This is a genomic window from Rhizobium sp. 01L419, assembly GCF_056400025.1.
This window is the reverse complement of the sequence record NZ_JBFTSM010000021.1, coordinates 1-54,441: the sequence shown is the minus strand read 5'-3', so window position 1 is coordinate 54,441 and position 54,441 is coordinate 1. Positions and strand designations below refer to the sequence as shown.

Below are 54,441 nucleotides of genomic sequence, written 5' to 3'. Positions count from 1 at the left end.
GCGCCGCAACGAATGACAACAAATCCAACGGTGTTGCATTCTCGCCATTGCCCTCAACCATAGGTCATCTAATGTGGGGCTGCACGAGGGAGCAAGGCGATGACGCGAACGGTTTGGCCGAAGGAAGTGCTGACGTCGGAAGTGATGAACTTTCTCGACGGCATTCATCAGGAATGGTGCTCAGCCGCTCGTTGCCGGCGTGACAGCGACTTGGGAATGACAAGGGCGAAAGCGCTTGTCGACTGGTTCGAATTCGGCGTAAGGGATCGCGACGAATTGCTGGGCCTGCTGTCGGAAGATTTTTCTGGCGCCGCCTGAGGTGCCCCACTTGTTTTTGCCGTATTGGCTCTACCTCATTCTGAACGAGATCAGAAGGAGACGCCCTTGCGTAAACGTCTAGTATTATTCGGCATTATCCTGTTTCCGGCAGCAGCTTTCGCGCAATCCCCCGATCTCGAGGCGACCTGCCAGGCAGTCGCCAAAGGTTTCTTCATGACGGAACAGCTTTCGATCGGCTCCGTACAGTCCTTTCCGGAACTCAAGCCACCGGGGGTGCGGATGACCTACTCCACCCGGACAGGAACCGCTCCGGGCGACATGACGGATACGTTTGAATGCGAATTCGACAAGGCCGACAGGCCGCATCATTTGGCACGGTTCTGCGTGTCGAATACCTGTTATTCGTCGAATGAAGACGATGGCGACCGCAAGCGCCGTTTCGAGGAGGCGCGAATTCTTCTCGAACGAACGGAGAAATAATCTACCTATACGCGACTAGCGACGAGAGTGAATATCGCCGCTCTCACCTGCACCTTGCAGCAGAGCGGCATCGTCGCGATCATCCTCGTCGATCAACTCCTGCAATGTCTCATGTTCGTCATCTTCGCTGAACTCATCTGATGCCTGCAGCCAATGGCGAAATGCATTGCCTTCCGGGCGGCCTTCCTGCTCCCAGATCTCGTAAGCGCGTTGACGAATTGCTTCTTCCCTGTCCCTGGCCATCGCCTTGCCTCCAATCGCCGTACTGTCGCCGGCATGCCTTCTCAGAGAGCGACCCCGGTTACCGGATCTACGATCGGTCGCTCACGTTCATCCTTTGCGCCCGCCGGTTGGACCGTCGGCGGGGCGATCGATCCCCTGTCCGCTCGATTCGGCGCTTCTGCAATCGGTCCGACGTCCTTCGGACGGCGCTGTTCTGCTTTGGCGTTGGTGTCGTTTGTGCCCATGGCCTATCTCCTTTGCTCAGAAAACACGGCCATCCGCCCGATGTTCCGCCGCACAGGCAAAAACGCGTGTGAGTTGCGACTTGCCGGACGGCTTCGCCGCCTACAGGCGGCGATGGGAACACGGTGGGGACGAAGCTGGGCGGCCCTTCCTCAGCGGAGCCACTCCAGGAGCTATAAGCAGAAGCTCTTGAACACCATAACCTCTCTGCTATCCGAACTTCTCGGCCGTATCGGCCTTGCCCTTGACCCAGTAGCCCGACGCCTTGATCCAGCTTAGCGGATATCCGCGATCATCGGTGAGATAGGCGCGGATTGCCCGCACCACCGACGCCTCAGCCGCAATCCAGACGAATGTCTGGGCAACGATGTCGATCCCTGCCAAAGCAGCGATCAGCGGTTCGGCATTCGTCGCATCGGAGAGAGGACGGTAAACCCAGCGCGTCGTTAGAGCCGCGGATGTCTCGAAGGATTGCTCTTCTTCGGGAGCGGCGACTGCAGCGATTGTCGTAATGGTCGTGCCGGCCCCGCTCTCCTCAATTCGCCGGCCGATGGCGGGTAGCGCCGTCTCATCACCGATCAGAAGCCATCTCTTCACCGTGCCGGCGACAACGGCCGAACCACGCGGGCCGCCGATTTCGAGTGGGGTACCGGGCCTGGCGTCGATCGCCCATTGCGTAACGGGACCGGCCTCATGCAAGGCGAAGTCGATACTCAGGCTGCGGGCAGCGTTGTCATAGCGACGTGGCGTGTAGTCCCGACGTTCCTCGACGCCATCGGCACCGGGCACGATGATCTTGATATGGTCGTCGGGTGCCAGGCTTGCGAAATCGGCGAGATCTTCACCCTTCAGCACGACACGCCGCATGCCGGGCGTGATATCGGTGACGCTCTCTACCGTCAGCAGACGACGTCGCAATTCATGGCGTACCCGCTCGATCACGGGCGCGGCGTACTGGTGATTGGTGGATTGCTTGTTATCCATCATGTCCTTCCGGGGCTTCGGGAAACGATCCGCAGGACAAAGTCGCGCAGATCGAAGCCGCAAAGCCGTTCGATCATACGCGTTGAGTGACGTTAACGCTTACGTGGCCGGAGCGTATCGGGCCAATGACGATACTTCCTTAACGAAGGCTGGAACAAGACGCAATCAAAACTTGAGTTTTTATCTCCATTTTGTGAAGTTGCCCAAACACCGAATTCGACCCGCAACCTTGAAGTTGTCGATGCATGGTTTTCACACCCGATCGGTATGGTTCTTGCAACGTTGCCAATATCGTTACGTTGGGGAGACCAAGTGTAATGGAATGGAACACATACGAGCGCTTTCCCCCTCTTGTGCTGATGCTGGGTGGCCGGGAAAAATACAGAGTCCTTAGGACGTTGAGAGACGCAGCCGAGGTTTTGATAACGGACTGGCCGTCCGAGGACGGCGAGGAATATGTCGTGGCCGTCAAGGCTTGCGCCGATGCGATCACCGGGCAGATCGATGTCGGCGAACTGCAGGACGCCATTCGCCGTGCGGCAGCCGAAGCCGGCATAGCGATCTTGACGGTTGTGCACTGAAGCGCGTCGCCCGTGGCCAAGCCGCGGGACTGACGAAGAAAGCTTGCCGTCTTGCCTGAAAACCGCGACGATATCGTCAGGCAAGGTTTGGTGATGATGAGATGTCACGTAGGCTCGACGGCTACCGCGCTAATTTCAGCCGCATGGGCTATCATGTCGCCCGGGGCCAGCGTTGCCGAGCCGGCCGCTCCGGAAGCCGCTTGCCTATACCAGGGTGACGCTGGTGACGGACAAACACTCTGCATTCGAAAAGATCATTTCAATACCGATCTATGCGCGATCATGGACCGTTTCGCAGCAATCCGTAACATTCCGCCTGCCTTCTTTGCCCGCCTGATCTGGCGTGAAAGCCTGTTCCGCCCGGAAGCGGTCAGCCCGAAGGGCGCGGAGGGTATTGCGCAATTCATGCCCGGCACCGCCCGGCTGCGAGCGCTGGAAAACAGCTTCGATGTCGTCCAGGCGCTCAAAGCCTCTTCCAGCTATCTCGACGAACTCAGGCTTCGTTTCGGCAATCTCGGACTTGCTGCGGCTGCCTACAATGCCGGTGAATCCGGTCTCAGCCGGTTTCTCTCCTCCGGCCGCCTGCCGATCGAGACCCGCGACTATGTGTTCGCGATCACCGGCCAGTCCGTCGAGACCTGGCGGGACAAGCCTCCGGAAACCGCCGCTCCGGACCTGCGGGATGGCATGCCGTTCCGAGAGGCATGCGTGGCACTCGCGGAGACGCGGCAGATGAACGAGCCCGTCCTGACCGGATCGGCCGACTGGGCACCATGGGGTGTACAGCTAGCCGCTCATTACAATCCGTCCGTCGCGGACCGGCTCTTCACGGTATCGGTGGCGAAGCTTCCCGAACCGCTGAATGCGGAACGCGCGGTGATCGTGCGCCAGAGAGGCGGGAACTTCGGCTATCGCCCGCGCTATGCTGCCCGAATTGGGCGCGAGACCCGCGCCGAAGCGACCAAGCTTTGCAGTACGATCCGCGGTGCCGGCGTTGCCTGTACGGTCTTCCGGAATCGCTGATCCCAAGCCATTGCGCCTCGACCTATCCCACAGTTTAGTGACGGAGCACCATCAGGGCTGCTAGGTTCGGGAGGCATGACATCAAGAGGATTGAGATGATCAAAACTGCTGAACCCACCAGCAAGCCTGCAGACACCGAAAACGCCGGGCAGGAACAGGACGACTTTCTTGAGGAGTCGCTCGAAGAGACATTTCCGGCAAGCGATCCGATAGCGCCCGGCCGTCCCTCGCGGCAGTCGTCAAAGGATGCATTCCCAACCTAGTCGGCTTCCCGTTCCCAGTACCACGCGACGTACATGCTCTTCCTGTCATGCCGACGCGCCTTCAGGAAAGTCCGCATCGCGCGCACATCCTCCTTCTCGCAGGCAAACCACACGAAGCTTTCACCTTCCGTGGCGGCAACCGCCTGTTTGGCTTCTTCCAGCAGAACGCTCCTGGCGCCATCGGCATAGTGCCTTCGGTGCAGCCAGCGCACATTGAGTGAACCGGCAGATGACAGGGTCTGCTCCTCCGTCTCGTCGGCAACCTCGATGATTGCCTGCAGCCGTGTACTGGCAGGTACCTCCTCCGCGATGCGTGCAATGGCGGGGAGCGCGCTTTCGTCGCCGGCAAGGAGGATGAACTGTGCCACCGGAAGATTGCCGCCGCCGGGACCGAGCAGAGCTACCTGCTGGCCGGGCGCGGCATCGCGGGCGAAATCGGCGCCGGGCGTTTTGATGCCTGATGCGGGATGCTGCAGGAAGTCGATCCAGAGTTCACGCATTTCGATATCGACGGTGCGGATCGTATAAACGCGCACCAAGAGTTCGTCCTCGCCTTCGGGCCAGGCAACGCGGCCGTCGGCGCGCAGGCCCGGCCAGACCGGGGTTCTGCCCTTCGGCGGCACGAGCAGGCGCACATGCATGTCACCGCCGATAAACGGCGTGACGTCGTCACAGGCAAATTTCACCCGGCGCATATGCGGAGTGACATCCTCGGCCGAAACGACGGTCACCTCATGGATATTCGGCAACACGGCAAGCGCTGCGGGATCAGACCAGGTGAGTTCAAACGGATCTTCGCCGGCGAAGTAGAAGAGATGCTCGGCAAGCATCGTGCGGCTCATCTGCAACGCCTGTTCCGAGGGGCAGGAAAGTTCGATCAGCAGCTTGCGGTCCTGAATGCGGATTTCGGCAGTGCCCGCTTTGCTCTTCAGAAGCGCGAGGTCGTCCCTGCGCTGTACCTCGGCGTGTTCGACGAAGTGCTCGCAGATTTCGCCGAGCATGGCCGCGGCATCCCTTGGAAGCGCGACGCCCGAGAGCTTGAATTCATGAGCTGTGGTCATCTGTCCTCCCTATCGAATGCCTGTTGCAGTTCACTCTCGCCTGCTGCCATCCGGTGACGACCGATCGGCAGCATAATGGGTCGGCCAGATGTTGGATCGGTGATGATGCGGCTTTCGAGGCCGAAGACCTGCCGCACATTGTCTTCCGTCAGCACCTCCTGCGGCGGGCCGCAAACATGGACGCAACCATCCGTCATAGCGACGAGATGGTCGGCATAACGTGCCGCGAGATTGAGGTCGTGCAGCACCATGACGACGGTGGTGCCGCGCGCATGGTTGAGATCAGTCAACAGGTCCAGCACTTCGACCTGATGGCTGATGTCGAGAAAGGTGGTCGGCTCGTCGAGCAGCAGGATTTCCGTCTGCTGCGCCAACGCCATGGCGATCCACACGCGCTGGCGCTGCCCGCCCGAGAGTTCGTCCACCGGCCGCTCCGCAAGATCCGAGGTCTTGGTGGCGTTAAGCGCACCATCGACGGCCTCGTCATCGGCGCGGGTCCAGCGGGAAAACAGGCTCTGGTGCGGATGGCGCCCGCGGCTGACGAGATCGGCGACCGTGATGCCCTCGGGTGCGATGGGCGATTGCGGCAGCAGGCCCAGCGTACGCGCAAGTTCGCGCGGCGGCGTGCGGTGGATCGACTTGCCATCGAGCAACACCTGTCCCTGGCGCGGAAAAAGCAGCCGCGACATGACGCGCAGCAGCGTGGACTTGCCACAGGCATTCGCCCCGACGATGACGGAAATCTTGCCGGGCGGCACGGCGAGATCGAGCCCGTGCAGGATCTCGTCTTCGCCATAGCCTGCGGAAAGCCCGGTGGCAGTAAGCGTATGGATGGTCATAGCGAGCCTCCGATCCGGTTGACGCGCACGATCAGGAAAATCAGGTAGGGGGCGCCGAGGGCACCGGTGACGACACCGACCGGATACCGGCTCGGCAGCAGGAACTGCCCGGCATAGTCGCCAGCCAGCACCAGCACGGCACCGACAAGTGCTGCTGGAATGAGGATGGAACCATTGTTTCCGACGATGCGGGCGGCGATCGGTCCAGACAGGAAGGCGACGAAAGCGATCGGGCCTGTCACCGCCGTTGCCGAGGCGATCATGCCGACGGCAGCAACGATGATCATGATGCGGGTGCGCGACACGCCGACGCCGAGGGCGGCCGCGGTCTCATCTCCGAGCCGCAAGGCCTCCAGGTCGCGTGCGCGGCTGAGAAGCAGCCCGCCGAAGATGCCAAGCGCCAGAAGCAGTGGGGTCGCCTGGCCAAGCTGGGCTCCGTTGACACTGCCCGTCAGCCAGCGGATCGCCTCCTGCAGGCTCCAGGCCGGCGCTTGCGACAGGATATAGGCTATGACACTTTCCAGCATGGCGGATACGCCGATGCCGACAAGGATGAGCCGTGTGCCCGCCACGCCGTTGCGAGATGACAGTCCGTAGACCATCAGCGCCACTCCGAGACCGGCGACGACGGCCAGGACGGAAACCACTGGCCCCTTCAGCGACAGCACGACGATGGCGAAGACGGCAGCCGCGCTCGCACCCGAGCTGATGCCGATAATATCGGGGCTCGCAAGCGGATTGCGCAGCATGATCTGGAAGGCAACGCCGCCGAGCCCGAAGCTCAGGCCCGCAAGCGCCGAAAGCGCTGCTCGCGGCAGCCTGAGCTGACCAACAGTGAAGGCTGTGCCCGGCACGTTTTCGCCCAGCAGCACGCGGATCACGTCTACGGGGGGCGTGAAGGATTGCCCAAGCGACAGAGTGAGCGCAAAGATCGCCACAACAAGGCAGAGCAGTAAGGCGACCACGAGCAAATGCCGGCGCGCCCTGCGGCGACGGTTGTTAACGATGCGATCGAGGGAGGAGACAAGCACGGTCATAGCTCTCGCACTCGCTGGCGTCGGACGATGGCGATGAAGAAGGGCGCGCCGATGAGTGCCGTCACGATGCCGACATCGAGCTCTGCGGGTCTTGCAACAATGCGCCCGACGACATCGGCTGCTACAAGCAGGCAAGCACCGCCGATTGCGGAAAAAGGCAGGAGCCAGCGGTGATCTACGCCAACCAGCAGACGGCAGAGATGCGGCACGACGAGGCCGAGAAAGCCGATCGGCCCGCAGACCGCGGTCGTCGCCCCGCAAAGCAGGATGGCACCGAGCGCTGCAATGCCGCGCGATAGCGCCACGCGCTCGCCGAGGCCGGCTGCCAGCTCATCGCCGAGCGCCAGAGAATTCAGCTTGCGCGCCGACAGGAGGCTGATGAGGAAGCCGGCCGCGATAAACGGCAGAACGGGCAGGATGCGTTCGAAGGTCGCCCCACCGACGCCGCCGATCTGCCAGGATCGGATGCCGCCGGCGATATCGTTGCGAGGCAGCACGACGGCAATGACCATGGAGGCGAAGGCAACTGACGTTGCCGCACCGGCCAGCGCCAGCTTCAGAGGCGTTGCACCGCCGCGTCCGAGCGAACCGATCGTATAGACGAAGACCGCCGAACATCCGGCCCCGAGGATCGCCGTCCAGATATAGGCTTCGTTCGAGGAGATATCGAACCAGGCGACAGCAACGACGACTGCGAGCGATGCGCCCATATTGACGCCGAGAATGCCGGGATCGGCGAGCCCGAGAAGCCAAAGGCTGCGGATCCGGTTCGACCGGGCGGATATGGGCGACCGGGACGATGATTTTGGACTGCGTACGATCATTGGGGCTTGCTGAGAGACTTTCTGGCGGCGTCTGCGAGCAGTGCCACGTAATCCTTGAGGACCCAGGAGATCGACAGCGGCGTCGGGTTGGCGGCGGTGCCGACCGGGTTGCGGCCGAGCGTCACCAGCGCGCCCTTTGAAACAGCCGGCATTCTGGCCATAAGCGGATTTTCCTCCAGCGCTTCGAGCAGTTGCTGGTTTCCGTAGGTGACGACGATATCGACATCATCGAAGGAATCGATGCGTTCGGCGCTGATCGAGCCTGCGAATTTCCCCGGAACCGAGGCTTCGACGACGCTCTTTGGAGACTTCAGCCCGAGATCGGCGAAGAATTTCACGCGCGTATCGTTGGTCGTGTAGAAATTGACGGTGCTGAGATCGGTCGCGTTGAGATGGGTGATGAACATCGCCGATTTACCCTCCAGTTCGGGATGGCCGGCGACGGTCTCTGATATTTCGCCCTCGATCTTCTTGATCAATGCTTCGCCTTCTGCGGCCATGCCGAGCCCGGCACTGTCGAGGCGAATCATCTCGCGCCAGTCGGTCGACCAGGGCGCCTCCGGATAGGCAACGACCGGCGCAATCTGGCTCAGCGTATCGTAGTCCGACTGGCTGAGACCGGAATAGGCGGCCAGAATCACATCCGGCCGGGTGGCGGCGACCGCTTCGAAATCGATACCATCGCCTTCGTCGAAAAAGACAGGCTTTTCGGCATGCAACTCCTTGAGCTTGTCGGCCACCCAGGGCAGCAGTCCGTCACCGTTGTCATCGCCGAAATTGGCAGCCGCAAAACCGACAGGCACGATGCCGAGCGCCAGCGGCACTTCATGATTGGCCCAGGCGACCGTCGCCACCCGCTCCGGCGTCTTGTTAATGACCGTCGTGCCAAAGGCATGCTTGATGGTAACGGGATAGACCGTGCTCGCGTCAGCCCAAACGCTGCCGGACGTAGCGGCAATCAGCCAGACACAGGTTACCGCCAGTTTTGCGGCCAGAAGCAAAAAGCGCAGCATTGTGCAAACTCCGCCAGTTTTAAGTTGACCTCCACTTTCAGGTTAATCTAGCTGCGTCAACGGTCGTGGCGGCGCTTCGGGGCTACAGCGCTGAGATTTCCGTAGGATCCTACAAAACCCGGGAAATTTACAATACTGGACAATCGCGCTCAAGTTAGTAGCAGTCGCAGGGGACATCGAACCAACCATTCCGACTGCCGGTCCGTGGGTAAATCTCTCGTTCGCACCGACCGCCGACATGCCGTTCAGACCGCCCCCAAACCGGCATTCCATTCGGCACCCCTGTCGAAGGGCCGCAACGGCGACACCAACTTCTGGAACGTGAACATGGACATCGAAAGAACAGGCGCTCACTCGCGACAGACCCTCCTCCGCTACCGGAATGCGGTCCTTCTCGGTTGCACCGCGCTTGTCGCCCTTGCACCTGGCGCGGTGCTCGGTCAGGACAGCGGGAATTCCAATACGGTCACCACTCTCGCGCCGATCGTCATTCAGGGCAGCGGCCTTGATACCGACAATGACTCGAAATCGATCGTCGCGACCAAGACCATCAGCGCCAATGGCATGGCGACCGATCTTCTCGATACGCCGGCCTCCGTCTCCGTCATTACGTCAAAGGAAATCCAGGAGCGCGGCGCCCAGGATACCGAACAGGTTCTGCAATATACATCCGGCGTCACGACCGACTTCTATGGCTCGGACGACCGCTTCGACTATTTCAAGATCCGTGGCTTCGATGCCTATACCTATCGCGACGGCCTGACGCTCGGTGACCCCTTCGGCGGTATCCGTGAAGAGCCCTTCGCCTTCGAGCGTGTCGAAGTGCTGAAGGGCGCCAATTCCACCACCTTCGGTGTTTCCGATCCCGGCGGCGCGGTCAACTTCGTGACCAAGCGGCCGAAGAGCGACGGCTTCGGCGAGGCCTATGTGACAGGCGGCTCGTTCGATCATCGTGAAACCGGCGTCGATTTCGGCGACAACATCACCGAGGACGATACCTTTTCCTATCGCATCACCGGCAAAGTGAAGCGCGCCGACGAGGAATATGACTACTCGCAGGACGACGAGAACTTCTTCATGGGCGGCCTGACCTGGCGCCCGAGCGCCGACACCAACCTGACTGTGGTCTATGACCATCTGGACAAGAACGGCGTTCCCGGCAGCGGCGGCCATCCGGTCGGCTCGGATTTTGCCAGAAGCCGTTTCTTCGGCGAGCCTGACTTTAATTACCGCGACGTCAACAGAAACACGCTCAGCGTCATGTTCGATCATGACTTCGGCTCGGGCCTGACCTTCAGCTCGAATGCGCGCTACAGCAATACCAAGAGCAACTTCGGCTATGCCTATATCTCGGCAACGCCGACGAACGGTTCGACCATCGCCGACCGCGCCTTCTTCGCCAATGACCAGGCGGCAGAGAACTTCATCATCGATACCCGCCTGCAATATGAGACGAGTTTCGAGGACATCGACAGCCGCAGCCTCGTCGGCCTGCAGTACAACAATCTGCGATCCGACAATGACGGCTATTTCGGCGGCGCGCCCGGCATCGACTGGACAAACCCCGTCTATACCGGCGCACCGGCTTCGGTTCCGCTTTACCAGAGCCTGACAAATGACCAGAAGACCATGGGCCTCTACTTGCAGCAGGACCTGACCTTCTTCGACAAGCTGACCGCCTCAGTCGGCCTGCGCAACGACTGGCTCGACCTTCAGCAGCAGAACAACATGGCGGGCTCGACGACTGACGCCGATCTCAGCGAGTTCACCAAGCGCGCCGCGTTGAGCTACAAGATCACGGATCAGGTGGCGACCTATGTCAGCTACGCGGAATCGGTCCTGCCAGCCTCGCTGACGCTTGATCCCGAGCGCGGCGAACAATGGGAAGTCGGCGTCAAATACAGGCCCGACGAATTCCCTGCCCTCTTCAGTCTGGCAGTCTATGACCTGACCAAGAACAACATCACTCGCACAAATCCGGCGACCGGCTTCCAGGAGACGATTGGCGAGGTTCGCGTGCGCGGTATCGATCTCGAGGCCAAGGCTGAAGTCACCGACAATATCAGCCTGACAGCCGCCTATTCCTACATGGTCTCGGATATCGTCGAGAATGGCACGCTGGGCAACGAGGGCAACGAAATGTCCTTCGTGCCCAATCAAACCGCCTCGCTCTGGGTCAATTACGGCATCCCCGGCAACGGCTTCCGCGGCGACATGAACTTCGGCCTCGGCGCGCGTTATACCGGCTCCTACTACTTCAACGACGCAAACACCCAGTCGACGGGCAGCAACATCGCCTTCGATGCCGCCTTCAGCTACAAGATCCAGGAACACACATCCTTCGATGTGAATGTCAGCAACCTCTTTGATGAGAAGCATGTCGCCTATGGCGGCTTTGGCGCGGATTTCTACAATCCGGGCCGCGCGATCTATGCGACGTTGCGCCAGACCTGGTAATCGGCCGATCCCGTCCGCATCCTTGCGGGCGGGATTGTTTTTTGAGTTTTAGCGGAGCTGCTGCATCCGCCGCCAGGCAGCGGGTGTGTCGCCGGCGATCTGGCGGAAGACCTTGGTCAGATGCGCCTGATCGGAAAAACCGAGCTGGGCGGCGATATCGGCAACGGCAAGCTCGCTTTCGGTGAGCAGCCGTTTGGCATGGTCGATACGTTTGCCGAGCTGCCATTGCAGCGGCGTCTTGCCGGTCGTGTGCTTAAAGACATTGGAAAACCAGCTTTCCGACAGGCCGACCGTCTCTGCCATTTCGGCTACGGTCAGACGGCAGTCGCTCGGCCCGTCGACGCGGGCGATCAGCCTGTTCATCTGCGCCTGTGTCAGCCGCCCGTTCGGCTGTTCGGCTGCCTGCAGAGGAATATCCAGCAGACCGCTGACGATACTGCCGACGAGGCTTTCACCATAGATCTCGTGTTTCGACGGGCTGGCGACCTCGTCGACGACAAGCCGGCCAAGCGTTTCGATGGCTCCGGTATCCTGCACTTCGACCGGGTTGCGCAATGCCGTCATCGCCGCGGAATTACCGACCGAAGGCGCGAGGTATCGCAGTAGCCGGTCTTTGTGCATATGCAGATTGAGGTGCGAGAAGCGATGCGTGCTGCCGCTCGTCGTCCACATCGGCATGCCAGGCGGAACATAGACCGCTCGCGTCATAGGCCTGTAATGCTGCGGAAAATCGCCATCCCGGTTCGACATGCGGATCTGCGACGAGACATCGCTGAAGAAAATCATGATGCGCGGATCGTCTGAGAGATAATAGCCCCTCGCCCCGGATTGACTTTCGGCTTCCCAGAAGACGCTGACGAGCCCGTCGAACTGACGCCATTTGGCCGGCGCCGTGACCCGAATGCCTTCAGTGTGCCAAACCATGGAATGCCAGAAACTCAACGTAGGGATCCATCCTTGCTCGACACGAATGACGTCGTGCCTGTCAGAAGTACGGGAAACACCCCGCTGCAGCCATTGCCCTGATGGCCATCTGTGGGCGATCGCGAGCTTTCATACCTGCTTCTAAGCCAAAAATAACATGAGTTCAATTATCATGTTTATACAATGCAGACACAGCGTGCCCATCAATCCTTGGTGGTGATCGCGGAACCTTGAAAATCAGCTTGTCGGGACGACTGGTGCCTGAGGCTATTGCCTAAAAAACAAGGCGCCTGCCGGGGGAGGAGAGATCCAGCAGACGCCTTTTATGACGCGTGGCGGCCGAAGGAGGAGCCACCACGTAGACGCTGGCTTGGGAGGAGGTAAGCCACGTCTCGGACAAAGCGACGAGGGAGGAGTTTCATCACTTTGTTGAACTGGCATGTAGGTCGATCGCTGCCGGTCTTCCAGGCATAGTTTTGCAAACCTGCCATGCGCTATGCGTTAAACGAAAGGCTTAAGCGAAACGAAAAACGCGCTCCCCTTCGTCAGGCGAGCGCGTTAGGCATTCATTAAGAACTGGAATTAGCGACCGATAGCTGCACGTGCAACGTCACGGATGTCGCCACGTGCAATACCGAGGTCGTTGAGCTCACGGCTCGACATACGGCCAAGCTCAGTAACGGTTTGACGATACTTGCGCCAGTTATTGAAAGTGCGTGCGATGCTCATTTTAATCCCCTTTCCGTGGGTCCAGCGACAGCTGCCAGGTAGCGGCGCTTCGTTCGCTTTGATGAGAAATATATAATATGGGGCTGCGAGAATGAGTAGCGTTCAGACTACAGTTCACCCATGCATAAATCGCATGACTAGGCAGGCTGTTGGCTTCTTCTGAGGCAGCTTCCTATCCGAGAGTATAGTTGCAGGAGGCCTGGCGAAGCCCCACGTGACCCCTTAAATCCTCCGAAGCCGATCAGGGGCACATTCGATGTCTAGTTCAGTCTGCGAAACCTATCCTGGAATATGCAGTAAATTCCGTCTCGCTCACCCTCGTCCTGTCCGTCTGTTCCACCCCGCAAACGACAACAGACAGAATGCGATCCGGCCACCCATCGTCGCTCTACCCACGAGCCTTCCAATGGACGCGGCCAAACCAATCTCTGCGCTGGAAGTCGGATCGGTGATTTCGCTGCTGGGGCTGCTCGTCTTCGCCGCACATGAGGAGATGGTGGCCTTCGCCCCCGCGGTCGCTTCCGCCCTCGAACAGTTTCTCGCGAGGGCACCGGTCGCCCTCTGGTAGCAGCAGTGTCTCATCCTATTGTAAAGCCTGCCCGGATGACCCAAGTGCAGGCGGGCAGCGCTGGAAATGACTGATGCTCTTTAAAAATTCATGGCTGACGATCGGTGTCGTTCTCCCCATGCAGGAGCGAGAGCGGCACGACATCGACTTCGGCCTTCAGCTGGAGCTTGCGCGCCGCGCCGATGAGCTCGGCTTCTCGGCAATCTGGGTTCGAGACGTCCCCTTGAACAGTCCGACCTATCCGGATCCCGTCGGGCATTCCGATCCATGGGTGCTCCTTGGTGCGCTCGCCGCATCCACCCAGTCGATCGCATTGGCGACCGGCGCAATCGTTCTACCCTTGCGCCATCCGCTTCATGTTGCCAAAGCGGCCCTGTCGATGGACATCCTATCATCGGGCAGGTTCGTTCTCGGCCTTGGTTCCGGCGACCGTCCGTCGGAGTTCGCGGCCTTCGACCGCAATGTCGACGACCGGCGCGAATTGTTTCGGTCCCACTGGGCTGCACTCGCCAATGCGCTTGACGGCCATGTCGGCTCGCAGACAGGTGAGGACCAGTTCGAGATCCGTCCGCGCAGCGGGCGTCGCATTCCACTGGTCGCCGTGGGTTCGTCCTCGCAATCACTCGAATGGATCGCCAGGAACGCCGGCGCCTGGATGACCTATCATCGGCCCCTTGGCGTCCAGAAGGACCGGATAGCCCTCTGGCATGGGGCGGCACAGCGCACGAACACCGAATTCCGGGGCCTGGGTCAGGCCATGGCCCTCGATCTCCTGGATACACCATCAGACCATATCGACGAGATCAATCTCGGATATCGAACCGGACCAGAGGGATTGCTCCAAGCTCTCGCCGCCCTCCGCAATCTCGGCGTTCACCACGTTGCTTTCAACCTGCTCGTCAATGGGCGCAAGGCTCTCAGCGATCTTGAGATCATCGCACGGGAAGTTTTGCCACGGTTGCATCAGACTGCAGACCTGCAGGCGTCTCGATAGTCTCTGGGGTGGGAGGCTAGCGGTCGAAGAAATTCTGCCAAAGCTTCTCGCCAACAAGGCAGTCCGTTGTCGGCTGGTTCATCGCAATTTTGCGGATCTGTGCCGGCGGTTCGAGGCCACTGATTTCCCAGACCAGCTTCCGGCGAACAGCAACGGCAAAATCCTCGATCTTATGGACAGGTAAAACGAAGGAGCCGGGGCCGCCGATCACGCAGTCACCGTAATATTTGTCGAGCCCCTCGGGCACATCGGATGGTCGCAGCATGATGGCAAGGCCATTGATGACGATGCCTGCCCCCAAAGCCACATCGCGGGCGGGCGTGACGGGATCCCCGGAATTGTTGGGACCATCTCCGGAAATATCGATCACTTCCCGATTGCTTTTATAGGGGCTGGCGGCAAGCATCGCGACGCCCTGAACGATCGCTGCAGATATGGATGTGCGGCGCTGGGTGGCGATCGGCCTCGCGTCCAGCTTGTCGGCGAAATCCAGCGCATCCTTTTCCGTTTCGATCACCTGCCAGTCGAGGACGGAGCCTGGTACGACATAGCCGGCCCATTCGAAATAGCTGATGGCGATCCGCCCGGTCAGCCCTCCTTTCACGGCGTCGAGGAACTCCTTGTGCCGCAGCGCCTCGACATAACCCTCGCGCTGAATGCGGACTTCTTCGTAATCCATGGAGCGGGACGTATCGACGGCCAGCACCAATTCGGCGTCGACTTCATTTTGGCTCGATTGCGCGATCGTGGCGGCGCCGCCGGACAGGCTCGCGAGTATCGCAAGTGTTGTCAGCATCATCACTTCCCATCACTGCGTTATCCTGAGAACTCTAACATAGCTTGGCGTGGCGGCGACCGCTGCCAGAGAGCATCCTGTCAATTTTCGGTGATGTCGGCTGCCCTTGAGCGAAAGGCCACATATGAGGAGCCATATCTCTACGACCAGCTTCACCACTTGTGAAGAACTCCTAGCCATTCTGCGGGACACTTGGCGATTCGCCCAGCAATGACGGAGATAGCATGCCGCTTCTGCAGTTTCCCGCCGACCGCCGCACAGCTGAGATAAGGCGCTGCGCCGAGGCCCTCCAGAACCTTCACGGCGAGGCGGCCAACCGCTTCTGGCGGTCGGAGATGGCCGGGTTGGCGGCCAATTTGAGAGAACAGGGCTGCAGCGATACTGAACTGTCGCGACAGGCCTCTCTCTTCATGGATGCAGTGCAGAGGGAGCTTCAGGTCGTCTATGCCGCCGCGGCGGAGCGATAAGAAGCATTATTTAGGAAAACGGTTGTAGAAGGATTGCGGGTCGTAAACGCACTCGTAGTCGAGCACGCACATCTCCCCGTTGGCGGCCCGCAATCTGGCCACACTATATTTGTCGCCTAACCGGCACTGCACAGGCGGGTATCGGAAGCTTCTGCCACCTATGCCCATGCGAATAAAGACTGCCTTTTTCTGCTGGATAATCTGCGCAAGCTCGCGGCAGGAATGGTCGCGGGCATTGACCTCCACAGCCTCGACGGCAAAGGCTGCCGTGGGGAGCAAAACAGCGGCTGCTACAATCAAACTTCTCATAGGACCTCCTGATGCGGGCGGGTTAACAGCAGCGCCTGCGACCTTCAATCGCAACATCAGCGCTGATGGCGCGCGATAAAGGTAGGATTTGGGCGGACGGCAAACCAGATCGATCCATCCACATTGAAGACGCGCTGGGCTCAGATCTTGCCGCGAGTGGCAAAGACCAGAGTCTTCAATTGCTCTTCGTCATGCACGCCCTGACGGTAGAGTTCGATGATGATCGCCGCCGAACGGCTCACCTCCTCATCGTCATCGGCAAGCCCGAACTCGGCCTTCAACACATCCAGCACATTCTGGCATTTGGCGAGGTCAACCGACGTCAGTGCTTCGTCGCGAGGCTTGATGTGACGGCTGATCATGATGTGTTCCCACGTTGGAGCGGACAGGTTTTTGGCACAGATATTTCTACCGCGCTTCAATCGACAGCGACAGATACCCAGCGTCGAAGCCGGCAATCTTCTGCAGCTTGTCCCAATCGAGAATGTTGACCACCCTCCCCTCCCAGGTAAAGGCCTTTTCTTTCCTGAGCGACTGCAGCGTCTTGTTCAAGTGAACCAGAGAAACGCCGAGAACGTCTGCCATGGCGTTCTGCGTCAGCGGCAGCTGGAAGCTCGGCCCGTTCGTCCGGCGCACGGTGCGAAGCCGCATGTAAAGCTCACAGATGAGATGGGCAATATGCGCCTTCTTCGAGCGGCGCCCCATGGCAACGATCCATTCGCGGTGCACCGCCCCGTCCACCAGCGTATCAAGCCACAACAGGCGCGTCAGATGCGGATTGGTTTCCGTGATCGCCTTCAGTTCCTGATGATCGACCGAGGCGATGCGACAGTTGGAGATCGCCAGAATACCGTGGTCCACCACCTTCAACGGGAAGGCATGCAGATCGGCGAAATCGCCGGCAACCTGCAAGGCGGTGATTTGCCGGGTTCCATCCTCCAGAAGCTTGTAGCGGGCAGCAAATCCATCCAGCAGCAGTGTCGAATGATTGGGCCTGCTTCCCTCGGATACGAGATCTTCACCAGCGGCCACAGATCTTTCCCGGCCGACAATCGAGCGTAGCAGCTCGATCTCGGCTGTGGAAAGCACATCATGACTCTCCAGATTGAGAAGAAGCGGCTCGATCACGAGAAGCTTTCCCAGTTCGAGGGGATGGTTGAAGACAGATGGCATTCCGACAGCGCAGATAAAGGGAACAATTTCAGTGGCCGGCACTTCATGATGAAATATTTCAATGGGGTGAGCAGATGGCCCGATACTTTTTCGACCTTCACAATGGTGACGGCCCGATCAGGGACAACGAGGGAATGGAACTGGCGTCGCGGGCCGACGTGTTGAGAGAAATGGCCCGAATCCTTGTCGATATTGCACGCGATGAGTTGCCGGCCGGAGAAAGGACGATCATATCACTGACGGTGCGGTCCGAAGAACGGCCGATCTCGGTGGCGAGCCTTGCCTTCTCCAACGAATGGCTGGAGTGATTCCGTCCCTCAAGAAGCGGGCTAACCGGTGAATAGCTGGTGGTTACTGCCAAATTCGCGCCCCCTGACATGACATGCATGACAATACATGTCGCGGGACCATAGCTGGCGGTCTATTCGCCAGCATTTAAATTTGACACAACTGACATCCAACCCCGCAGATGTCTGCGCAATGCGGCAAGTCCCTTTGCCGTGTTGATGAAAGAGCTCGCACGCACCACCTCGCGATCCCGGATGAAACAATCCCTCGACGCGACCTTTCGCTCCCGAAGCAGGGAGAAGGCGACGATCAACGACCTCTGATACAAAAATGCCGTCATAACGTTGCTGCTTTCGACAGCAGGAGCCTTGCGATGGGATGACGGGGCGTGGGTCTACTTCGCCGCCGTGACGCGCCAAACCGTATTGCCAACGTCATCGGCAATCAGCAGTCCTCCGGACTTGTCGACAGCCAATCCGACCGGCCGGCCATGCGTCTGGTCGTCGCCCTGAAGGAAGCCTGTAACGACATCCTGTGGATTGCCGTTCGGCTGGCCGTTCTGGAAGGGCACGAAGACAACCTTGTAGCCATTGAACTCATGGCGGTTCCAGCTTCCGTGTTCGCCGACGAAAGCGCCGCCCTTGTATTGCGCCGGCAGGTTGTCGCCCGTGTAAAAGGCCATGCCGAGCGGCGCGACATGCGAACTCAGCGAATAATCAGGGACGAGTGCTTTTGCTACGAGATCCGGCCTTTGCGGCATGACGCGCGGATCGATATTCTGGCCGAAATAGCTGTATGGCCAGCCATAGAAGCCGCCCTCCTTGACGGAGGTCATATAGTCGGGAACAAGATTCGGACCAAGCTCGTCCCTTTCGTTGACAACCGTCCAGAGTGCATGGGTCTGCGGCTCCCAGCTGAGACCATTGGGATTGCGCAGGCCATCGGCAAAGATCCTGAAGCTGCCGGTCTGCCGGTCAACTTCCAATATGGCGGCCCGGTTCTTTTCCGCCTCAATGCCATTTTCCGTGATGTTGCTGTTCGAACCGACGCCAGCATAGAGCTTGTTGCCGTCTTCGCTGGCGACAAGGCTCTTCGTCCAGTGATGGTCGATCGGCCCGCCGGGGAGCTCGGTCAGCACGGTGCCGGGCTCTGCGATCTTCGTCTCGCCGGGCTGATAGGAATAGCGCCTGATGGCATCGGTATCGGCGACATAAAGATCATTGCCGACAAGGGCCACACCGAAGGGCGAATTGAGATGGTCCAGGAAGGTTTCCTTGACCTCGGCAACGCCGTCTCCATCGGCATCCCGCAGTAACGTGATGCGATTGCTGCCTTCGTGACTGGAGCCGCCGCCAGAAGTCGCCATGGATTCAATCCAGCCCATAACAAGATCTTTGGGCCGCTTGATCGATGCGGCCGGCGGCGCGATGGATTCGACCGCCAAGACGTCACCGTTCGCCAGCACATAAACCGAGCGCGGATGTTTCAGCCCCGTTGCCAGCGCCTTGATCTGCAGTCCGTCGGCAACCTTCGGCGTCTCGCCCTCCTTCCATCCAATGACCGAGGCGACATGCATCGGCGGAACGAGATATTGCGACTGTTCCGGCAACTTGGCATTGGGGCCGATTTCGCTCATCGGATCGGGCTCGTTGTCGCTGCATGCCACGAGAAGTGCGCCACTGCTGCACAGGAAGGTTAAGGCCAAAGCGCTGGAGTGTAAAAAAGCAGGAGAGCGGGTCATCATTCGAGCCCTCCGATACGCTGGCGCAGAACGGTCGAGCCGAGCCAGGCATTGATCACGATCAGCACAGTTGTGACGATCGACAGTATCAGTCCTGTCGGCACAACAGATGTCCAGGCATCGCGGCTATGAATGAAGGCGTTGAAGAGCGATATCACGAAGGCCGCGACATTGCCGATGAGGTAAAGCCAGCCCACCCCGCTGCGCAGCGTCAGCCGTCCGATGAAGATGTCGATCAATATCGCAATGGCGGCCAATCCGCCAAGCAACAACCCGAAGGCTAGAAGCCAGGCGGAGAAATTGCTCCACATCATCTCCGCCGTTCGCCAATAGGTGATGTCGGTCAGCAGCGCGCCGACAAGGCAGGCGGCAGTAAAATGCAAGGGGACCGAGCGCAGGGGTGGCGCCACGATTGAGGGATAGGAGCGCGTAGTCGAAGACGTCATGATCTTGATCCGTAAAGGTCGCCCAGCGTCTGCTTAACCTTCACCACCTGCAATTGTTCCCGCAAGTGCAGCGCCAAAAGGGGGTTGCGGCATTTTGACCGGAACCTCCACGGTGGCAAGTGCTGCCCGTGCTCCGGAACGCGTGCTGCGCAGCGCGATCGGCGATCCAAACCTGATCGATTGGGACCGCGCGACGCAGCTGCAGAACAACAGCACCGGCATTCGGCTGACAGGTCCGGAGGCCATCGAGCAAGCTTCCCATGGCGGAACCGCATTGCCCAACGTTCAGCGCCTGGTCGAAGGTTCGAACGCAGGCCGCGCACTCACGGCGCCATTCTTCGCCGAGCGGCCGGCGCAAGTCGACAATGCCGTCGACCACCTGTTGGACCTCATTGCACCGCAGTCGCCGAACCCTTCCGTTATCGGTCCTCGCGCTTCGGAAGCGGCGACAAACGCAATCCGCGACGTGGAGCGCGCGCCAACGGCCGCCGTGCAACCGACCTATACCGCCGCGAATGCCGATCTCGTACCGGAAGATGTCGTACGCGGCATTCTCGGCAATATCGACAACGCGGTATCGAGCGACCAGACGGGTATTTTTTCGGGTATTCTCGGCGAGCTGCGAAACCGCTTGGTTGCTTAGCCGACGACGCCAGTGGCCGCGTCAACCGACGCCTTTGCGACCGAAGCGAACCAGACACCGGATGCAATGGCAACTCCGAAGATTATCACCATAAACAATGCTGTGCGTGCGGGCGGCATCCCGAACCTCGATGGGTTCTACGAAGTGTCGCATGTGGTGAGCACCGCCCGCAATTCCGTCAAATGGAAATGCCCTGTGCGCTATACGCCAATGACCAGTGGCGGTGGCCTGCATCCTCTGCGGGCCGGCTACAAGTACGTCAGAGATCAGGGCGTGTTCGCAGCCTAGGCGAGAGGCTGGCTTTTCCCAAGCAGCCTGGCAGCGAATGCCGCGACAGCATGAAGTGTCATTGCGAGCGGGGAAGGCGTCTTGATGATCGGCGGAAGTCCCATGACAAGGCGCTGGGTCGCTGTCAGAGACACGGTATCGGCAAGCGTCCACGTGTTGCCGATATCGATATCAACGAGCCCCTTGGCATGCGCCAGCTTCACGGTTTCATCGTCAGCCAGCCCAAGGCCCTCGATCTTGCCGCCGTCAGCGGCGATGTCGCGGATCAGTTCATCAATTGTAGTTGGAAGTTGCATTTTCGACCCATGACCCTTAACCCACGGTCAGCATAGCAAGTTGCAAATTACGCGTAAATCGTGCAGTGCAGCAAAGTTAGTATAAAGTCCAAAAAAGGTTACCCAAAAGGGTTAAGTACCCGAACACCCCCATCATCATTTGAGTGAGAATGAGAAACTACATGGGTCCCCTGCTTGCCAGGCAAGACGGGTCTGGGAAAAGGAGAGGATATAGGGTTCCCCGATCGTCGCTATGTCTGTTAATTCGATCGGCTCAATCCCTGATCGGGACTGGAAATCTCTACGCGACCCCTTTTGCAGGGTATAGTGGCAGTAGGGATTGATCGTGACGGAAAACGTTACCGTTCTCGCCGCACTCGGGATGATCTTGTAGAGGCGACCAAAGCCAAGCGCTTGACCGCTAATATTTAGGTCGTCTTTTAGTTGAAGGGTTTCCAGCGGTTCCGCCAAAGCGGCGACTGGGGAGACGGTCATTGTCGCAACCAGCAGCATTGAAATGTATTTCGGCATGATGTCTCCAAAAAAACACCCTACGCACATAACGGAATTAATAGCCAGAAATACCGACGGCTCAGCCTTCCCGCGAACCCATCATTCAAAGAGCCCGCCAATCATTGAAAGGCGGGCTCTTTAAAGATCGGATAGGATGCTGCAATACAATATGTATACCCATGGTCGCAAAAGGGCAACGTATACGAACGAAGTAGCCCACCGCCCCGCCATCCGACATTGCGAAAGTTTAAGGTGATGTCTGCGCGATGCCGGGCTATTGATCGGTGCCATGCGGATACAGTGGCTGATCATAGCGACCCTGATGAGCGTTCTGATGTGGAGTGGCCTTTATGAGGCAGCCTCGGCATTGCTTCTAAAAACGGGCCATCATGAGGTGACGATTGCTCACATAGAGCGGCGGATCGAGCGACACTTTCTTTGAGACCCCGCCACCACATCATCATCTGCCCGCGCGGCGCCACCCTGCTGCGCGGGCATCTTGCTCGGAACAAAACCACCGCTCTCCGAACTCAGCACGGATGATGGTATCGTCATAATATTCCTGGCCCCTGACGTGGTAGATCTTCGCGCCAGAACTGATCGAGATGTTCCCCTTGATGTCACAGGCGGGATCGTAAAGCGATCGAGGCACGAGAGAATAACCGCCGGCACCTAGGAACGATGCTGCAGACGATAGCAGGACGATAACCGAGAACTTGCTCATACCCTTTCATACAAGGAGGGCTTGTAGGTTTCGTTTTCGAAAGTTCTAAAATTCTAACGACCCCACTGCCCCCCAAATGCCGGCTCTTTGCTATTGACCGTCACGGGATCTGAGTTCCAGGGTCGACGTTCCGGCAACTAGCTTGTCGATCTTGTCCTTGTTTTCAGCTGGCGTTGCGCTTGCCGGAATGGGCACCTGGAGTGGTTCTCCGAGATACAAAAACTGTTCCATGATACGCGGCGATGAGACCACGCTCTCGTTGACTAGAATATCGATTTGCCTGCCTACCTGTCGACGAGTGAACTTTGAAAGCTCTTTAGAGCTGGCCGGCGTAAGATCTAGCTCAATTAGATCGCCCATGTTGGTGGTGCGCACGACTCTTCCGCCCGCGGCCTGACGTTCAACCGTTTCTGCCGCTACGGAACTCGACCATGCGATTGAGCACGAAAGGACGAGCGTGGCTTTAATTGCTTTAATTCGTTTTCTCGCTTCAGTTGATCACGGCTTCTCGATCATCTCTCATATGCAAAGTTTATAGGGAAGCCGAAAGCCGTCACCCCACCGCCCCATCATCAACCGCTACTGATGCCAGCCAGACAGGCGGCTAGATGCGTGCGGGGACTTCAATGAAGTGCGGTGAGCACGGCCACACCAGCTTCGTTGGCTGCTCGGAGAATAGCGCTTCGAAGCTCCCTGCTACTGGCTTTGCCAGTCATCACGTCCAGACACGCTTTCACCGCAGTTAGAAACTCCTCACCATCATCCGACGGCCAGTCTTTCATCAAAGCTTTGGCAGCGTCTTGGACAGTTCGGACGGTCAACCGCCGGCCGGGGTCCTTGAAGATGAGAATGACTTGCTCAAATTCGGTCGAGTTGTCGAATTTCATTACGCAGTACCCCCACATACGATCCACCAACACGTTTTGAGTGAGAAACTAATCGGAGGGTTGCAGAGTGTCGCGTGAAAAGCGCGTGACATGTGCGCTCGTCACTACGGGGCGCTATTGGCCTGATCGGTGATCACGTCCATGAACTCGGCGCTGTCCATCACCGTCGAGACGGTTCCATTCTCGTGGATGAAGATCAGAAGCCAATGCGTGCTGTCGAGTTGGAGGCTATGTGAAACCCGTTCATGGACTTGCCTCCCGTTTCCAGGATGACAACACGGCGCTGGCAGCAGGACCACCCGTCGGATCCGAGGAGCAACAAAGAGCCCGCCGAAGCGGGCTAGTTTTAGTGTGATTCCACACGAGTGGATCGCGCGGCCCCTGCCGGGGCGAGCAGTGTACGAAATACATTGCCGCGCGATCCTTGCACTCAACTTTGAGACGCGGGCAAAGTTCCGATGATTTAGCTGAAAGCCTTCCGGTGAGTGGGCGATTTCCCACATCGCCGCGACCTCGTCTCCCTATCATCAAATGATGGGAACATGCTCGAAGGCTCGCTTGCCAATGCAGCGCTTGATTTTCGGCAATTGTCATTATCGGGTAACAGTATGGCGGACACTGATCTGCCTGATGTCGGCAACTTCTTGTATATCCCCTAATCTGGGGGTTCATTCGAATCGCTGCATGTACTATGTTTGTAGCGTGATATTCACACGAGACAGGTACTGATGCCCCCAGAAATGTCCGGCTTTGAATGCACCCGCGGCAATGCCGTTTCCGGCAAGCTCAAGCTTTCAAGCAAACTGCCCTACTTTATCGTCGCAGGACTTGCTGTGGCCGTGTGGGCAAACTCTAGCGAACGCCCGCACGATACAGAGGTGGCAGCCAAGCAAGCTGTGCCGGCTTCGCTCGCCCGATAAGTACGGCAATGGCTCGGCCGACGATCATGGCTGCCGAGAATATGGCAATAAGATTTATCCCTGATAAGTCATGGTCGCGCAGCGTCCCGCAGTAGGCTGCTGCGGGAACCGATCAGACCGAAACCAGATCTCAAATTCTGACGCCACTGGTCTCATCAAAGAGATGCACCAGCGCCGGATTCACCGTTACGCCGATTGCCTGACCAGGGTGAACCGATCCCCTGCCCGTTTCGACTATCGTCAGTTCAGGCGTCGTCGCGGCAGTGATGAAGGTCGAGGACCCTGTGGATTCGACGACTGCGACCGGCACGTCGAAGTTCCCCTGCCCCTGATTGATAATGCCGATATGCTCCGGGCGGATGCCGGCGGTGACCCTGCGGCCGGGCTGGAGTTGATGGTCGATGGCGATATGCTGCCTGACCGTGCCGAGATCGACCGTCAGGCTCTTTCCGTCTTCTCCGACGATTGCCGGAATGAAGTTCATCGCCGGCGAGCCGATGAAACCGGCAACGAATTTATTGGCAGGCTTGTCGTAAAGGTCGAGCGGCCGGCCCTGCTGTTCGATGATACCATCACGCATGACGACGACATGGTCGGCCATTGTCATCGCCTCGATCTGGTCATGCGTCACATAAACCGAGGTCGCATGCAGACGATCGTGCAGCGCACGGATTTCCTTACGCATATGGACGCGCAGGGCCGCATCGAGGTTCGACAACGGCTCATCGAAGAGGAAGGCCTTCGGATGGCGGATGATCGCGCGGCTCATGGCGACGCGCTGACGCTGGCCGCCTGAGAGCTCACGTGGATAGCGCTTCAAGAGATGCGAAAGGCCTGTGGTGGCCGCGACCTCCTCGGCTGCCTTCTTCGCCTCCGCCTTTGCAATGCCGCGCATGCGCAGGCTGTAGGTGAGGTTTTCCTCAACGGTCATATGCGGATATAGCGCGTAGGACTGGAATACCATGGCGACATCGCGTTTACGCGGCGGCACGCCATTCATCAGCTCGCCGGCAATCTTCAGGCTGCCGTCGGAAATGGTTTCCAGGCCGGCCAGCGAGCGCAGTAGCGTCGACTTACCGCAGCCTGAGGGGCCGACGAGCGCGACGAATGTGCCTTTGGCGATGGAGAGATCGATGTTCTTCAGCGCATGGAAGGCGCCATAGTGTTTGTTGACGCCGGCAAGCTCGATCTGAGCGGTCATTTGAGGGCTCCCGAAGTAAGGCCGGATACGATGCGGCGCTGCAAGAGAACGAAGATGGCAAGGATCGGCGTCACATACATCGTGGCGTAGGCCATGATGTTGTTCCACTCATTGGTGTTCGGCCCCATGAAGGAATTGAGGCCGACGCTTGCCGGCTGAAGCTCGGCGGCCTGGATCATCGACTTGGAATAGACGAACTCACCGAAGGCCTGCATGAAGATGAGAATGGCGCTGACTAGGATGCCGTTGCGGGCAAGCGGCAGCACGATGTTGAAGAAGGCGCCGACGCGCGAATTGCCGTCGACGAGAGCCGCCTCTTCGAGCTCCATCGGAACCGCCATGAAGGTGGCGCGCACCAGCACCACGAAGAAGGGCATGCTCTTTGCGGCAATGGCGATGATGACAGCAAGCCGTGGATAATTCAGCATGCCGATCTGCGAGAAACCGACAAAGATTGGCGTAATCATGAGCGATGCCGGCAGGACCTGCAGCATCAGAATGAGGAACAGGCCGATATCAACCCAGATGTTGCGGTAGCGCGCCAACACGTAAGCGCAGCCGACACCCAGCACGGTGATGATGACGACCGCGCCGATCGCGATCACCAGCGAATTCCAGAGATAGAGCCCCATGTTCCGGCTTTCCCAGACATAGGCGTAAGTGCTCCATTGCGGCGAAGCCGGCCAGAAGCTTGGTGGTGTGGCGAACATCTCCGAACCGCTTTTCAGCGCGGTGATATACATCCAATAGAGCGGGAAGAGGTAGATCGCCGCCATGATGACGGCGATCACGAGCATCAGGCGATTGCGTGCAGTCTCGCTCATCCGCGCACCTCGTGTCGGGTCGAGCGGACATAGACCACAGAGGCGAACATCACAAAGACGATCATGATGACGGAAATGGTCGCGCCCTTGGCGAAATCATATTGGCGGAAGGATAAATCCCAGGCCCAGTATTGCGTAACGTTGGAGGAGTTGTTCGGCCCGCCCGAGGTGATGGCGGCAAAGAGATCGAACTGCTGCAGCGTGAAGATCAGGCCGAGTGCGATGATGGCGCCGATCGTTGAACGCATCATCGGCAGCGTGATGGTCCAGAAGCGTTGCCAGGCGGTGGCGCCGTCCAGCTCGGCGGCCTCATAGAGATCACCCGGAATGCCGGACAGGCCTACCGACAGAAGGATCATGTTGAACGACGTGCCGAGCCAGATATTGGCGATGATGACGGCATAAAGCGAATAATGCGGATCCGAGCGCCAGAAAATGTTGCTGGAGATGATGCCGCTTTCCTTCAGGATGAAGTTCAGCACGCCGAAATCGCCCGACAAAATCCAATTCCAGATCGCGCCGACGACGAGGCCGGGCATCACCCAGGAGACGAGAAAGAGGCCGCGCAGCCAGGAGGCGCCGGGGAAATTGACCCAGAAGAACAGCGCCAGACCGAAGCCGATCAGGAACTGTCCGGCAATCGAACCGACAACGAAGATCGCGGTATTATAGAGGATCGGCAGCGTTTCCGGCTGCGCGAAAAGATCCGTGTAATTCTTGAAGCCTACCCACGGGCGCGAGAAGGTGCCGAGGCTGAACATGTCAACCTCCTGGAAGCTCATCACAACATTGTAGATGAGCGGCAGGCCTGCCATCAGGAACAGAAAGCCGAGCGGAAAGGCGACCAGCACGATATCGAAACCGCGGCCATCCCTGACGCTGGAAAGGATCCTTCTCATGGGTCCTCCGATGCTCCGAACGGGGCTGCCTGGCGCTTCCACGGAAGACAGCCCCTGCCGGGAGGAAAAGGGTGGGATGGCCGAAGGCCATCCGGTGATGCGGGCATTAGCCGAGCACTGCCTTGATCTTGTCGGCAGCCTGATCAAGCGCATCCTTCGGGCTCATCTGGCCAGTGAGTGCAGCCTGGATGGCATCCTGGATCGCCTTGGAGATCTTCGGCCACTGCGGATGCGGACCACGCGGCTTGGCGTATTTCAGCTGCTCGAGGAAGACCTTCAGAGCGGCATCCTTGAGCGGCTCGCCAGTCTCGGGGATCGAGATGTCGGAACGGGCCGGAAGCTGGCCGAAATTCTTGAACATCTTGTCGTCCTGTGAAACGAAATATTCGAGCGCCTTGAAGGCTTCGGCCGGATGCTTGGAGGTCGAGAAGATCGCCCAGTTGAAGTCGCCCATGGCGGAAGAGCGCTCAGCGCCTTCGTTCGGCACCGGCAGCAGCGTCACGCCCCAGTCGAACTTGGCTTCCTTCATCATGCGGTCCAGTTCCCAGGGACCGGAGATCGCCATGGCAGCATTGCCGGAATTGAAGGTGCCGGTCGAATCCCACTGGCCCCGGGTCAGCGTATCGGGCGAGGCGAGCTTCTCGTCCATGACCGTTTTCCAGACTTCCAGCGCCTTGACGGCGCCATCGGCGTTGATGTGCTCATAGCTGCCGCCGCCCATCTGCGCCCAGGGCAGGAACTGGAAGGTCCCTTCCTCGTTGGCCTTGGCCGAGAAGGCGAGACCATAGACGTTCTTGGCCGGATCGGTCAGCTTGCGAGCATCCTCGACAAGCTCGTCCCAGGTCTGCGGCGGTTTGTTCGGATCGAGGCCCTTCGCCTTGAACATGTCCTTGTTGTAGTAAAGCGCGATCGTGTTCGTCGCCTTCGGCACGCCAAAATATTTGCCGTCCCATTCGACCGATTTCAGCGGCCCGGGGAAATAATTCTCAGGCTTGATGACCTTCGAATTCTTGATCATGTCGGTGATATCAAGGAAGGCACCGCGAGACGAAAACAGTGCATGCTCAGGATTGTCGACGGCGATGATATCGGGTGCCTGGCCGGTGGCATAGGCGCGCATCGCTTCGGTAACAACGTCGTCGAACTGGATCAGGCGATATTCGATCGTGATGCCGTTATGCTGGTCGTTGAATTCTTTGACCAGGTTCGGCGCCGGCTGGATGTCCTTGTCCAGCGACCAGAGCGTCAACTTGACGTCTTCCGCCTTGGCGGAAAGGGTAAAGAGAGACACGCCTGCAAGCGCAAGCGCGCCCAGAATTGCAAATTTGCGGATAGCCATGGTTCTCCTCCTTTGTGGTTATCCTTGCGATGGCCGGCATGTCCTCCGTGCCGGCCATAGTCACTCACACCGGATCGACGACGAAATCACCGCCCCGGGCATGTTTCAAATGGTTCAGTGCATAGACTTGGCCGGTCATTTCCAGAGCGTCGCGATAGACCGGATCGTGCCAGCCTTCGATGTCGATGGAGCCGGACCAGCCGGAAAGCCGCAGTTCGGAAATGATGTCGGTCCAGTTACTGTCGCCGAAGCCCGGCGTGCGCATGAAGACGAACTTCTCCTTGCCGAAGATGCCATGTTCCTTGATCACATCCCAGCGGATCGTCGCATCCTTGCCGTGGACGTGGAAGATCTTGCTTGCCCATTTGCGGATCTGCGGCAGCGGTTCGATCAGATAGACCATCTGATGGCAAGGCTCCCATTCGAGGCCGATATTATCGTCGGGCGTCTCATTGAAGATCAGTTCCCAGGCATCTGGGTTATGGGCGATGTTCCAGTCGCCGGTCGCCCAGTTGCCATCCATGGCGCAATTTTCGAAGGCGATCTTGACACCCTTGTCGGCAGCACGCTTGGCAAGCTCGCTCCAGATCTGCTTGTAACGCGGCAGGCTCTCGGTCAGTGGCCTGTTTCTGACACGACCGGTGAAGCCGGCAACGCAGGTGGCGCCGAAGTGATGGGCGTTGTCGATGCAATCCTTCCAGCCTTGCAGCGTCTGCAGGTCGATGTCGGTTTCCTCAAGCGGATTGCCGAACATGCCGAGCGTCGAAATGGTGATGTCGCGATCGCCGATCGCCTCCACACTGCGCTTTCCGAGTTCGGCGAGATCCTGGCCGTTGGTGGTCTGCCAGAAAAAGGGCTCGAAGCTTTCGAAGCCCATATCGGCGATCTGGGCAATGCGCTTGTCGGCGCCGCCCTTGGAGGCGCTGACCATGGTACCGATGCGAATGGCTTTGGCGGGATTGCTCACGTCATCTGTCCTTATGCTGAAATTTCGACACGGCGCCCGGTCCTGGCGCTTTCGATCGCGCCGAAGACCATGGCGAGGCTTCGGATATTGTCGGAACTGACCGTCTCCGGCCGCTTGCCCGTGCGGATCGCCTCGACGAAGCTTGCGATCACGCTGGCATGGCCGTGAGTTTCTTCGGCGCGTTCCGGCGCCGGAACCTCGATCGGTGAAAAGCCATGAAGCAGGCCTGGTTCATTGCCGGAGGTAGCTGCGTTGAACCCATCCTCACCGTCCCAGGTCAGCATTCCCTTCGAGCCGACAATGCGCCATTGGCTTTCCCAGCTCGTGCGCTCGCCTTCGGCACACCAGGAACCGCGATAGGTGAAGACGACATCGTCGGAGAATTCGAAGGTGGCGTTGGCTGAAGCACCGTGGCGATACCAGGAACCCCTAGGATTGCGTTCGACACAATAGACGGCGAGCGGCTTCTTGCCTGCTACGTAGCGGGCCGCATCGAAAGTGTGGATCGCCATATCGAGCAGCAGGACATTATCCATCTCTTCGCGGAAGCCACCAAAATGCGGGGCGATGAAGAAGTCGCAATGAATGCCGGTGAGCTCGCCAATCGCCCCACTTTCGACGAAGCGGCGCAGGCGGCGCACACCGGAAATGAAGCGGCGGTTCTGGATGATCGCGTGGATCTTGCCGGTCTCGGCGGCGAGATCGATCAAGGCTGCCCCTTCGGCAAGCGAAGTTGCCATCGGCTTCTCGCTGAGCACGTGACAGCCGGCCTTCATGGCTGTCGAAACAACATTGAAACGGGCGGCCGGGATGACGACGTCGAAGACGATGTCAGCCTTGGTTTCGGCAATGACGGTGGCGAGATCGCTGCCGATGCGAGCCGCGCTCAAGCCGAATTCCTCGGCGAGCTTTTCGGCGGCGGCAGGGTTGACGTCGACGAGCCCGACGATCTCGATCGCTTCGGCAAGATCAGGTGTTTCCTTGATCGCGCGCAGCCAGCCTTTGGACATAGCTCCGCACCCGCACAGAATGGCATTCAATTTCACGATTTCCTCCAGCGGTGCGCTTCAGATTTCCTCCCAAAACGCCTTCCGTAAACGTTTACGATACTAAGCGGAAACGTTTACTGCTGTCAATGGCCGGGCATTCCGGTTAAATGCTGCGAAAAATCACAATGCGAACGGGCGCTTAGGCCAAAACCTTCGGCAATGCAGCAAAGGGTTTTTTTTGAGTACCCCGCAAAATGACATCCTGCCGCTGCGGCAAACGCTTTCCGTAAACGTTTTCCCATGGCAATAAGATTGGATGGCCAGTATTCCGGAAGAAAGATCGCCTCAGATGAAGGGTATTCGCCAGCTCGCAAAACATCTCGACATATCCATCGGGACGGTTTCCCGCGCGCTGAACGGCAAGACCGATGTCAATGAGGAGACGCGCAAGCGGGTGCTGGCTGCCGCGGAAGAGTTCGGCTACGTCGCCAACCAGTCCGGCCGCAGCCTTCGTCAGGGCACGACCAACGTCATTGGCCTGATGATCGAGACCAGCAAGGAAACGGTCGAGAACAGCGACAACTTCTTCCTTGGCGTGACAGGTGGGCTGCAGAGCGTGCTATCGCGCCACAAGCTCGATCTCGTCATGCTCCCCTGCCCCAGTGACGAAGACCCTTATGAATATCTGAAGCGTATGGTGGCACGCCGGGTCGTCGATGCGATGATCATCTCCGCAACCCAACGTATCGACAAGCGAATCGATCTGCTCGTCAAGGCGAAGATCCCCTTCGTGGCGCTCGGCCGAAGCTCTTCCGGCGGCGGCAACTTCACCTGGATCGACCTTGATTTCGAAGGGGTTGCGACTTGCGCCGTCGACCGCCTGGTCTCCAAAGGACATCGCCGCATCGCCATTGCCGCACCATCAGGCGAAATCAATCTCGGTTATGTCTTCGTCGATGCCTATCGGAAGGCTCTGGAAAAGCACGGGATCAAATATGATCCGGAGCTGGTGATCCGCGTGAAATCCAGCGAACAGGGCGGCTATCAGGCCGGCCACGAACTGCTGCTGAACAAAGACAAACCGACGGCCATTATCCTGATCTACGAACTGATGGCGATCGGCCTTTACCGCCGCTTGGTCGAAGCAGGGATTGTCCCAGGCCGCGACCTTGCCGTCATCGGCTTCCGCGAGGAACCCCGCGCCAAATTCCTGCAGCCAACGCTGACTTGCTTCCGTATGTCGCTGCCCGACCTCGGTGCCGAACTCGCGGAAACCTTGCTCGCGAGCATGCCGGCCTATTCTGAAATCTACCGCAACAGTGTTCGCAACCGGATCTGGCCGCTGGAACTCGCTCCAGGTGAAAGCGATGCTTTTAGTCTGAAGGACTAGCCTTCGAATCGGACATGCCGCCCGAGGGCGGCATGTCATTAATTCGTTCAAATCGTTATGCAGTGAACCAGCTATGAATGTCCTGGGTGATATTGCCCTTCAAGATAATCGATTCATCCTGATGGCCGACGGCCGATCCGATATAGGAAACGATTGTGTCACCCTTGAAGTGGTCGACACTCCAGTCGTCCGCTACGGTCCCCTCGACTTTGATTTTGTCGACTAAGGCATTAAAGCCTTCGATCACGTCCGTAGAGAGAGACGCGGCCATGTCTCCGAGTTTGAAGACAAACGTATCCGCACCGCCGCTAGCGACCATATGATCGACCCCAAGACCGCCAATGACCGTCGACGACTTCAGATTGACGCCCGAGAGATCGATCGTGTCGTTGCCAGCGCCTGCATTGATGATAACGGAGGAATTGCTGCCATCCGTGACGCCGGCGCCACCATTAACGGCAGTTGCACCGGTGATTCCGCCAACTGCAGTCATGCTCTGGCCGGCCTTGATGGTAATCGTATCGTTACCAGCACCCGTGTCGATCGTAGCTGCGTTAACCCAGTTCTTGTCATTTGACAGAAGCGAGATGGTAACGGTGTCGTTACCATCGCCAGTCGTAACATTTGCACGCTTGACGTTGAGAATTTCGACCGTTGAATTTCCGGTGCCTTCGAGATGTACGTCAACCTGAACGAAATCTTTAAAATGAAGGTTTTCCGAGTTGTCGGACGTCGCGAGCACGTTCTTAACCGAATTCCACTTGCCCACAACGTCAAAGTTGAAGGAATTCGCGTCTGAGTCGTACTTGATGGCGACGTCGCCACCAGTGCCAGAGCCGCTGACCGGGGCAACACCCACATTGACAGAGCCCGATTGAAGCAGCGATCCGTTTTGGTCGGTTACTTTCTGCTTCTGTGTGCTGTCGTCAAGAGCGCTATTGTTCGTTGCATCGATGCTAGTGAGATCAGCAACGGTAGATGCACCACCGTTACCGAACGTGACTGACAAGCCTGCCATGAATGTTCTCCATTGCTTTTCTTTGAATAAAGCTTTTTCGTTGCGACGCCCGATACACTAACTCAACAGCGACAAACGTCTAATTTCACTAATAGATAAGCATAAGATTTTGGCAAGTCTATAACAGTGTTGAAAGAGATATTTAATTGGACCCTTTTTGGGACAATATCCCTTTGACTATCACTCTTCTCTGAATGCCAACCGCAACCTATCTTTGAAAGGCTTGGTGAAATACGATATTACCGTGCGGTCAGAGATTTTTATAAATATTTCGGCGGGCATACCTGGATAGAGGGAACCTTCGGTGAGGTTCTTCAGAGTGGCTATATCAGGCGTTATACGCAGCGAATAAAATGCCGCCCCGGTGCGCGGGTCCATCTGAAGGTCAGGCGAGATGACGGAAACTTTTCCGGCAATATCAGGCGTCGTCGTCTGGTTGAAGGCCGTAAACCGGATATCGACCGGCTGCCCCTTATAAATCTGGTCGATATCCCTGGGCACAATGGTCGCTTCAACTTGCAGCACGTCATGCTCGGGAACGATGAGCATCAGGACCTCGCCCGGCTGGACGATTGCATTGATATTGTGAACGCCGAGTTGGTAGATTCTGCCGGCAATCGGCGCCCGGATCTCAAGGCGGGCGAGTTGGTCTTTTGTCGCGGCCAGTCGTTCTTCATACTCGGCAATGCTGGCCTCGACGGAGGTCAGATCCTTGGAGACCTCCGATTGCCTGTCTTCATCGAGTTGCAGGAGCTGAAGGTCAAGCTCACCGATTTTGCCTTCGGTTTGTGCGCGAGCCGCGATACCTTGACCCATCTGCCCTTCAAGCTCAGACTTGCGGCGTTTATAATCATTCAGTCGCTGCTGCGTCGTCAGGCCCTTTTGATAAAGCGTATCGACCTTCTCAAGGTCTTGATCAACAAGGCCAACCTGATCTCGAATCGCATTAATCTGGACCGTTAGACCATCGACTTCATCGGTCAACTGCTGTTTCCGCGTTGCGACCTGTCTCTTCATACCTTCAAGTGCATTCTTTCGGCTGATAAACAGATTCTGTTCGCTTGCGACCAGCGTCGAGGCGGATTTGGACGTGGTAAGCTCGGATAGTTTTTCTGGTACGACCAATTCCGATGCGCGAGATGCTTCGGCCCGCAACCTGGCGCGGCGTGCATAAAGCTGCGCGAGGGTATTTTCGGCGATGGTGAGATTGGCCTGCACGACGGTTCCGTTCAAGCGGACGAGCACCTGATCGGCATCCACCCTGTCGCCCTCTTTCACGTCGATTTCGCTGACAATCCCGCCAGTCAAGTGCTGAATCTTTTTTGTATTGCCCTCGACGATGACGCGCCCGGACGCAATGACCGCGCTCGAAAGCTCGGTCGTCATCGCCCATCCAAAGACGCCGACGACAAGGCCGAACGCCAACAGGACGACAGCGGCAATGTGCTTGGCGAGCGGTAATTTCGTCAGATTTTGCAAACGCATGGCGGCCCCATTACATATCGTTCGCAGCGGTTGACGATCCGGCATCCTCGATTGCCCGCGGCTGATGATCCGATGTGACCGGCCGGATATTCTGACGCAGCACCTGCCCGAAAATTTCTTCCTTCGTGCCGAATCGCTGCAGCCTGCCGGCGGCGATAACCGCGACCAGATCCACATTCGCAAGCGCGCTCGGCCGATGCGCAATGACGATCACAATGCCGCCCCGTGCCCTTACGTTGGCAATGGCGTTGTTGAGAGCGTTTTCACCTTCCGCGTCCAGGTTCGAATTCGGTTCATCCAATATAACGAGGAACGGGTCCCCATACAGCGCGCGAGCTAGGGCAATGCGCTGTCTTTGACCCGCCGAAAGGGCGTCGCCATTCGCGCCGACCTTGGTCTTGTAACCTTCCGGAAGGTTCAGGATAAGCTCATGAACATTTGCCGCTTTCGCCGCGTCAATGATCGAGACAGGAGTCGCATCGGGGTGGAAACGGGCGATGTTCTGAGCAACCGTGCCGGCCATCAGTTCGACTGTTTGCGGCAGATAGCCGAGATATTGGCCAAGCTCGTCCATGTCCCACTGATCGAGATTCGCACCATCAAACCGCACCTTGCCATGACGTATCGGCCAGGCGCCGACGATAAGACGAGCGAGCGTGGACTTGCCGGATGCGCTCGGTCCAATTACGCCAAGCGCGCTTCCCGCCTGAAGCTCGAAGGAAACGTCCATCAGCGTGATTGCAGACGCACTGGGCGGGGCTCCTGTGAGATTTTCAACCGAGAAGGTGAATGCTGGCCGCGGTAGTGAAAGAGCCTTCTCTGTTTCCGGCGCGATCTGGAATAATTTCTGAAGCCGCTTCCAGCCTTGCCGGGCAGATGTGAAGCTGCGCCAGTTGCCGATCGCCTGCTCCACCGGCGCAAGCGCTTTCGCTGACAGAATCGACCCGGCGATGATGCTGCCCGCCGTGGCATCGCCGTTGACCACCAGGACAGCACCGACAGCCATGACGCCGGACTGAATGATCATACGCGCCGACCGCGACGCTGCACCGTAGGCACCAATGATATCGGCACCGCGCCGGCTCTGGTTTTTGTACTCGCCGTGAAGGCCTCGCCATATGGTCATCATGGTGCCCGACATGCCCATGGCCTGGATGGCTTCGGCATTACGAACACTGCCACTTGCAAACATATTACGCTGGCCGCGGGCGCTCGCCGCTTTCTCGTTCAACGTTACCGTGGACCAATTCGTCAGCAACGCTATGACAACGAGAATGACAGCACCGATCAGAACACTGATGCCAATCCAAGGATGAAGCATGAAGCAAATAAGCAGGTAAAATGGCAGCCACGGGAAATCAAACAGCGCGTTGGGACCGCTGCTCGAAAGAAACCCGCGAATCTGATCGAGGTCGGAAAGGGCCTGAAGACCATCACCCCTGACCTCCCCGGAGAAGGGCATCTTGAGAAGCGCCTTATACATGCGCCCTTCCATCTGCTGGTCCAGAATGTCGGCCACTCGCGTCAGCATCTGACCGCGGACCACATCGAACCCCATCTGAAATCCGTAGAGCAACAGGACAAGCAAACATAAGGCAATCAGCGACGGAATGCTCTTACTCGGCAGAATTCGATCATAAACTTCGAGCATGAATAAAGAGCCGGTCAAGTGCAACAGATTAATAAATCCGCTTGCAACTGCAACCGTAAGGAACGCATGCCATGTTCGAGATAGAGACAATTCGTTATCGATTTGCTTACTAAGACGAACGTCATCAAGCACATTCTGATGCAGAGATCAATCAATTGCGTGAAGTCAAAGTGCGCCATTTTTGGTGTTTAATCGGTTGAAATACAATCATCACTAAGCTTTAGCGAAAGTAATTTAGCTAACAATACAACCTGTGCTGCACTTCTCTAAGTCGCTCTGGTTGTTTTTTTCGACATAACTTCTTATGCGTGCGCCCATAACGCGAATATTATCGTAGAGAAGCTCCGGCAACGGTAGCTTTAAGTCATTCACGCGACCTCTCCTGTCACGAAAACTTCGCACAGTCTTCAAGAAACTGTCTCGTCTCCGCGCTAATCGTCGCCAAAATGAAATGCAATTTTTTTTGCAGAGGAGAAAATTATGTCAATGAAATTGCATAATACGGCTATGGCCAGCGTCGTCGCCCTGATGTCCATGGTCGGTTCGGCGCATGCCGATACGACCGTGAAGTTTTGGCACAGCTTCAGCAAATCCTCCGGCGAGGCGCTCAACAAGATCATCGCCAATTTCGAAGCTGCCAACCCCGGCATTCATATCGAAGGCGAGTTCGTCGGCGATTACAATGATATCGTCGCCAAGCTGCAGGCGGCCATTCCCGCCAATCGCGCACCCGATGCCGTCATCATGGAAGTGACCCGCTACGGTCTCTTCGCTGACCGCGGCGCGCTGATCGACCTCACGCCCTATTTCAATGCCGACCCGCTGAAGCATGACCTTTACGATTACGCTCGTGAAGTCGGCGTCTATAACGGCAAGAACTATATCGTGCCGTTCAACTCTTCCACGCCGGTCCTCTATTACAACAAGGACATCCTAGCGCGTGCCGGCTTCACGACGGAACCGACGCTGAAGACTTTCGCAGATATTCTTGCTGTTTCGAAGACAATCACCGAGAAACTCGGCTCGGAGGGCATCACCGGTATTGCTGCTCCCGGCCAGTTCGCCCGCTGGGGTCTCGTCATGTCCAACGACAGCGAGTTGATTGATTCCAAGACCAACGACATCCTGCTCGACTCGCCGAACACGATCGAAGCCTATCAGTGGATGGCGTCGCTGGTTCATGACCAGAAGGTTGCCTCTCCAGATGGAGTCACCGATGAAGATGTCGGTCGCGACGCTTTCTACGCCGGCAAGGTCGGCATCTCGCTGAATTCGACGGGCGACTACGGCGGCGCCAGGAAGGCGCTCGGCGACAAGCTCGAAGTCCGCCCGATGCCCTGCAACAAGGTCTGCTCCGTTCCGATCGGCGGCGCCGGCATCGGCATCCTGGCAACCTCGCCGAAGGACGTTCAGGACGCTGCCTACAAGTTCATCAGCTATGCCGCTTCGCCGGAAGCCAACGCCGTCTGGTTCGCCGCGACCGGCTATCTGCCGATCAACAAGAAGAGTGCCGCCCAGCCGGCTGCCGCCGAGGCGCTTGCCAAAAAGCAGGGCATTGACGTTGCCATCAAGCAGCTCGACTTCGCCCATGGCCGTGCCCGTCCGCCTGTCGTTACCTGGATGCGTACGACCGAATACAAGATGTGGGAAGCCATGGCGCTCGGCCAGCGCGATGTCACGGAAACGATGAAGGACTTCGCCACGCAGACCCGCGAAGAAGCCAAGCGTTCCAGCAACTAAGCCTTTCCCTTCAGCAAGACGACGGGCCTTGAACGGCCCGTCGTCTCAACTGTTTCGGTCCCATGCTGCGCACACTCACACCCTATCTTCTCGTCGCACCGCTGATCCTCTTCATCACGGTCTTCACCTATGTTCCCGTCATTACCAGCGTGAACCTCAGCTTCCGACACTGGGACTTCCTGTCGCCGACCATGCCCTTCGTCGGTTTCGAGAACTATCGCCTGTTGCTGAATTCCCGCGACTTCTGGAATGCGCTGCGGGTCACCGCACTCTTCGCTTTGATTTCCGTGCCGATCAGGTTGGCGCTGGCACTTGCGGTCGCAAGCTATCTCGTCCGCGAGACATTGCCGTCGCGGCTGTTGCGCGGGGCGCTGTTCCTGCCTTCCGTTACCTCCACCGTCTCGATCGCAGTCGTCTTCTCCTGGCTCTTCGCCACCGATTACGGCATGGTGAACGCCGTCCTCACCTCGCTCGGACTCGGGAAAGTGCCGTGGCTGCAGGATCCGCAGCTTGCCCTCTGGGTGCTGATTTTCGTCAATACGTGGAAACAGCTCGGCTACGATATCGTCATCTATATTGCCGGCCTGCAGGCCGTACCGCAGGAACTTTATGATGCGGCTGCCGTTGATGGCGGCCGGCGTTTCCATGTGTTCCGCCGGGTCACTGTGCCGCTCGTCATGCCGACCACCTATTTCCTGCTGGTGATATCTGTCATCGAAGCCTTCCAGGTCTTCACCATCGTCAACATCATGACCCGTGGCGGCCCAGCGGGTGCGACCGACATGCTGGTCAACCTGCTTTACCGTGTAGGGTTCACCCTCTTCGACATCGGCAGAGGCTCGGCACTCGCCGTTCTGCTCTTCATTTTCCTGATCGTGCTGGCGCTGATCAAATCCTTCGCCATGGGCCGGAAGGTGCATTATGAAGCTTGAGAACCCTTTTGTGACAGGGCTGGCGCTTGTTGCCGGGCTCATCTTCCTGTCGCCTGTCCTCTATTCCATCTGGATGTCCTTCGAGACGGCGCAGTCCTATTATACCGGCAGTTACGAGTTCACGCTGGACAACTATGTCCGAGCAGTCGCCGAGTACAATTTCGCCCGCTATCTTCTGAACAGCATTATCGTTTCGGGTCTGGTGACGCTGCTCGGCATCACCGTCGCAACCATGGCGGCCTTCGCCTTCGCGCGCTTTCAGTTCCGAGGCGGCAACCTGCTCTTCGGCGCGACTGTCGCCACACTCATGATCCCGAGCCATATCAGCCTGATCCCCAACTATCTGACGCTTGCCAAGGCCGGCCTGCTCGATACCTATGCCAGCCTCATCCTACCCGCCATATCGAACGGCTTTGCCGCCTTCTTCCTGCGCCAGTACATCAAGGGCATTCCGAAAGCGCTCGACGAGGCCGCCTATATGGATGGCGCAACACCGCTGCAGGTGCTCTGGCGGGTGATCGTGCCGATTGCCAGGCCAGCCATCTTCTCCATGGGCCTCTACATCTTCATCACCGAGTGGAACAATTACATCTGGCCACTGGTCGCCGTCGGCAAGGAAGACCTCTACACACTGCAGATCGGCCTTGCCCGCCTCTATCGCATCAATCCCGGCGAGGGCCTGGTCGACTGGCCGCTCGTCATGGCCGCCTGCACCCTCAGCATCCTGCCTGTGCTGCTCGGCTTCCTGCTGGTCGAGCGCCATCTCGTGCGCGGCATCACGCTCGGCGCGGTGAAATAATCATGAAGAAGGACAAGCATTGAATGACACGCATCGCTTCGCACCGCGGCGGCACTCTGGAATTCGGCGACAGCACGCCGCAAGGTTTTACCGCAACGGCAAAAATGCCGCTGGAAGAGGTTGAATTCGACGTCCATCCGACCGCCGACGGCGCGATCATGGTCCATCACGACGCAACGCTCGACGGCACGACAGACCGAAGCGGTGCGATCGCCGCCATGAGCGAGGCCGAAGTCCGCGCCGCCATCATCAACTATGGCGCCGGCGGGCATCCGATCTCGCTTGCCGAGCTCTGCGCGATCTATGCTGACAGCACCGTGGACTTCCGCTGCGAGATCAAGCCCGGCGTCGATGGCCGCCCTTATGAGAATTTCGTGCCGCGCGTCGTCGAAACCCTCGCCCGCCATAGCATGCTGGAAAGGACGATCTTCTCGTCTTTTCTGGTTGATTCGCAGGATGTGCTTTCGGCTGCCACCAACCGGCCAAAGCTCTGGCTGGTCAGCCCGCCCATTTTGCGCCAGTTGGGACCAACGGCGGTCATCGAAGTCGCGAAGGCGCATAACATTCCCGAAATCGGCGTACATGTGGATACCGCCAATTCCATATTGATGGCGCAAATCGAGAAAGCCGGGCTCGATTTCGGCTGCTGGGCAGCCCATTCGGCCCGACAGATCGAAAAGGTGTTGGCGCTCGGCGTGAAGGTCTTCACGACTGATCGGCCGAGCCTTGCAATTGCCGTTCGCAATCGTTTCCTGGCGGAGGCCGCGCAATGAGCGGCATCATCCTTCGAGACATCAGAAAGTCCTACCCCAGTGGGCCGGAAATCCTGCACGGCGTCTCCATGGAGATCAAATCAGGCGAATTCATCGTCATCGTAGGCCCTTCCGGCTGCGGCAAGTCCACCCTGCTGCGCCTGATTGCCGGGCTTGAACGCTGCGAAGAAGGCGATATCGAAATCGGCGGAAAGCGAGCAAATGATCTTGCCCCGCAGGATCGCGATATCGCCATGATTTTTCAGAACTATGCGCTCTATCCACACATGACGGTGCGCCAGAATATCGCCTTCGGCCTGGAGTTGCGCGGCATGCCGAAGGCGGAGCGCAATGGGCGCGCTGAAAGCGTCGCCAAGACGCTGCAGCTCGAAGCTTATCTTGATCGCAAGCCGGGTGCGCTGTCCGGCGGCCAGCGTCAGCGAGTGGCGATGGGCCGGGCGATGGCGCGCAACAGCTCCATCTTCCTGATGGACGAGCCGTTGTCGAACCTCGACAATGCGCTGCGCGTCGCCATGCGTACCGAGATCAAGGAGTTGCATCACCAGCTCGGCGCCACCATCGTCTATGTCACGCATGATCAGACCGAGGCGCTCTCGCTGGCCGACAGGATTGCCGTGATGAAGGATGGCGACCTCTTGCAGTTCGACACACCGGAAGCGATCTACGACCAGCCGCAGAACCGCTTTGTTGCTGGTTTCCTCGGCGTTCCCGCGATGAATTTCCTGCCTGTCGAACATCTCCCGGGCTGGCGGGGCCGGCAGCACGTGACGGCGGGGCTGAGGCCCGAATCCATGACGATCCGCACTGCAAAGTCGCATGAGCCCGCTTTGCCGGTCCGGCTTATGCTGTCGGAGATGACTGGCTCTGATATCATCCTGCATTGCGACAGTCCTGCCGGACGCATCACGCTCACCAGTCCGCGCAAGGACGTGCCGCGCCATGCCGACAACTTCTGGGTAACCTACGATCTTGACCGGGCCGTGTTTTTCGATAACCAGAGCGGAAACCGCATCGATCTTTCGTCCGGAGATCGGCGAGCCTAGACACCACCTACCGGTCGAGCTCCGGAAGTGGCCACGCGAGAAATGATGCAATGGAAAGACAGAGCGAAATTCCGCAACTTCTCGGCGATCTTATCAGCCGCAATTCGACGAAGCTCACGGACGCGGATACACGCCTTCTCGACGTGATGATGCAAGACCCGATCCGCGCGGCGATGGAAAACGGCAAGGCGGTTTCCTTCCGCGCCGGCGTGCACCCGGCCTCGGCCGTGCGGCTTGCGCGCCGTCTCGGTTTCAAGGGCTATCCCGAATTCCGGACCTTCCTGCAGGCGAACCTCATTGAAGGCGGCGGCGATTTCGAAAGCCCAGCCGCCCGCATGGCCGCCCGTCTCGTTCGGGCGGAGGAAGGCGGCGTCCTTTCCTCCGTACTCGATAGCGAGATTGCAGCACTGCAGCAGGTCAGAAACGCTGTCGCGGACGCCGATGTCAGAGGCTTTTCGGAAGTGCTGCGCGATTGTCGCCGGGTCTTCATCTTTGGGCGCGGCCATTCCGCCGCCCTCTCCTCACTGATCGCACTGAGGCTCAATCGCTCTGGCTATCCGTCAATCGATCTCGGGAGCCAGATGCACCTGATCGCCGAATCGCTGTTGACGTTGGGACCGGGCGACGTTGTCTGGCTGTTGGCTTTCCGCAAAGCCTCGCCGCTCATCCACCAGATCGGGAAGATCGCAGCGGAAGGAGGCGCCAAGGTTCTGGCGCTGACCGATCTGCTCAGCGCCCGCATCGACCCTGCGCCCGAGCGGCAGATCTCGGTTTCCCGCGGTGAAGCTGGCGAATCGCAGTCGCTTGTCGTTCCCATGACGATCGCCAACGCCGTCATTCTCGACCTTGCCGCCATCGATGACGGCCGCTCGCTGCGCGCAATCAGCGGTTTCAAGGCGTTCCGCGCGGACCGTGGTCTATCGCCGGTGATTCTGTAGCAGGAACGGGTGTCGGCAGCCTGAGGGGAAGTTGAAAGACACGGTGGCGCCAGATAGCCAAGTGGCCCCCTAAAGATCGGATATCTCGATCTGGTTTCTACAATCACATTGATAACACACCGCGATCAAATTCCCGTCCCATTGACCGTTACGATAGCACTCGTGACCATGGCAAAGGAGGGAATATGTCTGCCGACCTGAGCGCCAGCACTTATGTTCATGCGAAACCCGCCGTCGCCCACGACTATCTTTTGCCGACAGTTGTCGACGTTCTTGAAGGCAACTTCCAGGCAGCCGACGAAACAACGGTTTTCGATCTTGGCTGTGGCACTGGCGGCGCTGCCGCCCTGCTTTCCAAGAAGGGCTACGACGTCTCCGGGGTCGATCCGTCTCAAGACGGTATTGCGAAGGCAAATATGGCCTATCCGGATCTTTCGTTGGAAATTGGATCGGCCTACGACGACCTTGCCGAACAATATGGGACCTTCGACGCTGTCATCAGCCTTGAGGTGGTGGAACACGTATACGATCCCAAGACTTTTTCATCGACCATTTTTGATCTGGTCAAACCGGGAGGCATAGCCCTCATATCGACGCCATTTCATGGCTACTGGAAAAATCTGGCGCTGGCGCTGACCGGCAGGATGGACAACCACTACATGCCCCTCAAGGATCATGGGCACATCAAATTCTGGTCTCCGGAAACGCTAAAGACCCTCCTGTTGGATACAGGGTTTGAGACTGTTGATTTCGAGTATGTCGGGCGAATTTCGCTTGTCGCAAAATCGATGATCGCCGTGGCCCAAAAGCCGAATTAACGTCGCGCATCATCAGGATCTTATTTATCAGCTTATCGAGCGGAATCCCCGGGCGTTGGATGCTGCTGCCATCCGCATCAGCGCAAATAGTATCCACAGCCTTATGAGCTTGCGAAGATGCCGCTAGATCCAGCCGAAAGACTATGCAGTCTTTCGGCTGTCAGTTATCAAACTTATGCCGCCCTGGCGGCCTTAGCGGGAATTTCGACATCAATTTCGAGGATCGAAACGTGCTCGCCGCGATCAATCCTTATTTGCAGGCGATCGCCTTCGATTTCGACGTGTTTGGCGATAACCGCGAGGATCTCCTCCCTGAGAAGAGACACGAGATCCGAACCGGGGGACACGCGTTCGTGCGCCAGAAGCAACTGCAGGCGCTCGCGCGCGATTGGCGCAGTTTTCTTCTTCTGAAAGAAATCGAATACGCTCATGCTGCCCTCCGTCCGAAGATCTTGCCGAACAGGCCGCGCTTCTCGCCGGGTACCGTCACCGGGAGAATTTCGCCCGAAAGGCGACGGACCGCTTCGAAATAGGCCTTTGCCGGGGCGCTGTTCTGGTCTGCAAGCGTGACCGGAGCCCCGAGGTTGGAAGCGCGCAGCACGTCCATGCTTTCAGGGATGATGCCGAGCAGCGGGATCGACAGGATCTCGAGCACGTCATCGACCTTCAGCATGTCGCCGCGTTCAGCGCGAGCAACATCGTATCGGGTGAGAAGCAGGTGCTTCTCGATACGTTCACCCCTCTCTGCTTTTTCCGTCTTGGCATCCAGAAGACCGATGATTCGGTCCGAATCGCGCACCGAGGAGACTTCCGGATTGGTAACGACGACAGCGATATCGGCATGCCGCATCGCCAGCGTTGCACCGCGCTCAATGCCGGCGGGGCTGTCGCAGATGACCCAGTCGAACTGCTTTTTCAGCTCGCCGATGACGCGCTCGACACCTTCTGCCGTAAGGCAGTCCTTGTCGCGGGTCTGGGATGCCGGCAGCAGGAACAGGGTTTCCAGCCGCTTGTCGCGGATCAGCGCCTGCGGCAGCTTCGCATCGCCCTGAATGACGTTGATCATATCGTAGACGACCCTGCGCTCAGCCCCCATGACGAGATCGAGGTTACGAAGGCCGACGTCAAAATCGACGACGACAACCTTCTCATTCCTTTGCGCCAGCGCAGCCCCCAGCGCTGCAGTCGAGGTTGTCTTGCCAACGCCACCTTTTCCCGAGGTTACAACAATGACTTTTCCCATATCCCTCTCCTGTTTGAACCATTCACCCTGTTAAGTCAGCCGCGACGCCATGATCGCGTCGTTCTCAAGCCATAATTGCGCCGCGTGACCGCGCAGTTCTGCCGGCAAATCGTCGGCTGTCTTGTAGATCCCGTCGATCGCCAGAAGCTCGGCTTCGAGCTTGCGGCAGAAAATCCGCGCCGCCGAATTGCCGACCGATCCGGCGAGCGCCCGTCCACGGAGCGCGCCATAGATATGGATCGAACCACCGGCGATCACCTCCGCTCCCGAAGCGATCGATCCAATGACCGTCACATCGCCTTCGGGAAAGATAATAGACTGGCCGGATCGCACCGGTTCGTGCAACACCAGCGACGATGCGACAGCGCGGACAACGGGTGCCGCAACTTCGCGCACCTCTGCTGGCTTCGCCTTGCGCGGCGACTGCCCTTCGGCCTGAGCATCGGCAGCCGGCACGTCGACATCAGCGGCAGGACGCCCGCCGACCATGCCTGGTGGCATGCCGGCATCGAGCTGCGATGGCCGTGCGCCTTCTATGCCCATGACCCTGACGCCACGCTCACCAAGAGCCTGCACCATCGCTTTCAGCGCGGCACGATCGAGCGCGAGCTCACTTACATCCAGGACCACCGGCCTGCCGAGAAAGAACCCGGCGGAGCGCGCAGCGAGGTCGTCAAGCCGCACGAGCCAATCGTCGAACGGCAGATCGGGGGTCAGTACGACCGCGAGAAACGATCGGCCTTTGATGCGAATGGAGCGCGCGTCAGTTAACACGTTAGTAAACTTGGTTAATTTCGATTTAAAAGCTTTAGCTGCTTCATGGTTAACAAATCGTTAACAATGGTTCAAAGCCATCAAGAAAACAGCCTGGCAAGAGGCGCCCAAGGATCGCGCCAGCACCCGTTCTGGATCGGGTGATCTGCTCATCTAAACCGAGCCCTCCTTCGGTAAATGTCGCTCCACCATCTTTGGACAAGGAGGCTACACAGATCGTGCGTCCAACTCTGCGTTCGGCTGCCAACCATCTAGCTGTGCTCGCTCAGAATGCACTTCTCCCACCGAAACGCATTGCTGCAAGCATAAAGCGACCAGTCTTACGATGTGAGGAGATCAGTTTAGCTGTGCCTTGAATCAGCTACAGGACAGCTACTTCGCGGCTCCACTCAAAAACTACCACGCGATACGGGCTCAATCAGAAAACGAACGCTGAGTGGCGATAGCGAGCCTTCATACAAGATGCTCCGATTGAACCGGTAGGGGGCCGCTCAACCTGAAGCCGCAACGCATCAATTGTCCGAGATGAAGACATTCAGGTGTTGGCCGATCGGCCACTTCCGTTCAGGGCCGACAGTTCACCACAGGCTGCGCATATCCAATCACATCTGCTTCGAACACCGCATCGAGCATCGCCTCACCGAGCACAACTATCCCTGGACCAGCGGGCAGGCCGAGCGCATGAATCATCTTACCTCAAGGCGGCTATCATGCGGCGCCATCACTCCAGCACCGGCGAGCAGGTCGAACCTCTCACAATTCGTACCAGACCCGCGGATCATCTCCGGATTGTATCATCAGCCATTTCAGATCGGTTTTGTCCCAGGCCCTGATGGCATTGGTACGGTTATCGAGAACCAAGTCGCCAACATTGGTTTTCACAACCAAGACCGCATGGCCCTCGCCGTAGGGCGTTTTTGCAACCGCAATTCTGAGAGCCTTCGACGACCAACCCATGGCGATGAGGTGGTCACGTTTGGTCAGAGCGAAGTCTTCGCAATCACCGCTTTTGACGTTCACTTCCCATACGTCGTCGGCGATCTTTCCGCTTGCGTCATTCCGTGGAACAATCGAGCGATTGACCGATGCGTTGACCGAGCGCAGCTGCTTGTCGGCATAGGTACTGAGCGCCACGACGGCTGCGCCGCTTTTCGCCTGACATTCCTGTGGTTTACGGGCGCAGAACATAACATGCGCGAAGGGCGCCATCGTCCTCTTCCTTGCCTGGATATATTTGACCGATGGAGTTTCGTGCAAATCACGGGTAAGGCCAGACAGTACACCGGCCTGTAGATTCTGGGTTCCCGCTAAAGAAACCAGGACGAGTGCAGCCAGAAATTTACGCGCCGACATGTTGCCTCTATGGGTGTATGACAAATCGCCACTCCGGATGCAACCAACTGACATCTCGTTGGAATTTGTCTTGCTTGAGATGGCATCAACCTACGGAACAAGGCTGTTCATCGGCTTAAGTCATCGATTACAATTTTAGCGATCGGGCGTTTCTCTGCGGGCATACAGTTTACTTTGTCGTTGCAGTAAAAATTCCTTGAAAATGACTGTGAGTTCGTGCACGCATGGCATCTGATCTGTCACATTCCTATCCCCTATGAAAACGCCCCGAATTGCTCCCAGTTTACTGCATTATATTTACTGCGGCCTGATTGTTCTGTCGGTCGTGCCATTCGGCTTGGTCGATATCTTGCCTCAAACTCTGATCCTGATTGTTATGTGCATATTGGGTGGGGCTACCGTCGTCATCTACGGTCCACCGGAGCGCGGACGATGGGTTTTCGGCGCTGCACTCGCCGTCTTCACACTCACGGTCCTTTGGATCCTCTTTCAGACCATCGAAGTTCCTTTTAAGCTCTTCGACGACCCAGTTTGGGCGCAGGCACGAGAGATGGCCGCAGCCCACAGGACAATCTCTGTTGAACCCGCGGACACGCTCGCAACACTGTTGCAAATTGCTCTGCCAGCGGTGACGTTTTTAACCGGCCTCATCGTTGCTGAGCGCTCAAGAGATGATCAAACGATGATCAGGTTTCTGGCCTCGACCGCCGGAATCCTGGCAATATATGGTCTATATCAATTCCTGTTCTTTCCCGACACACTTCTCGGGGCTGCAAAGAAGGCCTATCAAGAAAGTCTGACAGCTACGTTCGTGAACCGAAATACCAATGCCACTTTTTTTGGCTTGGGATTGCTGATGCAGTTTACGCTCTTATTTGATTCTTTCTTTATCAAGACCGACCAAGCATCACCTGAGCCGCCAAACGGTGTGAGGATGCTGCCGCGTCTCTACTATTGCTTTCTCACCTTCGCCACTTTCTCGGCCCTGATGCTCACACAATCGCGCGCCGGGGTTTTTCTGACTGCGCTTGCAATACTGATCTACATTCCATTCTTGGCGAGCCAGTGGCTCAGGACATTTCCTAATTCACTCCCGCGGCTGGGCTCTAGGTTGTCTCGTGTGGCGATCGCCATCGCGGCCACCTCTCTTGGGACGGGATTCTTCCTTCTTTTTGCATCGAAAGCGATGTTACGCGCGAATATTCAAGGACTTGACGACGCGCGATTCTGTATTTGGCCGGATGTGGTCAAAGCGACGTCCAACAATTGGCTTTTTGGCACCGGATTTGGCACATTCAGAACTGTATTTTCAGGCTATCGGGATCCCCGCTGCGGCATCTTCAATATCTTTGATCGAGCCCATAATACTTATCTAGAGGGATTTTTGACGCTTGGCGTCATATTTCCGATTGTCGCATTGCTTGTCCTAGCTGCCCTCCTCTTTATTCTCTGGCGCGGCTATCGCAATAGAAAACGCAATAGGCACTATGCAGTCCTGGGCCTAGCGGCAACTGTTCTGGTTTGGGGACACGCACTTGTAGACTTTTCCATCCAGATTCCCGGCTTTTCGGTTTTTTACGCCGCCTTCCTTTCAGGTACCGTATGCGTGTGCTACAAGCACACGCTCAGGCCAGCCGCCAGCACAAATGCTGCGACGCACAAGTATAATAACGATGAAATTGAACCGGGCTTAATATATTGAAGCAAAATATATAAGGAACCGCCCAACAATATATCGGAGAATTTTGCAATGTATTTAAATTGGTTAATTAGCAATCCAGCATGGACCATCGGAAATTAACCATAATTCCACTAGCCGCATGTTGCGACATTGCCACATTAACGATTTATTGGCTATCATGCATCTCGTTCCGGCAGATATTGCTCGCGTTTTATGCTTTGCATAAGCGCCAGTCTGACGGACGAAAAACTTAACAGGGATAAGATGAGCATCAATTTTCGACGCACCTCTATCGTCGCTGCGACGCTAATCGCGCTGTCGAGCTGCACCTCGTTGCCTCGATCCGGCCCTGATCACACCGATATCGATAGGAATGCTTCGGTGAAGGTCACGACGAAAGACCGGAAAGTCGGCATCGACTATGTGCTGATTGATCTGAACAAGGCCATTCTTCCCTTCTTTAATGAGGTTCAGTCCAGCTCATTGAACGGTTTTGGCGGTGGTCGCGGCGGGGCGCCGGACATCCCGCTCGGGGCTGGCGACGTCGTTCAGATCTCTATTTTCGAAGCGCAGGCCGGCGGTCTTTTTATTCCGTCTGACGCAGGCAGCCGACCGGGTAACTTTATTACGCTTCCTTCACAGACAATCGACAAGAATGGAACGATCAGCGTTCCCTATGCGGGACGCGTGCCTGCCTCCGGAAGGCTGAAGGAAGAGGTCGAACAGGACATCGAAGACAGGCTTGCAAGCCGCGCGATCGAGCCGCAGGTGGTCTTGTCGACCACCACAACAAAATCGGCAGAGGTTGCCGTCGTTGGCGATGTTAATAATCCGCAAAAAGTACAGCTGACTCCGGCCGGCGATAGAATCCTGGACGTGATTTCGACAGCGGGCGGCCTCACGACACCGAACATCGAAACGAATGTGACGTTGCAGAGGCGGGGCAGGACCGCGACGGTTCCCTATGAGGCCCTGTTGCGTAGCCCATCGGAAAATATCTTTGTTGCGCCAGGCGACACTGTTTCCGTTGAGCGCGAACGCCGCACTTATATCGCCCTCGGCGCGACGGGCCAGAACAACCGCATCGACTTCGAAGATTCGAACCTGACACTTGGCGAAGGTATCGCAAAGGCTGGTGGCGCGCTCGACAACCGGGCAGACCCGCGCGAGGTCGCCCTCTATCGCCAGGTCGACAAGAAGACCTTGCAGAAGCTGAACATCGACGTATCGCGGTTCGCTGCAGCGGAAGTTCCGGTTATCTTCCGCGCCAATATGCGTGACCCGGCAACGATGTTTGCGATTCAGCAATTCCTGTTGAAGGACAAGGACGTCATTTATATCTCGAACGCGGGTTCGGTCGAGCTGGTCAAGTTCCTTGATATCCTGAACTCGATAACGTCTACGGCAAGGGGCGTATCTTCGGATGTTGTTGACACCCGCGACGCTATAAGAGAATTGAACTAAGTCTGAGACGGCAGAACAGAAAAGCAATTCAGTCGATACGGTTTGGGAAACGAAGGATTAAGTAGAATGGCAAATAAATATCTTATGACGGCTGTCGGCGCCGCGACTACGATCGTTGCCAGCCTTTCTTTTTCATCGGCTTCCTTCGCGGGAAATTGCCTTACCGGGCCAGGAATGGCATCGCCGGAGATGGTCAGCGCATTTAATGCATCTCCGGAGGCATTTTTGTTTGCGAATGCCTCAGTCATTGGCCTGTCTGATCAGGTGCGGTCTTATACCGCAACGGAAACGGATCTCACGGCAAAGATGATCGGGCTTGCAAAGGCTGGCTCGCCCGCGCAGAAGGCAGCGATCGGTGCCGGTCTTGGAAGGGCTGCAAACGTATGCCGCCCTCAACATCCGGAACTGGCTGATGCGATCACCAAGGCGATTGCCGAGGCACTGCTGGCCGATACCACGCTTGCCGGCCTTCAGACAGCCTTTGTACAGGCGCTGAACGGGCAGACCGCGACCGCAGCGTTGGGATCACCTGGTTCTGCTGCGACGGCAGCGGGCGACATCAGCAACGGCCCCGCTGGCGCCATTATTGGCGGCGGCGAAGGCGACGGCTCTACTGATGGCTCTCAGAATTCCACCGCCAACCTGCTGCGGACTTCAGCAAGTAGCGGGACTTCGGCAAGTGGCGGCGGCAATTTTACCACCACCACCACCCAGTCCGTCAGCCCGAGCGGTATCTGACAGCACGCATAGAATAATTTGAGCTAGTGGGCGAATTGTGCTGATCAGGGGAGAAGTTCGCGGCACTCAAAAGAGCTCGGAAAGAACAGAAAGGGTGGCGACAATCTCTTTGGGGGTTCGTCGTGCGCCCTTTTTGTCTTGCTGCTTCATTCTAGTTATTGGCGCCTTTTTGGTGCTCGCTGCCAGCGAACTCCATCGCTCTATTGAGTTTGCTGATATGTTTGTCGTGGCCAAGCAGATCGAGCAGGACGGGGTAGTCAGCACCAAGAGTCTTTCTCGGGTCGTCGGCGTGCCTGCGGAGGTTCTCGCAGGAGGCTACTGCCGCTCCGATATCATTATGGCTGCCACGACTATCGTTCTGACGCAGATAGACACCGCAAACCAGGTCAATGACTACGAAGGCTGGCTGTCAGCCGTTACCATGGCTGAGAAATTCCTACAGCATGCACTGAGCTGCATGCCTACCGACAGTAATCTGTGGCTTCGCCTCGCAGTCGTGCGAGCAGTTATTGCGGAAGATCCGCAGGCTACAGCGCAGTTGATGGCACAGTCAGTGAAGTTGGCGCCAGCTGATCAGATAACCCTTCTCGCGCGTCTCTATTTTTGGAACAGATTCAGTGAAGCGACACTGAAATCTTCTGGCCCTCTTGTCGAACAGGATCTCGATCTTCTCTTCCACTTCGGGGATCCTCCACAGATCGCGCAGGAAATCCCGAACGTTGGGCCTGCTTTGATACCCTATATCAAACGCGCCTCGATATCCTTGTCTGATTCTCGCAAGAAACTCTTCGCCAGAAGTGGCCTGGACATCGCCAAGTTGCCTTGAGGGCTGCGCCACAGCCAGTGCAACTAAGAAAGAATTTTCGCGGCACCATTGGCGATTTTGACCACCGTCAGTCGGCCGGTGGCGTAACAACCCGTATCAATTCCAATCCGACCGTTGCCAAGATGGGGCTGGACTTGGGGGCTATGTCCATGAATCACAATAATTGGAAGTTCAGGCCCTCGTGTGAGGAAAGGCTCCCTGATCCACATCAGGTCCTCATCGCTCTGATGCTCCAGAGGTAATCCGTTACGAACCCCTGCATGGACAAAAACGAGATTCCCGATTTGCAACATAGAGGGCAACGTTCGCAGCAGTATTCGATGGCTGGTTGGAACCGCCTGCAACACCGCTTTTCGCAATGCCATTGCATCGCCGATACGGAGTATATGGGCCGCATCAACCCCGTAGGAGGTCAGAGTCTGGTGTCCAGCGAAGCGTAACCACACCTCGGTAGAAAGCTCATTGTTCAAAAATCTTGAAAACCAATCATCGTGATTGCCGCAAAGTGCAATCCTGCGGATATTGGGCGACGAAGGTTGACACAAGTGTTCCAACACATCGCAGGAGTGTGCGCCTCGATCCACATAGTCGCCCAGCAACACGATCAACGCCCGACCATCAGCCAAATCCTCGGAAATACGCCTTTCAGCATCCAGGAGCCTTTCGTAGCAGCCGTGCACGTCCCCGATCGCGTAAATGATAGGCCATTCAGCCGAATCTATCACAAGGCGTGGGCGCGCGGCGGCGAGACCAGCAAGTGAATCTTTCGAACGCTGACCGACAAATTTACGGATGGTGCGGATCAAGACCATCTGCCTCCCACCGCTGCAAGGGAAAAAGCCGACAACACAACCCGCATTTTGACTACTGCGTACCTCGACAACGAAATACATCTTATTGTCATGCGGCCTACCTCAATTCCGTCAGAGGTCGAGAATCACTCTGCATTTCAAATATCGCCAATCAGCACACGCTGTCGGCGATCTTCGGTCGCGAATTCATCACCCGCGTTAATCTCGACACCTGGAATATTATATGGTGCACTTCACACTATTCCGATTAAAGAAACCCAAATGTACTAGGCGATTCACCAGGAAAACGCTGTTTTTTCTCAAGCGCACTGGCCTACCGAACAGTGCCTATGAGTAGGCGTTACGAAACCCATCAGACCCAAAGTGTAAGCTACTTCTCTCGCAGCCCAGTACCATCGTATTATACAGCCCGCCGCTCAGGACGGGCTATTTAAGTCCAACCATTTTCGAGATGTAGAGCCAGAATTCGACGATCGGCCGAATGCTTCAAATCCATGTAATCGGCTATGTGATCACGCCGTTTAATCGGCGACGATTACGAACCAATCATCAGAGGAAGGCAGGCCGGGACATTGGGAAGCCTCATGCGTCTCTACAGGCGAGAATTCGTCAAATTCGCATAATTGAATCAATGGTCTCGCAATAATCGGAATCGATGACGGGCAAGCCCAGACCGGACCAAAAATCGAGGCTCCAGCGCCGCTCAAAAATGCCGCAGATAAGACTGCAACCGACAACCAAAATCAGGAAAGGCAACATCAAGGCAGCCAACAGAAATGCGCGAAAAGAATTGAATCTCTGACTATCCATTGAGCCGCTGCGCTCCAGCACGGAATTTATGTTCTAGAATGAAACGGTTCTATGTTAAAAATTTAATCAAATCAAACCAAATCGACGAGGGCTGTTTTGTTTCGCAACATCCGCAGCGGACGAATACACAAGTGCTCAGCATGTTGGGCAATTCACCATCCGGAAAAGAGGCAAAAGATGCATTTCCGAATATAACCGGACCTAAGTAAGCCCACGGGGAAGGCCCGTCTTGCGATGAAGAGCTGCTGACTGCCAGTCCTAGTCATATGACGGAACATCCAATTGAGGCGATCACGTCCGTAGAGTGCCGCCGCCGCTAGTCACGCGAGGATAAGGAACGGCTTGTCGCGTCCTTCTTTGAGCCGGATGCGGGTATCTCGGAGGTTGCCCGCGCTGCTGGAATCCATATCAGCCAACTCTTTCGCTGGCGCAAGGAGCTTTGCCAGACCGAGGAGCCCGCAAAACACGCTACGACTACCTTGGTGCCGGTTATCGCGTCGGATGCCTCACCGGCAGCCCAGCCCGTGGCCACGGAATCGTCGATGACATCGCGCCGGAAGCGCAGCGATGTAACGATCGAACTTAGTCGGGGCAGACGCGTGCGTGTGGGTAGCGATATCGACACGGATGCACTGGGCCGCATTCTCGATTGTGTGCCGGGTTTGCGATGATCCCGGTTCCAGGTGGTGTGAAGGTTTGGTTGGCGACCGGCCATACCGACATGCGCAAAGGCTTCCCCAGGCTGTCGTTGATGGTGCAGGAAGCGCTGAAGCGCGACCCGATGTGCGGGCACTTGTTCGTATTCCGCGGCCGCGGTGGTGGCCTGATCAAGGTGATCTGGCATCGCAGGGCGCTTGTCTGTCATAAAGAAGCTGGAGCGCGGACGCCTCATCTGGCCATCAGCAGCGGATGGCACGGTGGCGATCACGCCTTCCCGAGCGGATTCAGCGAAGGCAATCGCATTCTTCAGTTTGGCAACATCGATTCAAACAAAAGCTTCTCTATAATCTGCCACGGCTCGTCCTCCTGTGAAGAGGATCGGCTCGGCCTGTCCGAGCAACCCTCGGAAGACCACTGTAGGGCGAGCCACCTCAGCCACGAAGACGGACATACGGTCTTACGTGAGCGGTGTCCGAATCGCACCTTGACCACGTTCCTTTAGGTTGCTTGAGGATTGCCGACTTCGAAAGACGGCTGCTTCACGCAACAAGCGGACGTTTTACGACCTCTCATTCGGTTGTAGGAGTTCGCTGTCAAACCAGACGTCCTCATAATCAGGCGCAGCCAGAAATCGCCATCCAGGCGGAAGTGCCAAATAAGGCGTCACGGCTGGACAAGTCTCTTTAAGATGAAAAACGTGGATCGGTTTGAAGAATTCCGGATCCGTTGAATACTCACCACCCCAAATGAACCACCCATTTGTCCCTGCTTCCGGAGGATGCCGCAAGCCGTTAAGCGGCAGATCACCACGGAGAGCACTATCGGAAATCCCCAGTTTCGATGATGTAGGTGCTGGCGTCGGGACAGCATCATATCGCAAACAGACTTTGGCATGTTCTCGATCCATCACTACCCCTCCAAATCACTCATAATACGCTATCAAAACAATTTGGGCTTCAACAGGCGTCACCCAGGATTGGCTGCATCAGGCCGACACGCCTTCAGGGACGGCAACATGGGCGGAAATTCTACGGCAGGAGACCCTCAATATGGCTCTGCTTTTGGCCGTCAACGATAGCGCCGAGCGCGTCGCGGTCAGGTAGGCCAACGGTTCAACGGCATTGAGCCTGATGAGGTTGTCTAATCGCAACTGGGGCGTCAATAGCAATCTTTTGTAAGCAGCGCTGCCGGGTGCATGGTTGTCTTCGCGGTCGACATCGGTCGCCGCATGATGGAGCTTCGCAGCACGAGCCTTCAATGTGGTTGACGCATTCAGCTGAGAC

Annotated in this window: 62 protein-coding genes and 2 pseudogenes; 26 read left to right on the top strand and 38 right to left on the bottom strand. The window is 57.5% G+C overall.

All coding sequences use genetic code 11. From position 1 onward, the window contains the following. Positions 1–99: 99 nt before the first annotated feature. A complete protein-coding gene (locus AC1DUP_RS31040) occupies positions 100–318 on the top strand; it encodes a hypothetical protein (RefSeq protein WP_113296401.1) in 219 nt (72 codons plus the stop codon). Between the two features lie 66 nt (positions 319–384). Next, positions 385–759 (top strand): hypothetical protein, encoded by a 375-nt coding sequence (locus AC1DUP_RS31035; RefSeq protein ID WP_477836620.1) that lies wholly within the window; start codon positions 385–387, stop codon positions 757–759. 18 nt (positions 760–777) lie between these two features. On the opposite strand, the pseudogene AC1DUP_RS31030 reads toward AC1DUP_RS31035, so the two are convergent. The 3 genes and pseudogenes from AC1DUP_RS31030 to AC1DUP_RS31020 form a co-directional block, all read right to left on the bottom strand. Then, positions 778–1,002, bottom strand: a pseudogene (locus AC1DUP_RS31030) (DUF2934 domain-containing protein); the annotation flags it as partial. 41 nt (positions 1,003–1,043) lie between these two features. Continuing rightward, positions 1,044–1,226 (bottom strand): hypothetical protein, encoded by a 183-nt coding sequence (locus tag AC1DUP_RS31025; protein ID WP_477836619.1) that lies wholly within the window; start codon positions 1,224–1,226, stop codon positions 1,044–1,046. Between the two features lie 208 nt (positions 1,227–1,434). Beyond that, complete coding sequence (locus AC1DUP_RS31020; protein ID WP_477836618.1) at positions 1,435–2,208, bottom strand: siderophore-interacting protein; 774 nt, start codon at positions 2,206–2,208, stop codon at positions 1,435–1,437. 317 nt (positions 2,209–2,525) lie between these two features. Here AC1DUP_RS31020 and AC1DUP_RS31015 point away from each other — a divergent pair, with 317 nt between their 5' ends. Both AC1DUP_RS31015 and AC1DUP_RS31010 read left to right on the top strand, forming a co-directional pair. Continuing rightward, positions 2,526–2,789 carry a DUF982 domain-containing protein gene (locus AC1DUP_RS31015; protein WP_113296396.1) on the top strand — a complete coding sequence of 88 codons (264 nt, stop codon included), beginning with the start codon at positions 2,526–2,528 and terminating at the stop codon, positions 2,787–2,789. A gap of 93 nt (positions 2,790–2,882) precedes the next feature. Continuing rightward, positions 2,883–3,812, top strand: coding sequence for a lytic transglycosylase domain-containing protein (locus tag AC1DUP_RS31010; protein ID WP_113508602.1), 930 nt, complete (start codon positions 2,883–2,885; stop codon positions 3,810–3,812). Positions 3,813–4,071: 259 nt separating this feature from the next. Here AC1DUP_RS31010 and AC1DUP_RS31005 read toward each other — a convergent pair whose 3' ends face one another. The 5 genes from AC1DUP_RS31005 to AC1DUP_RS30985 are packed head-to-tail and all read right to left on the bottom strand — an operon-like array spanning position 4,072 to position 8,849. Further along, the gene (locus AC1DUP_RS31005; RefSeq protein ID WP_477836617.1) at positions 4,072–5,136 is read right to left on the bottom strand and encodes a DUF2218 domain-containing protein; all 1,065 of its coding nucleotides are present in this window, start codon (positions 5,134–5,136) and stop codon (positions 4,072–4,074) included. Further along, entirely contained in the window at positions 5,133–5,975 is an 843-nt protein-coding gene (locus AC1DUP_RS31000) for an ABC transporter ATP-binding protein (RefSeq protein ID WP_477836616.1), read from the bottom strand. Before AC1DUP_RS31000 ends, AC1DUP_RS31005 begins: the two co-directional genes overlap by 4 nt. Continuing rightward, positions 5,972–7,012 (bottom strand): FecCD family ABC transporter permease, encoded by a 1,041-nt coding sequence (locus AC1DUP_RS30995; RefSeq protein ID WP_477836615.1) that lies wholly within the window; start codon positions 7,010–7,012, stop codon positions 5,972–5,974. Before AC1DUP_RS30995 ends, AC1DUP_RS31000 begins: the two co-directional genes overlap by 4 nt. Next, positions 7,009–7,902, bottom strand: coding sequence for a FecCD family ABC transporter permease (locus AC1DUP_RS30990; protein WP_477836685.1), 894 nt, complete (start codon positions 7,900–7,902; stop codon positions 7,009–7,011). Before AC1DUP_RS30990 ends, AC1DUP_RS30995 begins: the two co-directional genes overlap by 4 nt. After that, a complete protein-coding gene (locus AC1DUP_RS30985) occupies positions 7,833–8,849 on the bottom strand; it encodes an iron-siderophore ABC transporter substrate-binding protein (protein ID WP_477836614.1) in 1,017 nt (338 codons plus the stop codon). The genes AC1DUP_RS30990 and AC1DUP_RS30985 overlap by 70 nt, the downstream gene beginning before the upstream one ends. 327 nt (positions 8,850–9,176) lie before the next feature. Here AC1DUP_RS30985 and AC1DUP_RS30980 point away from each other — a divergent pair, with 327 nt between their 5' ends. Then, complete coding sequence (locus tag AC1DUP_RS30980; protein WP_477836612.1) at positions 9,177–11,306, top strand: TonB-dependent siderophore receptor; 2,130 nt, start codon at positions 9,177–9,179, stop codon at positions 11,304–11,306. Between the two features lie 48 nt (positions 11,307–11,354). Here AC1DUP_RS30980 and AC1DUP_RS30975 read toward each other — a convergent pair whose 3' ends face one another. Together AC1DUP_RS30975 and AC1DUP_RS30970 are read right to left on the bottom strand one after the other, a co-directional pair. Further along, the gene (locus tag AC1DUP_RS30975; RefSeq protein WP_113508595.1) at positions 11,355–12,248 is read right to left on the bottom strand and encodes a helix-turn-helix domain-containing protein; all 894 of its coding nucleotides are present in this window, start codon (positions 12,246–12,248) and stop codon (positions 11,355–11,357) included. A gap of 564 nt (positions 12,249–12,812) precedes the next feature. Continuing rightward, the gene (locus tag AC1DUP_RS30970) at positions 12,813–12,959 is read right to left on the bottom strand and encodes a DUF1127 domain-containing protein (protein WP_113296387.1); all 147 of its coding nucleotides are present in this window, start codon (positions 12,957–12,959) and stop codon (positions 12,813–12,815) included. A gap of 406 nt (positions 12,960–13,365) precedes the next feature. On the opposite strand from AC1DUP_RS30970, the gene AC1DUP_RS30965 reads away from it, so the two are divergent. Together AC1DUP_RS30965 and AC1DUP_RS30960 are read left to right on the top strand one after the other, a co-directional pair. After that, positions 13,366–13,527, top strand: coding sequence for a hypothetical protein (locus AC1DUP_RS30965; protein ID WP_477836609.1), 162 nt, complete (start codon positions 13,366–13,368; stop codon positions 13,525–13,527). 73 nt (positions 13,528–13,600) lie between these two features. Continuing rightward, positions 13,601–14,521 (top strand): TIGR03571 family LLM class oxidoreductase, encoded by a 921-nt coding sequence (locus AC1DUP_RS30960; RefSeq protein WP_477836607.1) that lies wholly within the window; start codon positions 13,601–13,603, stop codon positions 14,519–14,521. A gap of 16 nt (positions 14,522–14,537) precedes the next feature. On the opposite strand, the gene AC1DUP_RS30955 is transcribed toward AC1DUP_RS30960, so the two are convergent. Next, on the bottom strand, positions 14,538–15,317 hold the full coding sequence (locus AC1DUP_RS30955; RefSeq protein ID WP_113296385.1) for a DUF1194 domain-containing protein: 780 nt from the start codon (positions 15,315–15,317) through the stop codon (positions 14,538–14,540). Between the two features lie 224 nt (positions 15,318–15,541). On the opposite strand from AC1DUP_RS30955, the gene AC1DUP_RS30950 reads away from it, so the two are divergent. Next, positions 15,542–15,784 carry a DUF6074 family protein gene (locus tag AC1DUP_RS30950; RefSeq protein WP_113296384.1) on the top strand — a complete coding sequence of 81 codons (243 nt, stop codon included), beginning with the start codon at positions 15,542–15,544 and terminating at the stop codon, positions 15,782–15,784. A gap of 6 nt (positions 15,785–15,790) precedes the next feature. Here AC1DUP_RS30950 and AC1DUP_RS30945 read toward each other — a convergent pair whose 3' ends face one another. From AC1DUP_RS30945 to AC1DUP_RS30935, 3 genes are all read right to left on the bottom strand, one after another. Then, positions 15,791–16,093: a hypothetical protein gene (locus AC1DUP_RS30945; protein ID WP_477836604.1), complete on the bottom strand. Its 303-nt coding sequence runs from the start codon at positions 16,091–16,093 to the stop codon at positions 15,791–15,793. Between the two features lie 140 nt (positions 16,094–16,233). Continuing rightward, on the bottom strand, positions 16,234–16,455 hold the full coding sequence (locus tag AC1DUP_RS30940; RefSeq protein ID WP_477836602.1) for a hypothetical protein: 222 nt from the start codon (positions 16,453–16,455) through the stop codon (positions 16,234–16,236). 46 nt (positions 16,456–16,501) lie between these two features. Next, positions 16,502–17,221, bottom strand: coding sequence for a Crp/Fnr family transcriptional regulator (locus tag AC1DUP_RS30935; RefSeq protein ID WP_477836684.1), 720 nt, complete (start codon positions 17,219–17,221; stop codon positions 16,502–16,504). Positions 17,222–17,340: 119 nt separating this feature from the next. On the opposite strand from AC1DUP_RS30935, the gene AC1DUP_RS30930 reads away from it, so the two are divergent. Then, positions 17,341–17,574, top strand: coding sequence for a DUF6894 family protein (locus AC1DUP_RS30930; protein WP_113309657.1), 234 nt, complete (start codon positions 17,341–17,343; stop codon positions 17,572–17,574). Between the two features lie 374 nt (positions 17,575–17,948). Here AC1DUP_RS30930 and AC1DUP_RS30925 read toward each other — a convergent pair whose 3' ends face one another. Continuing rightward, the gene (locus AC1DUP_RS30925; RefSeq protein ID WP_477836683.1) at positions 17,949–19,295 is read right to left on the bottom strand and encodes a PQQ-dependent sugar dehydrogenase; all 1,347 of its coding nucleotides are present in this window, start codon (positions 19,293–19,295) and stop codon (positions 17,949–17,951) included. Beyond that, complete coding sequence (locus AC1DUP_RS30920; RefSeq protein WP_477836600.1) at positions 19,295–19,741, bottom strand: DUF2231 domain-containing protein; 447 nt, start codon at positions 19,739–19,741, stop codon at positions 19,295–19,297. Before AC1DUP_RS30920 ends, AC1DUP_RS30925 begins: the two co-directional genes overlap by 1 nt. A gap of 94 nt (positions 19,742–19,835) precedes the next feature. On the opposite strand from AC1DUP_RS30920, the gene AC1DUP_RS30915 reads away from it, so the two are divergent. Further along, positions 19,836–20,384, top strand: coding sequence for a hypothetical protein (locus AC1DUP_RS30915; protein ID WP_477836598.1), 549 nt, complete (start codon positions 19,836–19,838; stop codon positions 20,382–20,384). Positions 20,385–20,396: 12 nt separating this feature from the next. Then, the gene (locus AC1DUP_RS30910; protein ID WP_477836596.1) at positions 20,397–20,672 is read left to right on the top strand and encodes a hypothetical protein; all 276 of its coding nucleotides are present in this window, start codon (positions 20,397–20,399) and stop codon (positions 20,670–20,672) included. Here the strand turns inward: AC1DUP_RS30910 and AC1DUP_RS30905 are convergent. The 5 genes from AC1DUP_RS30905 to AC1DUP_RS30885 form a co-directional block, all read right to left on the bottom strand. Then, complete coding sequence (locus tag AC1DUP_RS30905) at positions 20,669–20,968, bottom strand: hypothetical protein (RefSeq protein ID WP_477836594.1); 300 nt, start codon at positions 20,966–20,968, stop codon at positions 20,669–20,671. The genes AC1DUP_RS30910 and AC1DUP_RS30905 overlap by 4 nt on opposite strands. A gap of 135 nt (positions 20,969–21,103) precedes the next feature. Beyond that, entirely contained in the window at positions 21,104–21,478 is a 375-nt protein-coding gene (locus AC1DUP_RS30900; RefSeq protein WP_477836592.1) for a hypothetical protein, read from the bottom strand. Between the two features lie 442 nt (positions 21,479–21,920). Next, a complete protein-coding gene (locus AC1DUP_RS30895) occupies positions 21,921–22,184 on the bottom strand; it encodes a sunset domain-containing protein (RefSeq protein ID WP_113307297.1) in 264 nt (87 codons plus the stop codon). Positions 22,185–22,274: 90 nt separating this feature from the next. After that, positions 22,275–22,559, bottom strand: a complete 285-nt coding sequence (locus tag AC1DUP_RS30890) for a SecDF P1 head subdomain-containing protein (protein ID WP_477836589.1) — start codon at positions 22,557–22,559, stop codon at positions 22,275–22,277. Positions 22,560–22,807: 248 nt separating this feature from the next. Continuing rightward, complete coding sequence (locus AC1DUP_RS30885) at positions 22,808–23,071, bottom strand: DUF982 domain-containing protein (RefSeq protein WP_477836587.1); 264 nt, start codon at positions 23,069–23,071, stop codon at positions 22,808–22,810. Between the two features lie 728 nt (positions 23,072–23,799). Between AC1DUP_RS30885 and AC1DUP_RS30880 the strand changes: the two genes are divergently transcribed. Beyond that, a complete protein-coding gene (locus AC1DUP_RS30880) occupies positions 23,800–23,991 on the top strand; it encodes a hypothetical protein (protein WP_477836585.1) in 192 nt (63 codons plus the stop codon). Between the two features lie 130 nt (positions 23,992–24,121). Here AC1DUP_RS30880 and AC1DUP_RS30875 read toward each other — a convergent pair whose 3' ends face one another. The 6 genes from AC1DUP_RS30875 to AC1DUP_RS30850 all read right to left on the bottom strand — a co-directional run bounded on the left by AC1DUP_RS30875 (position 24,122) and on the right by AC1DUP_RS30850 (position 30,267). Continuing rightward, positions 24,122–25,192: an ABC transporter ATP-binding protein gene (locus AC1DUP_RS30875; RefSeq protein ID WP_477836583.1), complete on the bottom strand. Its 1,071-nt coding sequence runs from the start codon at positions 25,190–25,192 to the stop codon at positions 24,122–24,124. After that, positions 25,189–26,016 (bottom strand): carbohydrate ABC transporter permease, encoded by an 828-nt coding sequence (locus AC1DUP_RS30870; RefSeq protein ID WP_477836581.1) that lies wholly within the window; start codon positions 26,014–26,016, stop codon positions 25,189–25,191. The genes AC1DUP_RS30875 and AC1DUP_RS30870 overlap by 4 nt, the downstream gene beginning before the upstream one ends. Further along, positions 26,013–26,915: a carbohydrate ABC transporter permease gene (locus tag AC1DUP_RS30865; RefSeq protein WP_113296374.1), complete on the bottom strand. Its 903-nt coding sequence runs from the start codon at positions 26,913–26,915 to the stop codon at positions 26,013–26,015. The genes AC1DUP_RS30870 and AC1DUP_RS30865 overlap by 4 nt, the downstream gene beginning before the upstream one ends. Before the next feature lie 106 nt (positions 26,916–27,021). Next, positions 27,022–28,254, bottom strand: coding sequence for an ABC transporter substrate-binding protein (locus AC1DUP_RS30860; RefSeq protein ID WP_477836578.1), 1,233 nt, complete (start codon positions 28,252–28,254; stop codon positions 27,022–27,024). A 64-nt stretch (positions 28,255–28,318) separates the two neighbouring features. Next, a complete protein-coding gene (locus tag AC1DUP_RS30855; protein WP_477836576.1) occupies positions 28,319–29,221 on the bottom strand; it encodes a sugar phosphate isomerase/epimerase family protein in 903 nt (300 codons plus the stop codon). An 11-nt stretch (positions 29,222–29,232) separates the two neighbouring features. After that, on the bottom strand, positions 29,233–30,267 hold the full coding sequence (locus AC1DUP_RS30850; RefSeq protein ID WP_113296371.1) for a Gfo/Idh/MocA family protein: 1,035 nt from the start codon (positions 30,265–30,267) through the stop codon (positions 29,233–29,235). Positions 30,268–30,559: 292 nt separating this feature from the next. Between AC1DUP_RS30850 and AC1DUP_RS30845 the strand changes: the two genes are divergently transcribed. Then, positions 30,560–31,600: a substrate-binding domain-containing protein gene (locus tag AC1DUP_RS30845; RefSeq protein WP_477836574.1), complete on the top strand. Its 1,041-nt coding sequence runs from the start codon at positions 30,560–30,562 to the stop codon at positions 31,598–31,600. A 55-nt stretch (positions 31,601–31,655) separates the two neighbouring features. Here AC1DUP_RS30845 and AC1DUP_RS30840 read toward each other — a convergent pair whose 3' ends face one another. The 3 genes from AC1DUP_RS30840 to AC1DUP_RS30830 form a co-directional block, all read right to left on the bottom strand. After that, positions 31,656–32,618: a calcium-binding protein gene (locus AC1DUP_RS30840; RefSeq protein ID WP_477836572.1), complete on the bottom strand. Its 963-nt coding sequence runs from the start codon at positions 32,616–32,618 to the stop codon at positions 31,656–31,658. Between the two features lie 180 nt (positions 32,619–32,798). Beyond that, positions 32,799–34,103, bottom strand: a complete 1,305-nt coding sequence (locus tag AC1DUP_RS30835) for an HlyD family type I secretion periplasmic adaptor subunit (protein WP_477836570.1) — start codon at positions 34,101–34,103, stop codon at positions 32,799–32,801. Between the two features lie 10 nt (positions 34,104–34,113). Further along, a complete protein-coding gene (locus tag AC1DUP_RS30830) occupies positions 34,114–35,844 on the bottom strand; it encodes a type I secretion system permease/ATPase (RefSeq protein ID WP_477836682.1) in 1,731 nt (576 codons plus the stop codon). Between the two features lie 390 nt (positions 35,845–36,234). On the opposite strand from AC1DUP_RS30830, the gene AC1DUP_RS30825 reads away from it, so the two are divergent. From AC1DUP_RS30825 to AC1DUP_RS30795, 7 genes are all read left to right on the top strand, one after another. Then, on the top strand, positions 36,235–37,494 hold the full coding sequence (locus tag AC1DUP_RS30825) for an ABC transporter substrate-binding protein (protein ID WP_477836568.1): 1,260 nt from the start codon (positions 36,235–36,237) through the stop codon (positions 37,492–37,494). Between the two features lie 62 nt (positions 37,495–37,556). After that, positions 37,557–38,426 carry a carbohydrate ABC transporter permease gene (locus tag AC1DUP_RS30820; protein WP_477836566.1) on the top strand — a complete coding sequence of 290 codons (870 nt, stop codon included), beginning with the start codon at positions 37,557–37,559 and terminating at the stop codon, positions 38,424–38,426. Beyond that, entirely contained in the window at positions 38,416–39,225 is an 810-nt protein-coding gene (locus tag AC1DUP_RS30815; protein WP_477836564.1) for a carbohydrate ABC transporter permease, read from the top strand. Before AC1DUP_RS30820 ends, AC1DUP_RS30815 begins: the two co-directional genes overlap by 11 nt. Before the next feature lie 23 nt (positions 39,226–39,248). Further along, positions 39,249–39,998, top strand: a complete 750-nt coding sequence (locus AC1DUP_RS30810; RefSeq protein WP_477836562.1) for a glycerophosphodiester phosphodiesterase family protein — start codon at positions 39,249–39,251, stop codon at positions 39,996–39,998. Then, positions 39,995–41,041 carry an ABC transporter ATP-binding protein gene (locus AC1DUP_RS30805; protein ID WP_477836560.1) on the top strand — a complete coding sequence of 349 codons (1,047 nt, stop codon included), beginning with the start codon at positions 39,995–39,997 and terminating at the stop codon, positions 41,039–41,041. The genes AC1DUP_RS30810 and AC1DUP_RS30805 overlap by 4 nt, the downstream gene beginning before the upstream one ends. Positions 41,042–41,091: 50 nt before the next feature. Next, complete coding sequence (locus AC1DUP_RS30800; RefSeq protein WP_477836558.1) at positions 41,092–41,979, top strand: MurR/RpiR family transcriptional regulator; 888 nt, start codon at positions 41,092–41,094, stop codon at positions 41,977–41,979. Between the two features lie 185 nt (positions 41,980–42,164). Beyond that, positions 42,165–42,797: a class I SAM-dependent methyltransferase gene (locus AC1DUP_RS30795; protein ID WP_477836556.1), complete on the top strand. Its 633-nt coding sequence runs from the start codon at positions 42,165–42,167 to the stop codon at positions 42,795–42,797. Positions 42,798–42,970: 173 nt separating this feature from the next. On the opposite strand, the gene minE is transcribed toward AC1DUP_RS30795, so the two are convergent. From minE to AC1DUP_RS30775, 4 genes are all read right to left on the bottom strand, one after another. Further along, positions 42,971–43,228 (bottom strand): cell division topological specificity factor MinE, encoded by a 258-nt coding sequence (minE, locus tag AC1DUP_RS30790; RefSeq protein ID WP_477836554.1) that lies wholly within the window; start codon positions 43,226–43,228, stop codon positions 42,971–42,973. Next, positions 43,225–44,040 (bottom strand): septum site-determining protein MinD, encoded by an 816-nt coding sequence (minD, locus tag AC1DUP_RS30785; protein WP_477836552.1) that lies wholly within the window; start codon positions 44,038–44,040, stop codon positions 43,225–43,227. The genes minE and minD overlap by 4 nt, the downstream gene beginning before the upstream one ends. 30 nt (positions 44,041–44,070) lie before the next feature. Continuing rightward, positions 44,071–44,814: a septum site-determining protein MinC gene (gene minC, locus AC1DUP_RS30780; RefSeq protein ID WP_477836550.1), complete on the bottom strand. Its 744-nt coding sequence runs from the start codon at positions 44,812–44,814 to the stop codon at positions 44,071–44,073. Positions 44,815–45,567: 753 nt separating this feature from the next. Beyond that, complete coding sequence (locus AC1DUP_RS30775; RefSeq protein WP_477836548.1) at positions 45,568–46,167, bottom strand: transglutaminase-like cysteine peptidase; 600 nt, start codon at positions 46,165–46,167, stop codon at positions 45,568–45,570. 256 nt (positions 46,168–46,423) lie between these two features. Between AC1DUP_RS30775 and AC1DUP_RS30770 the strand changes: the two genes are divergently transcribed. The 4 genes from AC1DUP_RS30770 to AC1DUP_RS30755 all read left to right on the top strand — a co-directional run bounded on the left by AC1DUP_RS30770 (position 46,424) and on the right by AC1DUP_RS30755 (position 50,876). Beyond that, entirely contained in the window at positions 46,424–47,869 is a 1,446-nt protein-coding gene (locus tag AC1DUP_RS30770; RefSeq protein WP_477836546.1) for an O-antigen ligase family protein, read from the top strand. A gap of 360 nt (positions 47,870–48,229) precedes the next feature. Beyond that, on the top strand, positions 48,230–49,312 hold the full coding sequence (locus AC1DUP_RS30765; RefSeq protein ID WP_477836544.1) for a polysaccharide biosynthesis/export family protein: 1,083 nt from the start codon (positions 48,230–48,232) through the stop codon (positions 49,310–49,312). Between the two features lie 42 nt (positions 49,313–49,354). Then, entirely contained in the window at positions 49,355–50,050 is a 696-nt protein-coding gene (locus AC1DUP_RS30760; RefSeq protein ID WP_477836542.1) for a hypothetical protein, read from the top strand. A 94-nt stretch (positions 50,051–50,144) separates the two neighbouring features. After that, positions 50,145–50,876, top strand: a complete 732-nt coding sequence (locus AC1DUP_RS30755; RefSeq protein WP_477836540.1) for a hypothetical protein — start codon at positions 50,145–50,147, stop codon at positions 50,874–50,876. A 23-nt stretch (positions 50,877–50,899) separates the two neighbouring features. Here the strand turns inward: AC1DUP_RS30755 and AC1DUP_RS30750 are convergent, their stop codons facing one another. Next, positions 50,900–51,682 (bottom strand): metallophosphoesterase, encoded by a 783-nt coding sequence (locus AC1DUP_RS30750; RefSeq protein WP_477836538.1) that lies wholly within the window; start codon positions 51,680–51,682, stop codon positions 50,900–50,902. Between the two features lie 615 nt (positions 51,683–52,297). Continuing rightward, positions 52,298–52,519, bottom strand: a complete 222-nt coding sequence (locus tag AC1DUP_RS30745; protein WP_477836536.1) for a hypothetical protein — start codon at positions 52,517–52,519, stop codon at positions 52,298–52,300. A gap of 311 nt (positions 52,520–52,830) precedes the next feature. Between AC1DUP_RS30745 and tnpA the strand changes: the two are divergent. After that, positions 52,831–53,169: pseudogene (gene tnpA, locus AC1DUP_RS30740) on the top strand (IS66-like element accessory protein TnpA); the annotation flags it as partial. A gap of 29 nt (positions 53,170–53,198) precedes the next feature. Next, positions 53,199–53,660, top strand: a complete 462-nt coding sequence (gene tnpB, locus AC1DUP_RS30735) for an IS66 family insertion sequence element accessory protein TnpB (RefSeq protein WP_477836534.1) — start codon at positions 53,199–53,201, stop codon at positions 53,658–53,660. 57 nt (positions 53,661–53,717) lie between these two features. Here tnpB and AC1DUP_RS30730 read toward each other — a convergent pair whose 3' ends face one another. Then, a complete protein-coding gene (locus tag AC1DUP_RS30730) occupies positions 53,718–54,065 on the bottom strand; it encodes an immunity protein Imm33 domain-containing protein (RefSeq protein ID WP_477836532.1) in 348 nt (115 codons plus the stop codon). A gap of 78 nt (positions 54,066–54,143) precedes the next feature. Next, a partial coding sequence (locus AC1DUP_RS30725; protein WP_477836530.1) for a hypothetical protein occupies positions 54,144–54,441 on the bottom strand: 298 nt, incomplete at its 5' end.

Bases quoted from the DNA above. Each gene is read 5' to 3' on its own strand.
- AC1DUP_RS30845 (WP_477836574.1), top strand. From the start codon at position 30,560: ATGAAGGGTATTCGCCAGCTCGCAAAACATCTCGACATATCCATCGGG.
- AC1DUP_RS30815 (WP_477836564.1), top strand. From the start codon at position 38,416: ATGAAGCTTGAGAACCCTTTTGTGACAGGGCTGGCGCTTGTTGCCGGG.
- AC1DUP_RS30895 (WP_113307297.1), bottom strand. From the start codon at position 22,184: ATGAGCAAGTTCTCGGTTATCGTCCTGCTATCGTCTGCAGCATCGTTC.
- AC1DUP_RS31020 (WP_477836618.1), bottom strand. From the start codon at position 2,208: ATGGATAACAAGCAATCCACCAATCACCAGTACGCCGCGCCCGTGATC.
- AC1DUP_RS31000 (WP_477836616.1), bottom strand. From the start codon at position 5,975: ATGACCATCCATACGCTTACTGCCACCGGGCTTTCCGCAGGCTATGGC.
- AC1DUP_RS30865 (WP_113296374.1), bottom strand. From the start codon at position 26,915: ATGAGAAGGATCCTTTCCAGCGTCAGGGATGGCCGCGGTTTCGATATC.
- AC1DUP_RS30900 (WP_477836592.1), bottom strand. From the start codon at position 21,478: ATGCCGAAATACATTTCAATGCTGCTGGTTGCGACAATGACCGTCTCC.
- AC1DUP_RS30840 (WP_477836572.1), bottom strand. From the start codon at position 32,618: ATGGCAGGCTTGTCAGTCACGTTCGGTAACGGTGGTGCATCTACCGTT.
- AC1DUP_RS30805 (WP_477836560.1), top strand. From the start codon at position 39,995: ATGAGCGGCATCATCCTTCGAGACATCAGAAAGTCCTACCCCAGTGGG.
- AC1DUP_RS30835 (WP_477836570.1), bottom strand. From the start codon at position 34,103: ATGCGTTTGCAAAATCTGACGAAATTACCGCTCGCCAAGCACATTGCC.
- AC1DUP_RS30965 (WP_477836609.1), top strand. From the start codon at position 13,366: ATGGACGCGGCCAAACCAATCTCTGCGCTGGAAGTCGGATCGGTGATT.
- AC1DUP_RS30980 (WP_477836612.1), top strand. From the start codon at position 9,177: ATGGACATCGAAAGAACAGGCGCTCACTCGCGACAGACCCTCCTCCGC.
- AC1DUP_RS30820 (WP_477836566.1), top strand. From the start codon at position 37,557: ATGCTGCGCACACTCACACCCTATCTTCTCGTCGCACCGCTGATCCTC.
- AC1DUP_RS31015 (WP_113296396.1), top strand. From the start codon at position 2,526: ATGGAATGGAACACATACGAGCGCTTTCCCCCTCTTGTGCTGATGCTG.
- AC1DUP_RS30940 (WP_477836602.1), bottom strand. From the start codon at position 16,455: ATGATCAGCCGTCACATCAAGCCTCGCGACGAAGCACTGACGTCGGTT.
- AC1DUP_RS30925 (WP_477836683.1), bottom strand. From the start codon at position 19,295: ATGACCCGCTCTCCTGCTTTTTTACACTCCAGCGCTTTGGCCTTAACC.
- AC1DUP_RS30960 (WP_477836607.1), top strand. From the start codon at position 13,601: ATGCTCTTTAAAAATTCATGGCTGACGATCGGTGTCGTTCTCCCCATG.
- AC1DUP_RS30730 (WP_477836532.1), bottom strand. From the start codon at position 54,065: ATGGATCGAGAACATGCCAAAGTCTGTTTGCGATATGATGCTGTCCCG.
- AC1DUP_RS30870 (WP_477836581.1), bottom strand. From the start codon at position 26,016: ATGAGCGAGACTGCACGCAATCGCCTGATGCTCGTGATCGCCGTCATC.
- AC1DUP_RS30955 (WP_113296385.1), bottom strand. From the start codon at position 15,317: ATGCTGACAACACTTGCGATACTCGCGAGCCTGTCCGGCGGCGCCGCC.
- AC1DUP_RS30800 (WP_477836558.1), top strand. From the start codon at position 41,092: ATGGAAAGACAGAGCGAAATTCCGCAACTTCTCGGCGATCTTATCAGC.
- AC1DUP_RS30920 (WP_477836600.1), bottom strand. From the start codon at position 19,741: ATGACGTCTTCGACTACGCGCTCCTATCCCTCAATCGTGGCGCCACCC.
- AC1DUP_RS30770 (WP_477836546.1), top strand. From the start codon at position 46,424: ATGAAAACGCCCCGAATTGCTCCCAGTTTACTGCATTATATTTACTGC.
- AC1DUP_RS30905 (WP_477836594.1), bottom strand. From the start codon at position 20,968: ATGCAACTTCCAACTACAATTGATGAACTGATCCGCGACATCGCCGCT.
- AC1DUP_RS30970 (WP_113296387.1), bottom strand. From the start codon at position 12,959: ATGAGCATCGCACGCACTTTCAATAACTGGCGCAAGTATCGTCAAACC.
- AC1DUP_RS31010 (WP_113508602.1), top strand. From the start codon at position 2,883: ATGATGAGATGTCACGTAGGCTCGACGGCTACCGCGCTAATTTCAGCC.
- AC1DUP_RS30860 (WP_477836578.1), bottom strand. From the start codon at position 28,254: ATGGCTATCCGCAAATTTGCAATTCTGGGCGCGCTTGCGCTTGCAGGC.
- minD (WP_477836552.1), bottom strand. From the start codon at position 44,040: ATGGGAAAAGTCATTGTTGTAACCTCGGGAAAAGGTGGCGTTGGCAAG.
- AC1DUP_RS30950 (WP_113296384.1), top strand. From the start codon at position 15,542: ATGCCGCTTCTGCAGTTTCCCGCCGACCGCCGCACAGCTGAGATAAGG.
- AC1DUP_RS30930 (WP_113309657.1), top strand. From the start codon at position 17,341: ATGGCCCGATACTTTTTCGACCTTCACAATGGTGACGGCCCGATCAGG.
- AC1DUP_RS30995 (WP_477836615.1), bottom strand. From the start codon at position 7,012: ATGACCGTGCTTGTCTCCTCCCTCGATCGCATCGTTAACAACCGTCGC.
- AC1DUP_RS30880 (WP_477836585.1), top strand. From the start codon at position 23,800: ATGCCCCCAGAAATGTCCGGCTTTGAATGCACCCGCGGCAATGCCGTT.
- AC1DUP_RS30810 (WP_477836562.1), top strand. From the start codon at position 39,249: ATGACACGCATCGCTTCGCACCGCGGCGGCACTCTGGAATTCGGCGAC.
- minE (WP_477836554.1), bottom strand. From the start codon at position 43,228: ATGAGCGTATTCGATTTCTTTCAGAAGAAGAAAACTGCGCCAATCGCG.
- AC1DUP_RS30875 (WP_477836583.1), bottom strand. From the start codon at position 25,192: ATGACCGCTCAGATCGAGCTTGCCGGCGTCAACAAACACTATGGCGCC.
- AC1DUP_RS31025 (WP_477836619.1), bottom strand. From the start codon at position 1,226: ATGGGCACAAACGACACCAACGCCAAAGCAGAACAGCGCCGTCCGAAG.
- AC1DUP_RS30795 (WP_477836556.1), top strand. From the start codon at position 42,165: ATGTCTGCCGACCTGAGCGCCAGCACTTATGTTCATGCGAAACCCGCC.
- AC1DUP_RS30985 (WP_477836614.1), bottom strand. From the start codon at position 8,849: ATGCTGCGCTTTTTGCTTCTGGCCGCAAAACTGGCGGTAACCTGTGTC.
- AC1DUP_RS30825 (WP_477836568.1), top strand. From the start codon at position 36,235: ATGTCAATGAAATTGCATAATACGGCTATGGCCAGCGTCGTCGCCCTG.
- AC1DUP_RS30945 (WP_477836604.1), bottom strand. From the start codon at position 16,093: ATGAGAAGTTTGATTGTAGCAGCCGCTGTTTTGCTCCCCACGGCAGCC.
- AC1DUP_RS31040 (WP_113296401.1), top strand. From the start codon at position 100: ATGACGCGAACGGTTTGGCCGAAGGAAGTGCTGACGTCGGAAGTGATG.
- AC1DUP_RS31005 (WP_477836617.1), bottom strand. From the start codon at position 5,136: ATGACCACAGCTCATGAATTCAAGCTCTCGGGCGTCGCGCTTCCAAGG.
- AC1DUP_RS30775 (WP_477836548.1), bottom strand. From the start codon at position 46,167: ATGTCGGCGCGTAAATTTCTGGCTGCACTCGTCCTGGTTTCTTTAGCG.
- AC1DUP_RS30885 (WP_477836587.1), bottom strand. From the start codon at position 23,071: ATGAAATTCGACAACTCGACCGAATTTGAGCAAGTCATTCTCATCTTC.